Source organism: Burkholderia sp. S171 (genome assembly GCF_009766085.1).
In the GTDB taxonomy this organism is placed as follows: Bacteria; Pseudomonadota; Gammaproteobacteria; order Burkholderiales; family Burkholderiaceae; genus Caballeronia.
In genome coordinates this window covers 220212-274917 of sequence record NZ_LMUF01000006.1, presented here as the reverse complement: position 1 = coordinate 274917, position 54706 = coordinate 220212, and the positions used below count along the sequence as shown (strand labels likewise).

Sequence of the window (54706 nt, the reverse complement as noted above, 5' to 3'; positions counted from 1 at the left end):
ATTTGAAGGACACGCACGAACTGAATCAGCATATGTTGAAGCTGGCATTGCAGGGTTCGGAGCTGACTGCTGCTGAAGGCGCCACGCCGATTACCGGCGACGCGCTCGGTGAATTGGCGCGTGCGTATTTGCTCGCGCAGGCGGTGGTGGATCGTCTCAGCCGGTTTTACGACGTCAATGCGCTTGGCGCGGTGATGGATGGCATTGAGCTGGATTTGTCGACGCAAGAATCCACCGTGGTTTCGGCTGCCGCTTTGCAGGCGGCTTTACGTGCTGATCCGTTGAAGCCGGAAGTGACTGTTGAGCCGGCTTATGACACGGTACGCGAGGTTCGGTCGTTGCATATCAATCGCCGGCATCATGGGAACGTGAAGGTGTCAGTTATCGATGAAGACTTCCAGCTGACCGCGGATTACAAGCAGCTGCAAACGACCGCGAATACGTTCAAGGGTTTGATCGGGCCGGGTGCGGTGATTAAACGCGGCGAGCGGTCGATGGCGGTGACCGACTTCAAGAGCGCGATGAAATGGTTGATCGCGGATGCGGAGCGTAACGTGACCAAGCAGCGATATAAGGGCTTGGGCGAAATGAACCCGTCGCAGTTGTGGGAAACAACGATGGACCCAACCGTGCGCCGTTTGTTGCGTGTTCAGATTGAAGACGCCATTGCAGCCGATGGCATCTTTACAACGCTGATGGGTGATGACGTTGAGCCGCGTCGCGCGTTTATTGAATCGAACGCGTTGCGGGCGGGGAATATTGACGTTTGAGATTGTGATTATCGTAGGGCGCCAGAGTAATTGCGACTGGCGCCACAGTTTTGCGACTGTGGGACAGAGTTAATGCAACTGGCCTACTGCGATGAGGCAGAAATGGTTGGTGTCCGGGTTGTCGGGTGCGACAGAAAGTGAAAGCTGTGCCAGGCAAGTGAAAACCTGAAAGACTGCTGACACAGATAGTAAAAAAAGTCAGGCAAGTTTCCGTGAGCCTTCACATTCGCCGCTTGAGACTTTGGTCGAGCTAAGTGACTGCAAGCGCAGACGTCAGTTATTGCGACGGACTGACGGGGCGAGAGGTCAAGCAAGAGGGAGGGCAGCCACGTCGGGCGGCGCAACATACATGCTCGCGCGGTCGAAAATGGCATCTTCATCTAGTTCCGGGTTTGCATTGCGCAGTTCCTCTGCGTATCGCGCAAACGAAGCCCGCTGTTGGGCGAGAGGTCGGTATCCTTCCGTGACAAGAAGGCGAAACTGACCCGGCAACGCCACGGATGCCGTAAGCAAGCGCGCAGCGATCGGTTCGCGAACCCAAAGAAAGTATTCGCTCTGGCTCGAAATGAGCCTGCGACTGACATCAACTGAAATAAGCTGCGAGAACGATCCCAAGTCAACGAACGGCGCAGCACCTTCTTTAAGTTCAATGTCTCGGATGCGAGGGTCTGCCAGAGTAAGCATGGATCCGTTATTGCGTTCTTTTTAAAACGCACATTGTCGCGAAATTAGCCTGCGCTGTCGAATGACTAAAAGTGGCCGCACAGAGCCCGACGCGGACCTCAATCGATCTCTGATTGCAGCGCGGATGCAAAAGGCACAAAGCGACCCAATTCGGTCTGTCGAATTTCTACAAACCGGCCATTCGTTCGTCGTGGCGTGCAATAGGCTACTGTCCTATCGCGAGAACGAACCGAAGCGAGAAATGGCAAACTCCTACGCCAATCGCAGATCCCACAACACATCGAGTACGTGTTGCGTGGAACGTTCGACGTACCCCGCACGATGTGCAACACCAAGGCGACGCCACAACGCAGGGCGCAGCGGACGCATGGCAATGCGCGGGTCAGGCAATGGCGTAGCGGCCTCATGGGGCAACAGCGCTGCGCCATAACCTGCCGCTACCAGGCTCTTGATTGCGTCGTTGTAGTTGAGCTGAATGCGCGGCGCGGGATGGTGCCCTCCGGTCGCAAACCACTCCGCAGTCAGACGGGAGAGACGCGTGGTCGCATCATTAAGAATGAGAGGTTGAGCGGCGAGCCATTCAGGCGTAATGCGAGCCGGACACCGCCAATGCGCCGGCACAAAGGCCATCACGGGGTCGCGGCGCCAAGGCTTTATCACGAGTCCAGCCGCCGGAGGCTGAGGCAGTGCGACCAGCCCGATATCCAGCGTCCCATCCGCTAATCGGGTTAGCGTTTCATGCGAGGTGAGTACCGCGATCTGAATATCGATAGCGGGATGGTGCTGACGCAGCACTTCAAGCGCTTGAGGCAGAAGGTGCGCAATCGCGCCAGTCGATGCTCCGAGCCGAACGCGTCCGACAAGCCCTTGAACCTGGCGGTGAACATCGTCTAACGCCTGTTCCGCGTCGGCCAGCAGTCGACGCGCGCGCTCGACCAACAACTCGCCTGTTGCCGACGGCCGAACATGTCCACGCTTGCGCGACAGGAGCGGAGCCCCGATACGCTCTTCCAGTTCAGCGATGTGGAGGCTGACCGTTGGTGGCGCCAGATGCAACGTACGCGCCGCGTCGGCGAATGAGCCACGGTCGGCAATAGCGACCAGGGTGCGCAAACGGTCCAGGCTGATCTCTCGCATGTCGGCGTCCAGATTCAGAAAAACTGAATATCTAAGTTATGAAATTCAACTTTCGCTATTCTAGCGGTGCGCAGAAGATAGCAGGCTCGTTCTACTTGTTATTACCCAGTCACCGGAGTATTCCGCGCATGAGCTCTCCCCTTGTTTTCATCGACGGCGACCAAGGCACCACCGGGTTGCAAATTCACGAACGGCTTCGCGACCGGACCGATCTGAAACTGGTCACGCTGCCCGCGGCGGAACGCAAGGATTCCAGGCGTCGCGCCGAAGCCATCAACGCCTGCGACTTCGCCATCCTCTGCCTGCCCGATGGCGCCGCGCGCGAGGCGGTGGACGCCATTGTCAATCCTGCCGTCAGAGTAATCGACGCAAGTTCCGCCCACCGCACGCAGCCGGACTGGACATACGGCTTTCCGGAAATGACTCCGGGTCAGGCTGAGCGCATTGCGACCGCACGTCGGGTCACCAATCCAGGTTGCTATCCGACCGGTGCAATTGGCCTGCTGCGTCCCCTGCTGCACGCCGGGCTTATACCAGACAACTACCCGGTCAGCATTTACGCGGTGTCCGGCTACTCCGGACGCGGACGTGCCGGCGTGGAGGAACACGAAGGACAGGGTGCTGTCAACGCACCGTCATACCAGGTATATGGTCTGGAGCTCGCGCACAAGCACACCCCGGAGATCCAGCAGCACGCCGGACTCGCGCAGCGTCCGATCTTCGTCCCTGCGTATGGTGGGTTCCGCCAGGGCATCGTGCTGACGGTGCCCTTGGATGTGCGGCTGCTGGCACCCTACGTAGACGGCGCCAAGTTACACGCGTGCCTCGCACGCCACTATGCCGAGGCGGCCCACGTACATGTCCTGCCGCTGCACGAATCGCGCGTTTTAACGCAGCTGGATCCGCAGGTACTGAACGGTACGGACGATATGCGCTTAAGCGTGTTTCCTAACATGGAGCACGGGCACGTTCTGCTATCCGCGGTTTTCGATAATCTCGGCAAAGGCGCAGCCGGCGCTGCGGTTCAGAACCTGAACCTGATGCTCGCGCAGTAATGGTGGCCGGTCGAATGTCGCTTATTGGCCGCAATGGGTCTGACGGCGATCCACTGCGCTCTCATGGTCGATCACAATCGAACTTCAAACGGATGTCGCGACCCATTCTTGTGTAGCGGGAATCCTTAAGTTTTTCGCTAACGTTCCGATAAAAGCGTGAGTGGACGAATAATCGATAACGACTCTTGAATGGGATGATTGATGCGACTCATGTGGAAACTCTTGAACCCCGGTGCGATCACGGTGCTCAGCGTCCACTCCCCACCTTTTTGCGGGACGATCATAACCACTGGCACGCAAGCGGCCCCGTCTACCGCGAGAGCGACGCGGTGCTCGTGATTTACGTGTCGCCGGCGTATAGCTCCAGCGGCCCGATGAGCGCCTATACGCGTCTGATCATCGGCGAAATCGATATGTTCACTGGCGATACGCACGAAGCGGTTTTTCGACAGCCCGTCCATTGGATGAAGGCTATCGATCCGTATACCTACCACTTCATGGATGCGATCGTAGCCGATCTTCCTCACGCAATCAGCGGGCTCGACGAGAGCATGATGGCGCAGGTGGACGTCTTCGATAAGTCGTTAGGCAGTATCCAACCTTGACGTCGGGAGTTGAGCTAGAGATTGAAAGCGCCTCACTCGACACTCAATTCCCGTAGGCGACCCGGCAGTTCAGGTCCAGTGCCATTTTCCTCGCTATTCTAAGCGTTGTTGTCGTGTCCTGTCGGGCTGGACGCGTGGCGCGCATTTCCGCAGTTCTCCCGAGTAATATCGAAGCTGCAGTTGAACGCGCGCATGAAACTTGATCGTCAACGACCCCGACGTGATTGTCGAAGGTCCGTTCATGGCCGAACATCGTCTCATGCAATCAGCATGTTTGACGTGCCTTTCCTAAACGATTCGATTCCCTGGAAGGGCCAACGACAGTCGTTGCGTGATTGCTTCGACGGCCTGCTCAACCGAAAATTTCGCAGTGTCGACCACGAGATGCGCTGATTCCCATGGTTCGTATTGACGTTCAAGCACGCTCTGCCAAGTCGGCAACTGAAAACTCGGGATATCGGCCTTTCGCCCCTCAACCCGATGCCGGTGCATTGCAACATCCGAACAAACCAACTCGATCTCGAAAATCAGCACACCTGCGTCGAACGCCACTTTTCTCCAAGCGCCGCGCGTAATTTGCAGCGAATTGACCGAGTCCGCGACGACTGTCGACCCGAGCCGCAAGTTGTCCCCGGCGACCGCATATGCGGCCAGATAGCCGGCAGCCCCGATATCCGCGTGGCCGCTTTTGCACGCCTTGATTGCCTGTTCCAACGTATCTATGCGCAGATAAACGGCTGCGAGCTTGCGCGCGAGCGTTTGCGCTACTGTTGTCTTCCCGGTGCCCGGTAGTCCGCCGAAGGCGATCAACACTTTCAATGCTCCCTGATTAGTAGACCCAGACAGATTGTCATCGATCTACGTCCCGAGGTCGACAGTCTCCTTGTGGCCGAACACGGTCTAGCGCAATGCGGCATGCTAGAGCACCTGTTTGCACATATGTTCTTCGTCATAAAAACGATCTCCAACCTTCATGGCGCGGGGTTCCAGGCCAAACGTCTGAAAGCCGTGCGACGCATAAAGCCTCTTTGCCGGCAGGTTCTCTGCATTGACGCAAAGCATCAGTTGGACGGCGTCCCACTGTTCGGTCGCGTGCGCTGTTGCTGCCGACAAAAGCGTTTGTGCGATTCCTTGTCCACGGGATGAAGGGTTGACAAACACGCCCCAAATCGTGGCTTTGTGATTCACCTGACGCAGCGATTCACGACGGACGCCAGTGATACCGATCAGCACATCGCTCTCAAACGCTCCGAACACTGCCTGTGTCGGCGTCGAACGAATGCGGGCGGCGATCTCCTCGATCGAACGTGCTAGCTCCTCCTCCCTGGTCGGCCATATGGCGGTGGGGGCGTTATCGACAGCAACGAGACGCAATGCTTTAAATTGCTCCGCATCGTCGGGATCTAGTAGGCGGACAGTGACCATGCGATATGAGAGGATGACCAAAGAGCGCTTACCGTACCCGATATCAACCATGCCATGCAAGTTCTGACAGTCAGGCGTTTCGCCATCCCGCATAGGCCAATGTTGTCGACGATCTGGGCGAGGACGACGAAGGGAGGATATTGGCCGGCCCCAGCCTGTCGGCTACCGGTGGCACACCACCATCTCGGATCTTGTGCCCGCGTTATTATGCGAAGAAACAAAGGAGCTACGATGGACGCCAAGAGCTGAAATTGACTGACATGGCGGAAAGCAAAATCTTACTACGCGAGGCTGAGCGCGCCGATGCGTTGCACATAGCTAGACTGCATACCCAAAGTTGGCAGGCAGCTTACTATCACATCCTGCCCGCCGCGTATCTACTTGAAAAAGTGCCGGCTGAGCATGTCGCTCATTGGGAAAACTATATGGCGAAACCAGCAAAAGCGCGAGGCCTCGTCATGTTGGCCGAGCATGAAGGAGCCCCGGTTGGTTTCGTTAGTGCCGAGAATGTGGATGACTCGTCCCACGGAACACTGCTTGACTGCCTTCATGTGCTCGCAACTCATCAAGGATGTGGAGCCGGAAAGCTAATGATTGACGCGGCGCGTAGATGGACCAGAGAACAAAATCAGAATCTGATGCATCTTTATGTACTCGACGCTAATGCTCGTGCGATTGCCTTCTACGAGCGAAACGGCTGGCGATTTGCAGGCACTCAAGCTGGTTTCATCGATACAACGCCAGTAATCGACCGTCGGTACCTGATGGAAGTATAGATTGTCGTCGATTTGGGAGGGCGCGATGACAGTCCGTTCCTGGCCGCTATGCGCCGGTCCGGGAAGCGTTGGCCTCCACCGCATCGTTGCACCTTTGCCAGATGTGCCCGACCAGTGGGTTTTGATAGTTCAGCGTCAGCTCATTCGTGAACAGCGTAAGCACATCCGATTGACGTACTGCATGCACACCGGTCAAGTGCTCGCGGGACAACTTTAGCGCCATTTGTCCAAGCATCAGACGGTCAAGCCAACTCGCCGACATCCGATTCCTAACCAACCAGATGCGTGCCGATTCGACCACGTGGTCGACGCGCCATGTTTTCGTCAAAGCGTGCGAGGCGAGCGCACTCGTCACTAAATAGCAAAGTAGGTGGATTCGTGCCGCTGGGCTAATCGACTGTTGTGGGCGTGGCATGGTTGTTGATTCAGACTCCGGCGAAGGGGACACGAAAAGGTAGACGCATGTTATCTGCACTCGCACTCGCGATCCACGACGACGTGCGCAACAATGACGACTAAGAACTGAATTTATCGGTCGCATCCCCCGACATACGCCTCGCCGGCATTTGCCCCTGGCCGGTCGCCGCCGCGCACGCATGTGTTTGCAGTGTCAGCCGGCAATGCTTAAAGGCTCTCTCCTTTAACGACACGCTTCGCGCATCAAATGTGATAGGTCGAGATCCGTCGCGATCTTCCAGACATGGCCGCGAGAATATCGAATGCCAAAGCGGCGTTCGATCGCCGCGCGAAGCTGCTCGACACTCAGGCGATCTATGACTCCGTGCGAAACCTGTTGATACGCTTGGCATGCGGCGTCTGCGCCTGAGCGTAAGCCGACATCAAATGGCCATCGGACCCTTGGCTAATCGTCACAGTCGACTACGGTAATATCCCCTTTGAAGTTGCCGCAGTACTGATTGCGGTTGGCGTCTGCCACCAATCTGCTCCGCCTCGTAGCGGCGCACATGAGTGGCGAGACCTTCGTCGCGCGTACCCTCATAACTGGGCGCATCCGCACCGCCTCGAAACTCGGATCAACCGACCTAGCGACACGCCACTCGCGAAGTATGTTCCCAATGACTTCTGCCTCAGATGAACTTGAAAAACTGCACGCCGAGAATGCGCGACTTCTGGCGTTGCTCGACGCGCATGGGATCGATGCGCGGCCGCATCTACCCGCGCCAGCAGCACCGTCGCAACCTGAGCCTGCGCGCTTGAACACGGATGAGAAGGTCGTACTGTTCCGCCGCCTGTTTCAGGGGCGCATCGACACGTACCCGATCAGATGGGAGAGTAAGACGGGCAAGTCGGGCTACTCGCCGGCGTGCGCCAACGAATGGCGACCAGGTGTCTGCGAGAAACCCCGCATCAAATGCGGTGATTGCGGTAACCGGCTCCTGATACCGCTGTCCGACCAGATCATCTATGACCATCTCGCCGGCAGACATACGATTGGCGTTTATCCCTTGCTGGCAAACGATACCTGTCGCTTTCTCGCCGTCGATTTCGACGACGCCGACTGGCGCGAAGATGCACAAGCCTTCAGATCTTCGTGCGTTGAATTGGGCGTGCCCGCCGCGCTGGAAATCTCGCGTTCAGGCAACGGCGCCCACGTCTGGATTTTCTTCCTGTCTGCCGTACCCGCCCGCGATGCGAGACGCCTCGGTACCGCAATAATCAGTCACACCTGCGCACAAACGCGGCAACTGAAACTGGCGTCCTACGACCGACTGTTCCCAAGCCAGGACACGACACCCAAGGGTGGTTTCGGCAATCTGATAGCACTCCCGCTGCAGAAAACACCGCGCGAGCGTGGTTGCAGCGTTTTCGTGGACGAACAGCTGCTGCCTTACGCCGACCAATGGGCATATCTGGCCTCCCTCCAGTCGCTTGCCCCTGACGCTATCGAATCGGCGATTTCAGGTGCCACAGGTGGGACACACCCACTCGACGTCACGTTCATCACTGACGAAGACAAGCAGGAACCGTGGAAGTCCCGTCCCATGTCGGGGAACACGCTACCGGGTCTCATGCCGGAGTCGCTCTCTGTCACCTTGGCAAACCTGATCTATTTCGAGAAAACGAAGCTTCCCCAGCCTCTGCTTAACCGGCTAATTCGCCTGGCTGCTTTCCCAAATCCGGAGTTCTTCAAGGCACAGGCGATGCGCTTCCCCGTATGGGACAAACCACGCATCATCGGCTGCGCCGAAAACTACCCGAAGCACGTTGCATTGCCGCGCGGATGTCTCGACGCGGCGCGAGATCTACTTCGTGACAACAAGATCCGGTGCGATCTTCATGATGAACGGTTCGCGGGAGAACCGCTCGATCTCGCGTTCGCGGGCACGCTACGTCCAGACCAGGAAACCGCCGTAACCGCCATGCTGCGATATGACACCGGCGTGCTAAGTGCGCCTACCGCGTTTGGCAAGACAGTGAGCGCGGCTGCGCTGATAGCGCGACGCGGTGTGAACACGCTTGTGCTTGTACATCGGACCGAACTGCTCAGGCAATGGCAAGAAAGACTGCAATCATTTCTTGGCGTTGGAAAAGGCGTCGTCGGCACGATTGGCGGCGGCAAAGCGAAACGAAGCGGCAAAATAGATATTGCTGTCATGCAGTCACTGTCGCGACAGGGCGAAACGAGTGAGTTGGTCGAGCACTACGGGCACGTGATTGTGGACGAGTGTCACCACATATCAGCGGTTTCGTTCGAAGCACTATTAAAGCGGGTCAAGGCGAGGTACGTTTTGGGATTAACGGCGACGCCGATCCGCCGTGACGGCCAGCATCCAATCATCTTCATGCAGTGCGGTCCAATCCGACATACGGCATCTCGCGCGGAGACAGCCCCTCACGACCTTGAGGTCATACCAAGGATGTGGGGGGGCAAAATCGATTTACCAGCCGAGGCCGGCATTCAGGACGTGTTCCGACAGGTCGCTACCGATATGCAGCGGACGGCAGCGATCGCAGACGAGGTCGCGGATGCATTCTCCCGTGGACGCAAGGTTCTCGTGCTGACCGAGCGCACGGATCATATTGCGGCCATCGAAGAGGCCTTGGCCGGACGAATCGAAAAGATTTTCACGCTACATGGCCGGATGTCGAAGAAGCAGCGCAATCTGGTGACTGCTGAACTCGATGCGCTACCGGCTGATGCACCACGGGTGCTCCTCGCGACAGGCAAGCTGGTCGGCGAGGGGTTTGATCATCCGCCGCTCGACACGCTTGTTCTTGCCATGCCAATCTCATGGAAAGGCACCCTCCAGCAATATGCGGGGCGTCTGCATAGGGAGCATGCGACGAAGGTCGACGTGCGGATCATTGATTTCGTCGACACCGCGCATTCGGGGCTACTGCGCATGTGGGACAAGCGCCAGACAGGCTATCGAGCCATGGGCTATAGCTTGGTAAACGCGCGCCCGGCTGAACAACTATTGTGATCTAACGTTCGGCCCCTTAATCGATAGAGGGCACGACGACCTTTATGCCGCTGCTTCAAGCGCGGGCTGATCCAAGGCGATCGTATCCACGATAGCCTGGAACTCGACGAGCAAATCCGCCTGCTGTGCTTGCAGGTACTGACGCACCGATTCGTTCTCAAGCAGCCGCGCGAGATAGCCTTTTGCAAGGACAAGGTTGAGCACGTCCTGCCCGTAGGTCTGCTCCACTAGCTTGTACTGCCCCTGCAGATTACTCATCTCCCGTTCCATTTTCGCCATCTGCTCGGGGCCCACGCCCGTCAGTTTCTTCGGGTTTTTTCCGTCGACCAACCGGGATGCCGGTGTTGCGACGAGCAGTGCTTCGGCATACGCCACGGACAGGTTGTTCGCCGCGGTCATCAGTTCCACGCACTCGACCTGACGGGTCGTTTTCATCTTGCGTAGTGCGCGAACCAGCTCCGGTGAAAACTGCCGGTCCTTCAGCAACTCGGCGGCCTCCGCGCAGACCCCGTCCAGCAACGCCATCCGCTTGAGGATTTGGGTCACATCGACGGCAAGTGCCTTCGCCAGCCGTTCGGGCGATACGCCTCGCTCGACCGCTCGTCGGATCATGCGATGCTCCTGGATCGTCGAGAGCCGGCTCACGCTGACGAACCAGGGTCGCTCTTGCGTTCGCGTTCGTGTACCCCGGACGAGATCATCCGCAAGCGGCGCTTTCGTTCGCCCATGGGTGGGTGCGTATCGAAGACGCTGACCGCCGTGCCGGGGTCGGTGAGCAGGTTCAGCGCGGAGATCATGGCCTCGGGCGAGGTCATCTCGGCCGCGCGTGCGTCGGCGGCGAACTCCCGCTCGCGGCTATAGCTGCAGAAAACCCGATGCAGGACGTAATCAAGCGCGATAAAGGCCACGACGCATAGCCCCGCCTTCCAGGCGATAGGCGCAAGACCTCGCGTGAGCAACCCGAGGAAACTGAAGGCCTCGGTCGATCCGCTGAGCAGAGCGATGGCGACGAAGCCGACGAACACGATGAGCCCGACAGGAATCGCTGCCTGCCGGACACTTCGCCGCGATAGCTCGGCAAATAGCCACGGATATACCTTCAATGCGTGATTGAATGCAAGGATATATGCCTTATTTCTCGTGTCGCCGTGCCGGAGATGCGCGACCTCGTGTGCTGCGATCGCAAGCAGCTCTTCTCGCGATGCCTTGTCTACCAGTTGCGTGGAAAAGCCGATCAGGGCCTTTTTCCCGAATACGGAGGAAATCGCAAACGCATTAAGGTCGCTGGAGGGGTACTGCCCGATTCTCACGTCGTAGTCTAGATCGATCAGCAGCGGCGCGACGAGTTCACGCAGGTTCTCGGCTTCCCGAAACGAACGATTGCCGGCTTCCACGTCGTTGATGTTCAAAAGGTACTGCGTGGTCGACATCAGGGGAAACGCCAGAAGCACAAATACGATAGCGGCAAAGGACGCAGCAGTGTTGGGCGGAAGCGAAAATTTCTGTTGCACTATCAAAAGCGCCGTGGACGCCGCAAATAGAATAAACAGCACCGCCAGCATGTTTCGGGCAAATTTCGGGTAGACGTTAATGCGTTTCATGTGGTTTTTTTGGGAATCAGTCTTAGGTTAACTGCCGGCATATCCGAAACTTCAGGCGATAGCATGTGCGACCGGGACGGCGGCGGACACCTAAGGGTTCGAGCTCGGCGACGATGGCGCAGGTAGTGCTTCATCCGGAGCGGCCGATCGAATTTCGCAGCGGAGACGCCAACTTGCCGTGGCGTCGACCCGATGCAGTGGCGGGCCGAAGCGGGCGCCGTTCTTCGTCTTGGACCAGTGTGGCGAATGACGGCGAGACTATCGACCCGCCCGGCCGTCATAGGTCGGTGCGTCCCGCCTCTCCTTCTCTGGACTTTCGCCTGTCTCGTTTGCTACCATCGCGAGCTCCCTCCGTGCCCGGTAGCCCTCAAACGCGATCTGGATTCCCAGGGAGCCAGCATCCCGATCGCCCTCCGACCTCTTTACCGTTATTTACACCGCCAGCAATAGCGAGGGCCGAGAGCTCCGTGCCGCGTTAATTTTTATCCTAAATTTTAGAATTGCGAAGTCAGCTGAAATCCCACCGTCACCCGCGCGGTTGGAAAGATTCGCGGTTTGTAAAGGGGAGTTCCCGCGAACAGGTCATAAGCAAAAGAACCGAACTTGGCCGCCGCTGAACCTCTAAAGCCAATAACCGCGCCGGCCAGTTGTGTTCCTGCCAGCACAGCAGTGTTTTGCCCATATACGTGCCCATAGTCAATACCAGCGTAAAACGATTGTCCCGTCGATCCGATCGGAATTTGCAGTTCGTTGCGCCAGAAGAAGCCGCGCTCTGAGGCCAGCAACGTCTCCCCGTCAAATCCCCGAACCGTGTAGCGGCTGCCGATCGAAAGGTCATCGATGTAGAACAGCTGGTCGTTGGTGAACTGCCCGTGAAAACTGGTCACGTATCGCAGCGCCTCGCTTGCGATCTGAAACGGTACAGAGAGGTTCGCGTCAAGCACAGCCATTTTGAAACGATAGGTGGGACCGCCCGTTTGCGCTGACGTGTCGGGTGTCGCCCCTAGCCAGCCGATGCCCTGCCGGTACGCGAGGCTGCCGTCGAACTGCGTCGATCCGAAGAAATGCCGGTCGGTCAGCCCGGCTTCAACAAAGGTATTGTCCCGGCGCTGCTGGGTAATCTCGGTGTCTTCGATATAGCTCGCGCCAAAGCGCTTGTTCAATCGCATCTCCATGCCGAGCACATCGGCCTGGCTACGGCTTAGCACGCGCTGAATCTTGAGATCGAGGGTTTGACTATTGCCGCTGGAGACGAACGTCTGGTTGACGCCAGCGATCTGCTGGTAATACGTGTTTGTGTTGCCCGAAAGCGTGACCGTCCAGAATCCATAAGGAATCGAGTAGAACGCATTCCAGCCGTGCGAGCCGCGCGTCTTGTCGCCAAACTCAAGATCCTGATTCGCGCCCGCATTGAGGATATCGTTCAACCCCAATAGATTGTCGATACCAACGCTCACGTTACCCTGCAGCTTGCCTGTCGCCCGCGTGCCCGAGTTGTCGACAGATGCTATGAACGTCCAGGGTTTCTGGCGCTTCACCGAAATCACTACATCACTTTCGCCAGGCTGCTCGGTGGGAACGATTTGCATATCTACGTCTTGGCTGGACACGTGCTTCATCTGCTCTAGGCCCTGCTCAAGTGCGCGCAGGTTTAGCAAGTCGCCTGAGCGCGCGGGGAAAGCAGTTTTCCACGTGCCGCGCATCGACGGATCGGCAAAACGCAGTGCACGGATGACGCCCGGTATCAGCGTGAGTTTCAGTTCACCACTCGACACGTCCTGCTGAGGCACGAGAACCCGCGTGGTGACATAGCCGCGGCTCAGGATGGTCTCGGTCAGCGCGCCAACAATCGTCTCAATGCCTCGCTTGCCGATACACTGTCCTGCGTAATGCGATAGCCAGTCCTGCGCGAAAGCGAAGGGGTCCAGAGGCAACGCCGAGGCGCCTAGCCTGCGCGCTGCATCGGGTAGCAGCGTTGGCACGTCAAGCGAGAAGCGGTCGATAGGGAAGCACGGTGTTTCAGCCGGAAGGCTGGGATAGGCGCCCGCCCGCGGCGCGCTTGATTGAACCGAAGGCGCATTCACGACACGTGCGCGTTCCCGAGCTTCGCGCTGCTGGTCGAGGAGCTGATTCTGCTGAGCCGCTGCGCGTGCTGCGTTTGCGGCATCGGTCGAAGCAGGCAGGGTTTGCGCCTGAGCACCGAAATTGGCGGTCAACAGATCGGCGCTTAATGCGACGTTGATCGTCGTGGATGCGATTTTGGTTGTTTCCAAGAAGCAGCTTGCGGGAAAATCACTAAATGCTTAGCGAATAAAGCGACGCACAGAAGTTTGTTTTAACGGCATCGATTGGGAATTCTTTAGTGCGAAGGAGTTTTGACCGTGACTCGCATTTACATCGTTCGATGAACCACAGCAGTTTTCGTTGTGGCCTGACGTCCCCGGGCTACTGAGACAGGAACGGTGCGTTCGCTTCCAGCGATTCCCGCGCCTCGCAACGCGTGTTCTTCCCACCTCGATAGAATTGTCTTCAGTGTTCCGACCTGCTGAAAATGGCCCCGTCGCATCAATAGTGGGCGTCGCTGTTCCCTGTAGAGTCAGAGCACTCCAGCAGTACGGGAAATTTGTCCTGACCGTGCTGAATAAGGTTTATCACAGTCGACAATGGCGTATTCAACATGCACTGATTTTTCAAAAAGGAGTCGTTCCGTGCAACGTCATTGGTAACATGCAAGCCAGTTGTGTCACGCACCGCGCTCGCCGGAGTCGAAGCATTCACCGGCAATATCTTCTACGCTTATTCGAACGCGACCTCTGACCGGTCCTTTCCTCGTAGACCTGTGCAAAGTCCTTGGCGCTGTCGTTCGCCCAATTGGGTTCGTGGGTACAGTGGCCAATATGCCGGTCTAACTACGGGCTACATAACCAAAAAATTCATCGAGCAACGCTAGATTGCGGGCAATTGCTTCTGTCGAAGCTTCTAACGTAAAGCGTTCTGAATCTTTGTATGACCAGAAATCTGCCGGCCCGAAATACTGCGGGCCGATCCCCAGAGATAGCCCGCTCAGACAAATATTTCGGTCCTTAACGATTGCATACTCAGCAACATGCTTTCTATCCACTAAAAATCTAACGTAGTATCTTTCACCGCTCCCCGGTGCTTGGTCAGCAAAAATAGAAACATGTCTATTTTCATGCGCTTTGTAGAAGCCGTTTACAGTTTCATAGAGCTGGGCGAAGCTCGTCATGTCATCATTTAGTTGCACGATGGAATCCCGATTTGTCCGGCACAATACGATTTGCATTGTCTCTTGCCACTTGCGTTTATCCGGAGGCAACTGGCGGATACACAGATCTCTCGCGATAGCCGCATCGCCGTCGATCATCGTCGTTTAACAACCAAATCTGTTCCTGTCGTATAGACACCTGACACCGATCGTACCCGTCGACAATTTTATTAGTCTTCCCGAAGCCATCGAACGCCCCAGCGTTCTTAAGCGTAGCCTGCTCGGCTGCGTACTGCTGGCCATCGTTCTGCACCTGTTGCGGAAGGGCCTTGTTCGGATCACTGTCGGGTATACCGGCGGAGCACTGTACCAAGGCGCATTCAGCCGCAGCGAGCCGGTACTGTTCTTCCGGACTTTTGCCTTGCTGTAGTTGCTTCAGCTTCTGCTCTTCCGCCGGATGCAATTGCCGGTTGTACCGAACTATCGATTCGGCATTTCGAGCTTAGTCATCGTCCCAGTTAGGAGGGCGGCGGAAGCGTGGATTGATTTTCAAAGTAGAACATATGTGGAGATATGCGCCCACTGCAACAAATGGTAGGCCCATTAGAAACAACACAACTCCAACTCGATGATACCCAAGTGCGAACGCCAAAGCTCCCGAAATCGCGAACGGATACGCCCAAACTGCGACTTTTAGCCCCCTATATCGGTCGTCTAACTTGAACTGCGCAATGTAGAAGAAGATCCCGAAAACAACTACAACGGCAGGAAAAAGGGTCCAGAAGGTCATTGCGCATTTCCTATGATGCATCCAGTAGCTTGCTTGCATTGCATCGCGCCGGCGGCTCCTCCGAGTCCAACCCCGAACACTCCCTTTCCACCAGCGATATTGCCGTCCGCGTCTTTGGTAACGTTTATATTTGTCAGTGCACCCTCTCCTCCGGCGACGAAAGCACCGGTGCTGTTCGTGATGCCAGTGCTAGCGCCGCCTTGGCCTACAGTCACTGCTACACCTGCGGAGGCGGTAAAACCAAGCCCCATTGTTGCGCATGCTTGAGCATAAGCGCAGATATTCGGGCGCGCGCCTACAGATACTGCAAGACCAACTTCGCCCGTCCCACCAAGATCGAAAACGTGTGCCCCCGCGTTCCCTCCCAATTGAATCGTGAAAGTGCCACTCGGAGTGACGCCGTAGGTCAGAGCATTTTGGGCCGGAGTAGGTGCCCCGTTCGAATTTGCACCGAGAAGCGGCTTACCTCGATCGGCCGGAGTTGCATAAAACAGATTTGTTGGCGCGTATTGAGAAATGAAGGCCACTGCCGCTGCATTCCCGCCGGGCACACTGGCCGCCGCGCTGTCCACGAGGCGCAGACCATTTCCCAGCAAGAGCTGCGTTGCTTGGTCGTCGGTAATGGTTTGACCAGTAGTCTTGTCATAGTAAGCCTCGAACGCCTTCAACGTATCCTGCCTCGTCACCCATGCTGTTTCATCCGGATGCAACTGGCGGTTGAAGCGATCCGCATTCGACGCCCCCACCGCACCGGACGATCCTCCCAGCGCCGCGCCAATCCCACCAGCCTCGACGTTGTTCACAAGGTTCGTCACCGCCGCGCTCACATCCGGGTTCGTAATCCCGAGTTGACCCGTCACTTGTTTCGCCAGATCACCCGTGGTCTGAGAAGCAAGCACTGAACCGGCTGTTCCGGCAGCGGCGCCCAACGCATTCCCCCCACCCAATCCCACGACCAGCGCAGCGCCAGCCCCATGAAGCGCTGCCCGATACGCGCCATTGTCAGCCCAACCATCCGCAGTGGTCTGGGCTGCATCGCGTGCAGCCTTGTTCGCATCACTCGGATCTGCTTGATAAGCTTGCTGCGCAGCCGTCAATTGCTGATCGGCGGCCTTCTCTTTCGCCGTCGCAATATCTCCAACCGTTTTCGAAACCGCTTCACCTGCCGCACTGGCGGCGGCGGCCATATCGGCTTGATTCGTGAGGATATTATTCAGGTCAGGACTCTTGTTCAGAACGGTGCTTGTACCAGTCGTATCTCGCGACAAGCTCGCCAGAGCCTGCGTTTGCTGCGTCCCGTTGGTCAACACAATACTGCCGTCGCTCACGGCGCTTCTGGTTGTGCCGTCCTGACTCCCGTTGGAATTCTGGGGCAAGGCAGGCAAGATACTGCCCGTGTTCGTGCCCGACGTGGGACCCGTCGGCTTTTCGACCGACTGATTACCGGTCGTCATGGCGCCGCTAATTCCCTTCGTCGACGCGCTGTAGTCCGCATGATTCTGAATGTCACTAAAAGTCAGCGTCCCGGTCGTCAGGCTGTTCTGGTCCGCGCTCGCCGTGCTGGAAATAATCCCGCCCTTCAGATCGGTATTGCCCTTTACCGCGATGTTGAATCCACCATCTCCGGCCGAGATGCCGGTCTGCTCGGCAACCTCTCCACGCTGCTGCGCGGTTTGCTCGCCGATCGCGCCCGCGCCGAGGCTCGCCGAGTGTGGACAATGAGTCTGCTGAGCGCGGGATCGGTGGGCCTCGCACTCTATCTGTTCTTCGCCTTCGCTCAACGCACGGGCGACGACGTGAGGGAGATCGCCGAGTGCATGGCGAGCGCGGGCGCGGGGGACCTCAGGAACCGGCTGGACGTCACCGGCCGCGATGAACTGGCTTCGATTCGCGGCGGCCTGAACACGCTGCTCGTCGCGCTTAACGACATGATTGTCTCGACCAAGGCGAGCGCCGAATCCGTGCTCGCGGGTAGCGAGGAGATTGCGTCGGGAAACCTCGACCTGTCGCGGCGTACGGAAGAACAAGCGGCATCTCTCGAACAAACTGCCGCGAGCATGGAGGAGCTCACATCGACTGTCCGCCATAACACCGACAACGCGCGCCAGGCGGGCGCATTGAGTCGCGATGCATCGACGAAAGCGACCAGCAGCGGCGAAATCATCACGCGTGCGGTGGCCGTCATGAACGAGATCGGCAAGCGCTCGGCCGAGATGGGCGACATGATTTCGACTATCGAGAGCATCGCTTTCCAGACCAACATCCTTGCGCTGAACGCGGCAGTGGAAGCGGCACGCGCGGGCGATCAGGGTAAAGGCTTCGCGGTCGTGGCCGGCGAGGTGCGGACACTTGCCCATCGCACGGCTGTCGCTGCCAAGGACGTGAAGGGCTTGATCGAGCGTTCGGCCGAACGCGTGCAGGGCGGGACCGTGCTCTTCCATGAAGCCGACGCGGCGATTCAAAGCGTCATTACGTCGATCAGCGACGTCGATGTGATCATCAACGAGATCGCCGGCGCCTCCGCACAGCAGGTCGATGGCATTGAACAGGTGAACGTCGCGATCGCACAGCTTGATCGCGTGACGCAACAGAACGCGGCGCTGGTGGAAGAGGCGGCCGCGGCAAGCGCTTCGCTCAAGGAGCAGGCCTTGCGGATGGAAGGCGTGGTCGCTGAGTTTGAGGTGGCGCGGTAGGCGGCGGGTTGTTTCGAACGGTGCCGTGGACGCTTGCCCGGCTTGTCCACGGCACCGAGTATCGCCCTCTCTTTATGCGTGACGCCCTTCCGTAGTCCTCCTCGCTAAGGCCCACGCGCGTCATTACACGCCGCGAAATTGTGAAAAACGATCTCAAGCGTCGGCAATAGGCATCGCGCGGTTTACAGTCCACGGTTACATCGAAGCGGTTCGGCGCTGCGGCACAAGCGCGCGTACGAACAATGCTCGTTCGCTAATAACCGATAAGACTTCATGGCCCGACCTAATTTTCAACAAGCGAAACAATCCGGCGGCATGCGCCAATCCTCTGCGGCTATGCAAGCGCGCCTGGCCAACATTGCCGAACAGTTCCAGACGGCGTACGCGGCCGGGGATTTTCAGAACGGTGCGAAATTCGCCGAAGAAGCGCTTCGAATCACACCGGACAACATGACGATTTTGCCGGACTACGCGCTGTGCCTCATGCGTATCAAAGAGTACGACCACGCGTACAAGATATACATGAGCATCCACAACGCACCCGCGAGCAAGCGCAAGCTGGCGTCGTCGACATGGCTTGATGGCTTGGTCGAAGTGTGCGGCTGGCTGGGTAAAACTGAAGAAATGCGCGAATACGGATTGCGCTCCTTACGCGCTTCCGACGCCAAATGCGGCGCTAATCCGAGCGAGCTAATTCCCGATTCCCCACCGCCCGAATTTAACCCGGCGAACCCTGCTGAAAACGTGATCGCGTATTCGCTGTTTGGATCGAATCCGCGATATTGCGAGCCTGCTGTCATGAACGCGGAGATCACGCGCGACATGTTCAAGGGCTGGACGTGTCGTGTTTATCTGGACGCAACTGTTCCTGACCATGTTCAGCGAAGGCTCAAGGAAGCCGGCGCCGAAGTTGTTTTCATGGACCATGACTCGGGCATTCATCCGCTGATGTGGCGCTTTCTCGTGATCGATGATTCTAGCGTCAAACGCTTCCTTCTCCGCGATGCCGACGCGCTGTTGTCCGAGCGCGAATACGCAGCGGTACAGGAATGGGTCAATGGTCCGTACTACTTCCACGTCATCCGCGACTACTTCACTCACACGGAATTGATTCTGGCGGGACTTTGGGGCGGATGCTCAGGCGTCCTGCATAACGCTGTTGGATCGATGCAGCAATTCGTCGCGAAGAACACGAACAGCGGGCGCTTCATCGACCAACATTATTTACGCGAGAACGTCTGGCCGACATTGCGCAAAAGCGTGTTGTCCCACGACGATCTGTTCGGTTTCCACGATGCCAAACCGTTCCCCCCGCACGCGCCGAACAGATGGAACACGGAAAAATTCCACGTCGGCAGCAATGCCAGCTATCAGGCGATCGGCGGCGAAAGTGCGCTGCCGGAGGGCGCTGCGCAACGGCTGATTTTCAGCTCGGCAGATGGCAAGCCATTGTTCGATTACCAAGCGACCGTGCAGAAAGGCGAATGGCGTCTGGACATGCCGTTCTTCGTGATTGAGAAGATCGCGTCACAGGAGATCGTGGTCCGCCGCGAGGAATAAGCGGCCACTAGCGCTCACTAAGCGCTCACTAAGCGCCCACAACTTCCACCGTCGAAAAGCCGATGCCCACGCTTTTCGTCACTCTGATCTGCAGCGGAATGCGCTCTTTGAGCGCTTCCACGTGGCTGATCACGCCAATCATCTTGCCGCTTGCGTTCAACGAGTCGAGCGCGTTGAGCGCAATCTCCAGCGTCTCGCCGTCGAGCGTGCCGAAACCTTCATCGAGGAACAGCGAGTCGATGGAAGTCTTGAAGCTAACCAGATCCGATAAAGCCAGCGCCAACGCAAGACTCACCAGGAAGCTTTCGCCGCCCGATAACGTACGTGTGTCGCGCGCAATGTCACCCTGCCACATATCGAGCACTTCCATTTCCAGATCGCCGGCGAGCTTGCGGTTCAACTGGTATCGCCCATGCAATTGCGTGAGTTGCCGGTTCGCGAGATAGATCAAATGATCGAGCGTCAGGCCTTGCGCAAACTTTCGATACTTCGCGCCATCGGCGGAACCGATCAGGCTGCTCAAGCGTTGCCACAAGTCGAAGCGAACGCGTTGAGCATCGATCTGTTGATACAGCGCCTGCTTTTCCACGCGCAAGCGGTCGTCGTTCTTGAGCGTCGCGCGAAGCTCGCCTTGTTTTTCGCTCAGTGTCTTCAACGTTGCAAGCAGTTCATCAACCGTGCGTTGCAATGCTTCTGCGTCTTGTTCGGTCTTAGGCTCTTTCAGCAATTCCGCACGATGATTTTCCGCGCTCGTGCGCAGCGTGCGCACCGTCGTCAACAGATCATCGAGTTCGCGTTTCAACGTTTGCAAGCGCTCGCGTTCTTCGTTCGGCAACAGCGCTTCGGTGAACGCTTGTTCATCGGCGAAGATGCTTTTGGCCAACGCGCTCGTCCACGCTGCTAATGTTTTCTCCGCGCGTTCAGTGTCTTCGCTCAGGCGTATCGTTAGCGTTCTCTGCGTACCTTCCAGCGCGGTGGTTTTATCGCGCGCGGCTTCGTAGTGTTTTATAGCCGATGAAAACGCGGCGTCGGCATCGTCCGTCGCTGCAACAACCTCAGTCTGCGATTCGACAAAATCCGCTTCGCAAGCGGCCCATCGCGTGGACCATTTTTCCGCCTCGGACGACGAAGCCTCAAGCGCTTGCCGCGCTCGATCTGTCTGCTGCGCCAATGTGCGGCTTCGCTCCGATGCCTGCTGCCACGCCTTCCATTCGGCATCACGCTCACCGAGCCACGTTTGCCATGAAGCCCACGAATCCGGGCGCAAGTAGCCGACGGACGTCACGGATTCGTCAAGCGCCTGCTCTCGCTTAACTAGCGCGCCCTGCAATGACGCTGCGTGATCGGCGGTTTCTTTAAGCGATTTTTCCGCAGCGCTTTGCTTCTCTTCAAGCAGCTTGAGATCGTGCAGATGCTGGACTGATTTCCGTTCCGCCGCATTCGCGGCGTTCGCGTGCTGCTCAATCACCGTCTTCTGTTGATCCACCGCGGCAAGCGTTTCTTGCGCGTGCTTCAACTTGGTCGCGTGTTCGTGCGCATGGTTATCGAGCGCGCTTTGCTCAATGGTTTCCAGTTCAAGTTGGGCGCATAACTGCGTCCAGCTTGCAGCGTGCGAACCAGCGTCGGTGATCCATGTAGCGATACGTTTTCCGAGTTGCTCGATCGCCACATTCAACTCCGCGATAGCGACATTGATCGCCAAAGCTTCCTTGCGTTTGCTATCCAACGCGAGTTGTTTGCCCTTCAACGCTTGCTCGGTCGCGGAGACATCGAGCGATGCATACGCACTGATCGACGGATGCTCCAGCGATCCGCATAAAGGACAGGCTTCTCCAGGCTGTAACGCTGCGCGGTGACCGGCGAGATCAAGAATGCGCTGTTCCTGATGCATTAATTTGCGCTTGTCCTCAATCTGCTCAACGAGCGTTTCAATCTCTTTGGCGAGGCGATCGCGTTGCTCCGGCAGCGGTTTGAACGATGCGTTTTTCAGCGCAAGTTCTTCGCGATCCAGTGCGAGTTGTTTGGTCCCCCGAGCAATCGTTTCGCCGATATGCGCAAGCTTGCCAAACAATTGATGTTGATCCTGAAGGCGCTGACACCGCGTCTTTAAAGCAGATTCGTGCTCGCCGTTCAACAGCGTCAAAAGCTTCGCGCGCTGCTCGGCTTCGCCTTTGCGCGCGTGCTCGGCTGCGGTCGTTGCGTCCCGCACGGCAATACGCTGAACATCGATCGCTTGGGCTTGCTTACCGATCGTGAGCGTTAGCTCATCACGCTTTCTGCCGGTCGTCTCAATGTCGCCAAGCGTCTGCTGGCGCATCGCGAATTGCTGCTGCCACAACACAATCTGCTCGCCAAGTCTGCTTCGATGCGGATGTTCATCGAGCGTGGACTGCACGGCTTTGGCGTCGGCCAGAATCTCGTTCAGTGTGCGTTGTCGAAGTTCCGTTATCCGTTCACCCATCGCCGATGCCACACGTAGACCACGCGCCGCATCGATCGACACAGCCTGCTTGTCTGCTGTGGCGCTCGCTAATTGACGCGATGTCTTCACATGCCCGTCGCGTGCCGTGAGCATGGCCGCATGATCCGCACGCAGCTTTTCGGCAGGCTCACTCGCGGCTAAACGATCGAGCGAAGGCTTGGCATCGGTAATCTTCGCTTCCGCTTGTCGTTGATTCGTCAGCGCCTGTTCAAGCTGCACGTCCGCTGCCGATAACGCCGATCGCCACGCCTGCATCCCACGCGTTGTATCGAGTTGCTTGACGTGCGCCGCTTCTTGTTCACCGACCGCGATCTGTTCTTGCTGCAACCCGGACCGCTGCTCTTCAGTCAGCAACTGAACACCATCGGCGCGTACGAGCAACGTATCCAGCGCAAGCTTCTCATTGCGCGTCCGCTCGAATACGTTCTGCGAAATCGTGCCGTAGATATCGGTGCCAGTGAGTTCTTCGAGCAACTCGGCGCGCTCGTTCGCCTTCGCTTCGAGGAACGCGGCGAAACCGCCTTGGGCGAGCATCATCGACTTGGTGAAGCGGCCGAAATCGAGTCCGGTGATCTCTTCGACTTTCCTCAACTTGTCCACGATCCGCTCGGTCATGATCGTGCCATCCAGACGCGCGAGTTCCACCTTGGGCGCTTGCAGATTGCCGTCGGCTTTATCGCGTGCGCGACGCTGGCTCCAGAACGCCCGATACCCTTCGCCCTTCACCTCGAACTCCACTTCCGCGAGGCATTCGAACGTGTGCCGCGTCATTAGCTCGTTGGTTCCTTGCGAGACGGTGTCCATGCGCGGCGTGCGGTGATAGAGCGCAAGGCAGATCGCATCGAGCAAGGTGGTTTTGCCCGCGCCGGTCGGGCCGGTGATCGCGAACAAGCCGTTATCGCGAAACGGCGGCTGGCTGAAGTCGATCTTCCATTCGCCCTTTAGCGAGTTGAGATTCCGCAAACGCAACGACAAGATCTTCATGCTGCATCCGCCTCGCCAATCTCAGCCACAACCTCGCGATACATTGATAAAAGCTGCAAGCGCGTTTCCTCGTCGATGGTTTCCGTTTGCAGCCGGCGCGCGAATACATCATCGGGCGTGAGTTCGTTCAAGGTTTCCTTGGCTTGCGACTGCAGTGCGGCAGAGAAAGAAGAACGCTCGCGACGAATGCGCAGTACTTCGACCGGCAGGTCTTCGGTAATCTTCTGGACACGCGACTGGAGATCGCTTAGGTAGTCATCGGCAGAGACCACGATTTCGAGCCACACGGTCTCGCCTTCAACTGCCTGGGACGCAGCCACGGAGACTGCAGCCTCAAGCTCCCTCAACGATCCTTTCACCGACAACAACGGCTGAAAGCACGGCACGTCGAGGACAGTCACGCGTTCAAGTCCGTCCGACGATACATCCACCAGCAGCATCTCTTTCTGCTGCCGGGCTTCGTCGAAGCTCAGTGGGATTGGCGATCCGCTGTAGCGAATGTGCTCCAACCCGCCCACTTTCTGCGGCCGGTGAATATGCCCGAGCGCGATGTAATCGGCTGCCGGAAATGCGCTCGTTGGAAAGGCTTCCAGCGCGCCCACATAAATCTCCCGTACCGATTCACTCGCGCTCGCGCCGACCGTCGTCAAATGACCGGTCGCGATAATCGGCAAATGCACGCCAAGCTCCACGCGCTTCTGCTCGGCCAGCGCGAACAGCGCCTGATAGTGCGCGTGAATCGCGTCTTGCAGCGACTGCTGTTTCTCGCGTGCGCTCTGTCCCGCGATGCTCTGCAGCACATCGCGCGGACGGATGAACGGGATGGCGCAGACAATCGCGCCGGGCTTGCCGTCGCGCGTGGTGAGCACACGAACCTGTTCGTTCGGATCGTCCTGCACGGAGGGAATGACGACGGTATTCAACGCCGTCAGCAAATGGCGCGACTCTTCGAGCACGGCGACGGAATCGTGATTGCCCGCCAGCAGCGTCAAACCAACGCCCGCATCGCGCAAAGCAAGAATCAGCGAGTAATACATCTCGCGGGCGTAGCTGGGCGGTGCGCCGGTATCGAAGATATCGCCGGCGATCAGCACGGAATCCACCGCGTGCAGCCGCGTTTGCTCGACGAGCCACGCGATCAGCTTTTGATGTTCGGCCTGGCGGGAATGCCCAAGAAAGTACTGGCCGAGGTGCCAGTCCGAGGTGTGCAGGATTCGCATCGGGGAGGTGGGTTGAAGGCGTTGCCGCGCATCGTTTTAGTGGCTGCCAGTTTAGCCGATCGACTTGCCCCAAGCGCCGGAACGGGCCGCTAATCGACCTATAAGACCCCGGAAAATGCCGTAAAACAAGGCAATTGCGCCGTGTACGCGTACACTTCGGCTTCTAATTGCGCGTAAAACAGCGCGCGCCGGCCTTGGCCGATGCCCTTTTCACGCCGCAACCCCATCAATTACGCTCAAATCAATCATGTTTATCTGCCGAAACCAGCCGTGCGGCGCCGAATGGCAACTCGCCGACGTGCTTATCAAGAATGAAGGCCAAGGCCTGATGTTCCGCTGCCCTATGTGCGGCGCGCGCAACAAAGTGCTGCGCCACGATGCGCCCGACGGCACGATCACCTACGAGCAGGACAATTCGGTCCCGCCGAAACCTGCTGCAAAGTAACAACCTAAGCTCATGACCACCCCAACTTCATTCAACGCCTTGCCGCTTTCGCCGGCGATGCTGGCGAACCTCGAACAACTCGGTTATCTGACGATGACCCCGATCCAGGCCGCCAGCCTGCCGATCGCGCTCGCAGGCCACGATCTCATCGCGCAGGCGAAGACGGGTAGCGGCAAGACGGCCGCATTCGCGTTGCCGCTGCTCGCGAAAATCGATCCGCGACTGTTCTCCGTTCAAGCGCTTGTGTTGTGCCCGACGCGCGAACTCGCCGACCAGGTGACGCAGGAAATCCGCCGCATTGCGCGCGCGGAGGACAACATCAAGATCCTGACGCTGTGCGGCGGCTCGCCCATGCGCCCGCAGATCGCCAGCCTTGAACATGGCTGTCACATTGCCGTGGGAACGCCCGGGCGGATCATGGATCACCTCGAACGCGGCACGCTGCCGCTGACCGCGCTGAAAACGCTGGTCCTCGATGAAGCCGACCGCATGCTCGACATGGGTTTCTTCGACGACATCGTCGCGGTGGTCAAGCAATGTCCGAAGGATCGCCAGACGTTGCTGTTTTCCGCGACGTATCCGGAAGGCATCGCGAAACTGAGCCAGCAATTCCTGCGCAAGCCGCAGGAAGTCAAGCTCACCGAGCAGCACACGAATTCGAAGATCAAGCAGCGCTTCTACGAAGTCCACGACAACGAACGCCTGCACGCGGTAGGCCAGTTGCTCGATCACTATCAGCCGGTGAGCACGCTCGCGTTCTGCAACACGAAACAGCAGTGCCGTGACTTACTCGATGTCCTCGTCGCGCAAGGTTTCAACGCGCTCGCGCTGCACGGCGAACTCGAACAACGCGAACGCGATCAGGTGCTCGTGCAGTTCGCGAATCGTAGTTGCTCGGTGCTGGTCGCGACTGACGTGGCCGCGCGTGGGCTGGACATCACGCAACTGGAAGCCGTGATCAACGTCGATGTCACGCAAGATCCCGAGATCCACGTTCACCGCATTGGCCGAACGGGCCGCGCCGATCAGGAAGGCTGGGCGCTGAGCCTCGCGAGCATGAATGAAATGGCGCGCGTGAGTTCGATCGAACAGGCGCAGAAAAAGGAAGTGGAGTGGCACAAGCTGAGCGAACTGACGCCGGCGACGCCGGGTCATCTTCAGCCGCCCATGGCAACCCTGCAGATTCTGGGCGGCCGTAAAGAAAAGATTCGTCCCGGCGATGTACTTGGGGCGCTGACCGGCGACGCCGGTTTCGAAGGCTCGCAGATCGGCAAGATCAACGTAACGGACATGGTCACGTACGTGGCGGTCGCGCGGGATATTGCCGATCAGGCGGTGAAGAAGTTGTCGGCGGGCAAGGTGAAGGGCAAGAAGGTGAAGGTGCGGCGCATTTAAGCGCATTTAGTTTTAGAGCGCCGGGCCTGCAATTTGCACCCATGAATCGATGAAACCAGTCAGGGCGGATATGCGTATGCATTCATATCCGCCCTTAATCGATACCTTGGTGCCCCATGTCCCGCTATTCGCGCGTTGTTGTCGCTGTTTTGTTCACGCTGCTATTGACCGCGTGCATGTCCTCCCCGCCGAACCCCAATCCTCGCGCGAGCGTAGAGCCGAAGCTCGCCTCGGTCGATTTGCCACGTTATATGGGACGTTGGTATATCGTCGCTAACATTCCGTATTTCGCCGAAGACAATTTCGTCGGTAGTTACGCGCAATGGAAACTTCGCGATGACGGTAAAATCGACGATTCATATTACGCGCACAAGGGCTCATTCGACGCCCCGCTCAAGCATTATCAATTCACGGATTCAATCGTTCCCGGAACGAATAACGCCGAATGGAGCGTGCGCATTTTCTGGCCGATCTACGCGAGCCAGCAAACGCTTTATGTCGATCCGGATTATCAATACACAATCCTCGGTTATCCGGGGAAGAAGCTGGCCTGGATCTTCGCGCGCTCGCCGGACATCAGCGACGCGAAATACCATGAACTGCTGGGCCGCCTGGACGAGATGGGTTACGACACCTCGCGATTGCGTCGCGTGCCGCAGACGCCGGAACAAATCGGCAAGCCGGGCTTCCATTCCCCCGGTGATAAAGATTGATGCCCCCCATCAGCGAAACTCATAACCTCAACCAGCGAAACAAGGGATAGGAGGAATCCGATAGCTGGACGGGAAGGCAGCGCTTAGCATCGAGAGGTTATCCACTTTGATGAATACGCCGCCATGAATCAACTTTCCGCACCCCTCGCTGCCGCTTTGGATCTCCATCAGGCAGGCCATATGGCCGAGGCGGAAAGTGGCTATCGCGCGATTCTCAAAGAACGTCCCGATCACGTCGATGCGTTGCATTACCTCGGTGTGTTGCTGCATCAACGTGGCGACAACGAAGACGCCGCGACGTTGCTGGATCGTGCGCTTGGGCTTGCTCCCGGCGGGTCCGCGTGCTGGAGTAATCGCGGGCTGGTGGCTACGGCGCTAGGCGATCTTCCTCATGCCGTGGCGTGCTACGAGCGCGCTCTCGCCATCGATCCGGCGTTCGCCAACGCACGCAACAACCTTGGCACAGCGCTGCAAAAGCAGGGCCGCTTCGACGAATCCATCGAACAGCTCGAGCTGTTGCTTGCTCAAGATCCTGATTTCATCGACGCCCGTTTAAACCTCGGTTCAACGCTCGCTTCCGCGAAGCGCTACGACGAAGCGTTGGCGGTATATCGCGAGGCGCTTGCACGGGATCCGGTCAACTTCCACGCGCATTTCGGCGAAGGCAACGCGCTGCGCGAACTGAAGCGATTCGACGAAGCGGTCGCGAGCTTGCATCGGGCGCTTGCTTTGAAACCGGACCACTTCGAGGCGAACGTGAATCTCGGCACGACGCTCGGGCTGTTTGGGAAATTCGTGGAGGCGGAGGCGCAGTATCGCCGGGCGCTGACCTTGCGTGACGATCCGCAGATTCATGTCTGCGTAGGCGCGGCTATCGGCTCGCAGGGGCGTTTTGAGGAAGAGGAGCCGCATTATCGGCGCGCGCTGGAACTCGCGCCCGACCACGCTGACGCACAGCACAACCTGGCGTTGTTGGAGTTGCGACGCGGGAACTTCAGGGAAGGCTGGGCGCTGCACGAAGTGCGCTGGCGCTCGAGCAAGTACACGCCGATGAACATTCCCGGGGTGCCGGAATGGCACGGGGAATCGCTGCAAGGCAAGACGTTGTTGGTCGCCGGCGAGCAGGGGCACGGCGACATGATTCAGTTCGCGCGCTATGCGCCGGTGCTTGAGCAAATGGGTGCGACCGTCGATGTGTGGGTGCCGGAGAACATCGTGGAGCTGATCCAGAGCGTGCGCGGGGTGCGTCGGGCGCTGCGCATGGGTCCGACGAACGAATACGACTACTGGACGCCTTCAATGAGCGTACCGCATCGCGTGGCACATCTCGTTCCTGGCGTTATCGCCGACACGCCCTACATGAGCGTAAGCGCCGAGCGGATTGGTTCGTGGCCGGCGCGTGTGAAAAAACTGGCGGGCGCTCGCAGGAAGATTGGCATCGTGTGGGCGGGCAGCCCGACGTTCGGCAACGATCAATTCCGCTCGATGCCATTCGCCGCGTGGTCACCCTTCGCGGAGGTGGCGAACACCGAGTGGTTTTCGCTGCAGAAGGGGCCGGCCCGGGAACAGCTTTCAAATTCGGAGTGCGCGCTGAAACCGCACGATCTGACCGACGACATTCACGATTTCGCCGATACCGCCGCGCTGATCGAGCAACTCGATCTGGTGATAACAGTGGATACATCGGTGGCTCACGTGGCCGGTGCGCTTGGCAAACCCGTGTGGGTGTTTTTGCCGGCGAATAACGACTGGCGCTGGATGCAGAACCGCGACGACAGCCCTTGGTATCCGCGCACGCGGCTGTTCAAGCAGACTACGCTGGGAGACTGGACTGACCCGGTGGCGCGGGCGAAAGCGGCGTTGATGGCGGGGTGAATGTTTTGCGCGCGGCCTATTTCTCCGCTGTCCGCATCGCTTCGATGGGTTTATCGCGGGTAATCAGCCGCAAGCCGCTTGCAATACTCGCCACGCCTGCGAAGCCCGCGCCAATCGCGAGCGCCAGCGCCGGTCCATGATGCCCCGCAATGCCAAAGCTCAGCGCGACCAACGCCGCGCCGGTCGCCTGGCCGATCAGCCGAGCGGTTGCCACCACGCCGCTTGCACCGCCGCTCCGCTCGCGCGGCGCGCTCGCCATCAGCGCCTTCAGATTGGGCGATTGAAAGAACCCGAAACCTGCGCCGCATAGGGCCATGCGGATACAGATATCGAGTGCATGAGGATGTGCCGGCAACAACGCCAGGGACGTCATGCCTACGCACATGATTGCGAGGCCGATGCCACCCAGCAGCCCGGGTTGATATCGATCCGATAAACGCCCGGCGACCGGCGCCAGCAATGCGACCATCACCGACCATGGCGTCATCAGGAAGCCGGTCTCCACCTGGCTGCGCCCGAGCACGCTTTCGAAATAAAACGGCAGCGACACGAACGCCAGCCCTTGCGCGGCGAACGAGCACACGGCGGTTGCCGTTGATAACGCGAACATCGGGCGCTTGAAGAGATCGACGGGGAGCATCGGCGCCGGATGACCACGTTCCCGATGCAGCATCAACCCGCCCGCCGCAATCGTCACTGTCAGCGCGATCAGCACGATATGCGTGGGCGCGCGCTGCGCCGCTTCGCCAAGCGCGAACACCAGCGCGGCGAAGGTGATTACGTTCAGCACAGCCGCCACGCGGTCGAAGCCGTGCGTGGCGCGCGGTGTTTGCGGCAGCGCCGTCCAGCCGATAGCCAGCGCCACTAATCCGATCGGCACATTCACCGCAAACAGCCACGGCCAGGGTCCGAGTGAGAGCACGACGGACGCGACCGTTGGCCCGACTGCGAACGATATCCCGACCACCAGCGCGTTCAGCCCAAAGCCTCGTCCAAGCCTGTGATGCGGATAGATTGCCCCGATCAGCGCCGTGTTCACGCTCATCACGGCGCTCGCACCCACGCCCTGCAACAGCCGAGCCGCGGTGAGCGACGGCAGCGACCACGACAACGCGCAGGTCAGCGACGCCACCAGAAACAGGATCAGCCCGCCTAGATAGATCTTCCGATGCCCGACGATACCGCCCAGCGCCGCGAATGGCAGCAGCGTGGCGACCATCGCGAGCTGATACGCGTTGATGATCCAGACGGATGCGGCGGGCGTAGCGTGGAGATCGGCGGCGATTACGGGCAGCGCGGTATTCGCGATGGCCGTATCGAGCGTGGCGAGCGAAACGGCGAGCAGGAGCGCCGCCATGCCGCGACGCTGGAGCGCGGTCATGGGACCGTCGGTAGGAAGAGTGGTTTGGTCTGACACGGTTTTTAGGATTGGACGTGATCGGCGATAGACCGACACGATACGGGATCGTGGCGAAGCTCGCCGGGCACCCCCGTGGGAGCTTTCAAACAGGTGTCAGTACGGCCTCGCCGGCGAAGTGCCGCGTGGCGTTATCGACGAACATCTGGACCGACGCCGCTACCGCTTCCGGTGAGCGTCCGCCCACATGGGGCGTCAGCACGACGCGCTCGGAGCCTGTCAGCAACGCGGGCGCGGCGGGCTCGCCTTCGTAGACATCGAGTCCCGCGCCGGCGATCACGCCGCGCTCCAGCGCGTCCGCCAGAGCGGCGGTATCCACGACACTGCCGCGCGCCACGTTCACCACGTAGCCTGTGGAGCCGAGCGCGGCGAGCACGCTGGCGTTGATCAGATGCTTCGTCGATGCACCGCCGGGTGTCGCGACCACGAGGTAATCGGCCCATTCGGCCAGCGCGATCACTGAGTCGAAGTACGTATAGGGCGAGTCCGGTTGCGGCCGGCGATTGTGATAGCCGACCTCGATATCGAAGCCTTGCGCTCTTCTAGCCACCTTCTTGCCGATATTGCCAAGCCCGATCACGCCGAGTTTCTTGCCCGAGAAGTTCGGCTGGAACGGCAGGTCGTCGCGCCATACGCCCGCGCGGCATGCGCGGTCGAGCACCGGGATCTGGCGGACGACGCCAAGGAGCAGCGCGAAAGCGTGATCGGCGACGCAGTCGTCGTTGGTACCCGCGCCGTTCACCACGGTGATGCCGCGGGCTTGAGCCGCGTCGCGCGCAATGTTTTCGTAGCCTGCGCCCAACGCGCCGATCAGTTCAAGGTTCGGCAGTTTCGCGACGGCTGCCGCATCGATGCCGATGGTGCCGTTTGTCAGGACAGCGCGGATTTCGTCGGCATGGTTGGTCAGCGCCTGATCGATCGCGGGTTGATCGAGTGCCGTAATAACGTTGAAGGCGTTGGCAACGGTGGTTCGGCTCTCGGGACGAAGCGGGACCAGAACGAGGACAGTGGGGAGCATGGGCGCGAGGGTTGAAGGAGCGAAGGGCCAAGTTTCGCATTTTTTGAGATGACGTCGGGACCTCTCTCGCGCGTTTAAACGGTTTAAAGCGTCCAGGCACGTTGGCGATTCGGCCAACCCTCTGCTTCTATAGTGCTTTCGATGGCTGAAGCAGCGATTCGATCGCGTCCACCTGATGACGGCCTTCGCAACCATCTAATTCGTAGTTCTAACATTTTTATATGCTCTGAAAAGGATAGCTACGCCTCAGCCACCTCGAAAGGAAAGGGTGGCTTACTCGCGGCAAACCTGCCTCCAAATCCCTCACCTACGCCAACAACACCCCCCCACCACCAAACCCGATCCCTACGCCGGCTGTTGGCGCCGCGTAATACCCGGGCGCATAGGCGTATCCATATCCTGGCGCTGGGGCATACCCTTACGGAGGCGCAACTACGCATCCCGAAAGTCCAATCGCAAGTCCCACGACAAGAAAGAGCCTGACCATGATTTATCTATCTGTTAGTTTTTAGAGAGATCGAATCGGGCCATCGTTCAGCTGGATTGTGTCGCTAGATGCGAGCTAGTTTCGGAAAATTACGGGACACGCCGACTTTACATCTGCTCCCAGATAATCTCAGGGTTTCTACCTAAAACAACAATAATCTCTTGCGCGCATCGTAGTTAATTTTCGGAAACAGCTTACCTACACTTGAATCAGAGAACGCGAACAAGGTTGTTCGCGACAAAACAAGATTCGGAGGTAAGTATCATGAAGTCGCTCATTCAAGCCGTTGTAGTTGCCGCAGTGCTCGCCGTCCCGGCCGTTTCGTTTGCTCAGTCGAGCCAACAGCCTTTGACCCGCGCCGAAGTGAAGGCACAATTGATCCAGATCGAGAAGGCCGGCTACAACCCGGCAACAGCGAACGATTTCGATTACCCCGCTAACATTCAAGCTGCAGAAGCACGCGTCGCGGCGCAAAACGCCGGTGCCAGCAGCTACGGCGGCGTGGCTAACGGCTCTTCAGATTCCGGAGTCGCTGTCCAATCTTCATTTGGCGACAGCGTGCACTCTGTGTATATGGGCCATTAATCAGATCAATCACATTAAGCATCACGCAGTATGAGAAGACGCCGACGACTAACCGAATATGAGTCGTCGGGCGGCGTGGCCCGAGTGGACAAAATGGCTGCGCGCATCGCCTAAAAAATTGAATCCGCACCTCCTCCAACGGGTCCGATCCCGGTTGGACTTGCCCAGCTCACTGTCTGGGCTTTTTTTGCGTATTTCGGCTGCACGCGGAAGGGCGCGCTCCGAACGCGGAGCGCAGACAACGCTTGCACGCGGGAAGGTTCGCATTTCAAAAAGCGTGACCTAAAATATAGGCAGGCTGTGACGCATTAAGGAGGCGGCCATGACTGAGTCGATGATCGGTTTTGTGGTGGTCCTTGCGGTCCTGATAGTTATTGCTGCCATATCGGGCCGCCGGTATCGACGGGAACATCCAGAGGACGGCACCGGATGGCTACGCATGCGTGAGTGGCTCGATGCGCACCACATGAGTTGGATGCACCATAAGCATTAATGCGTCGCTAAAAGCAAAGAGCCCACTCGCAACGTGCGGCGGGCAAATGATAAGTTCATGGGGCGGCGACGGAACCGCAGCGGGGAGCGGTTTGGCTCGTTCCCAGATCAGTATCAGCATGCGAGTCGGCATGCGACTTCACTGCTCTGGGACGCCTCCTTCCGTCGACCTCTGCTTTTCCATATTCGATAGCAAACCGGCAGGCATCGTCCGCTTCGGCGAAGTGACCGAGCACGCCCGATGCCCAACGCGCGCCGTTCGGTTTGGTGACTATGACCATAGCCGCAAAACTGCCGCGCTCACCGGCTGCAAGGGGCACCAAAACATGATCGTTATAGTTGAGTGGAATGGCGTGCATTCGTGCTCCCCGTTAAACGAGATTTTCGATTAATCATTTTCTCGTGTTCGGGTAAACGTGGTTGTTAGTAATTGAAAAAAACGGAAACAACGCGTGCAAATAGGAAAACACGCGCCGGGTAAGGGTTTGAATCTAAATTTCTGATCCCGTGGGATATTTACAGGCCCTAAAATACAATGTTTACGGGGAATAGTTCTGCTTCAGCAATTCTTCATTACCGGCCATAAAACCGGTAATGCTTTCGGGAGGATTTTTTGCCAAAGATAAGGATTGCGTAGCGTTATTAATCTGACTTAATAAGCGAATTGTTAGCGAAGGATTGGATTTATCGCCCCCGGGTTTGCGCTGTCATTTCATTGACAGATGCATAGCGACGCTCATTGGACGATTCACGCTGGAAACGCCATTTACTATCACCGAGCGTGTAACGCATGCTACCGGCATTCGGATCGCGTGCTCCGCAGGCGACAGCCAAGCGCTCACATTTCTACGATTTTCCATGTTCCGCCCGATCGTCGTCCATCGACTAAATACAAAGTTTAACTTGGTAGTTTGACTTCGTATATGTTAACGTTCCGACATGAACACGAACGAGAAAACCCAACATACCGATCCCGAAGTCGCGCATGCGCACGCTGTGGCGGGGGAATTGCGCGTGGTGCTTGGCAAGCTGAAGCGGCGGTTGCGCGAGGAGGCCAGTCTGGGGGAGTTCACTCTGTCCCAGATGTCCGCGCTTAGCCGTCTGGAGCGCGAGGGCCCCGCGACCGTGACCACGCTCGCTCGCGCTGAAGGTGTGCGCCCGCAATCCATGGGCGCCACCGTGTCGGCCCTCGAGGCGGCCGGGTTTGTGACCGGCACGCCCGATCCGGCCGATGGACGTCAGACCATTTTGTCCCTCACTGACGCATGCCGCGAATGGATCAAGGCGAGCCGAGCGGCCAGGGAGGACTGGTTGTTCCGCGCTATTCGAACCAAGCTCACGGCCTCGGAACAAGAGGCGCTTGTGACCACCGTGGCGCTGCTCAACCGGCTCGTCGATTCCTGAGTGCTCCGAACTCGCGTGGCACAAGCGGCGCCGCCGGCTCACTTACCCTCTTTGACGCGTCTCATGCCAGACGCGTCGCAGTTCAACTCGCTGAAAGGAAAACACCATGACCATCACTACACTCGATCCGAAGACGGCTCTTGTCGTCATTGATTTGCAGAAGGGCATTGTTGCGCTTCCCACCGCGCACCCCGTCAGTGACGTCGTCAAGCACGCCGTTGAGTTGCTCGACGCGTTCCGTAGCCACGGCTTACCCGTCGTGCTCGTCAACGTTGCCGGCGGCGCGCCGGGCCGCTCTGAGCAGGCTCGCAACCTCGCCGGTCTTCCCGCCGATTGGGCCGATCTTGTCCCCGAGTTAAAGCAGCAGCCGGAAGATCACATCGTCACGAAGCGGACGTGGGGCGGGTTCACGAATACCGATCTCGATGAACATCTGAAGCAACTGGGTGTCACGCAAGTTGTTATTGCCGGAGTGGCGACCAGTGTGGGTGTCGAGTCGACCGCACGTTATGCGCACGAGCTGGGATTCAACGTGACACTGGCAATCGATGCAATGACCGACATGAACGCCGATGCCCACACCAACAGCATCACGCGCATCTTCCCAAGGCTGGGCGAGACCGGCACGAGCCGGGAGATCATCGACCTGCTCGGCAGCACGCGCGCGTGAGTTCGTTCAGCGCGGAGATTGCAGCCGCGGGAGCCGTCCGGTGAACGGCACCTTCCGCTCGCTGAACAGCTTTAACTATCGGGTCTGGGCCGGTGGCGCGATCGTCTCCAATATCGGAACGTGGATGCAGCGCACGGCCCAGGATTGGCTCGTGCTCACGCAACTGACCCATCACAATGCGACCGCGGTCGGCGTGGTCATGGCGCTCCAGTTCGGTCCGCATCTGCTTTTGCTGCCGTTCACTGGTTTTGCGGCCGATCATCTCGATCGACGCAAACTTCTGATTGGCACTCAGGCCGCTTTGGGAACGCTCGCGCTTGGGCTGGGACTTCTCACGGTCGCCGGATGGGTCCAGTTGTGGCACGTGTACGTATTCGCGTTTTTGCTCGGCAGCGTCAGTGCCTTCGATGCCCCCGCGCGGCAGACATTCGTCGCCGATCTCGTCGGTGAAACCGATCTGTCGAACGCAGTGGCGCTGAACTCCACATCGTTCAACGCTGCGCGAATGATCGGTCCCGCCATTGCCGGTGTGCTGATTGCATCGGTGGGGACCGGATGGGTGTTCCTGATCAACGCGGCGTCGTTTGTCGCGGTGCTCTGCTCGTTGGGTTTTCTTCGTGTTGACGAATTTCATCTGAGCAAGCGGGCCGTCCGCGCGCGGGGGAGCTTGGCGGAAGGGTTTCGATATGTCTGGAAGCGGCCGGACTTGAAAGCGGTGCTGCTCATGCTGTTCCTGATCGGCACGTTCGGGCTCAACTTCCCGATTTTTATCTCCACGATGTCCGTCACCGTCTTTCATGCCGGAGCGAGTCAATACGGACTCCTGACATCAATCATGGCGATCGGAACGATCGCGGGCGCGCTGCTTGCCGCGCGGCGGGCGAAACCTCGGATTGGCGTGTTGTTCGCGAGTACCGCTGTCTTCGGGGCCGGTTGTGCGCTGGCGGCGATCGCGCCTAGCTATGGGCTTTTTGGTCTTGCGCTTGTGGTCATTGGCGTGTCCGCGCAAACCATCACCACGACGACAAACAGCACGATGCAGCTATCCACCGAACCCGCCATGCGCGGCCGCGTGATGGCGATCTTTTTGGCGATCGCGTTGGGCGGCACGCCTTTGGGTGCGCCGGTTGTAGGTTGGGTCGCCGATACGTTCGGCCCGCGTTGGGCGCTTGGCGTTGCGGCAGCGGCGGGGTTTGCTGCGGCGATGGTCGGGGTTCGGTATCTGGTGAGGTATCGGCAACTGCGCGTGTTTATCGATGCGGGGAGGGTACGGATTAGTATCGATGAGGGGGATGCGGTGGTTTGAAGGGGGGTGTTTTTGAATATTCCGAGCGACAAACCGACGCCAAAATGAAAAAGGGTTTGCAAGCTAAAAGCTTGCAAACCCTTTTAAATACTTGGTGGGGCGTGACAGATTCGAACTGTCGACCTACGGATTAAGAGTCCGAGAGAGTCGACATTTCTTTACGTTGATCGGCTTCCATCCAGATGCATGAATGGCTTGATGGTAAAGGGTTTTAGCGCAATTGAGTGAATTCTGGCATTGACCAACATAGATCGATTACCCTAGGATTTGCCTACATGGTGCCTACACAGATCGTTTGATGAAAAAATTAAGCTTCACGGCAGCACGGGTCGACGGTTTTGAGTGCGAACCGGGAAAGCAGCAGAGCATCTACTGGGATGCTAAAACGGCGGGATTCGGGTTGCGGGTTACGGCAGCGGGTTCGCGCGCGTATATCTTCGAATCGCGTCTTTTCGGCAAAACGATCCGTGTAACCATCGGGGATGCTAGGGCTTGGGAACTTGGTAAGGCTCGCACTGAGGCGAGCAGACTCAGGACCCTGGTTGATGACGGCAAAGATCCGCGAGAAGTCCGCGTCGAACAACAGGTCGCTCACGAGGCGCGCCGGGCAGAAGTGCGGCGGCAAGACGTGACGTTTGGCGAGGTGTGGGACGAGTACGTACAAGTGCGCAAACCCTTTTGGAGCGAGCGACACTATCGCGATCATCTGCAACATGCTGACCAGGGCGGCATGCCGAAAAAGCGAGCAGAAGGCTTTACGCAACCTGGACCGCTTGCCGCATTGCGTCCACTCAAGTTGCCTGAGCTGACTGGAGCGCGCATTGCTGCATGGCTTACGACGGAAGCTATGGACCGTCCCACCATGTCAGCGCTCTCGTTCCGGCTGCTGCGCAGTTCTATTCGCTGGGCAGCCGAGACCCCGGCCTACCGCGGCATTATTCCATCTGACGCTTATAAATCGCGCGACGTGAAAGACGCTACACCACGCGTGAAAGCGAAAGACGGGGATTCGCTGCAACGCGAACAATTGGCGGCGTGGTTCGGCGGCGTACGCGAGATCGGCAATCCCGTCATCAGTGCGTACCTGCAAGGCTTGCTGATTACCGGAGCGCGGCGCGAAGAACTCGCGGCACTGCGTTGGGACGACGTTGATTTTCGATGGCGTAGCCTTGTTCTCGATGACAAGGTTGAGGGATCTGGAGGTCGTGCCATTCCGCTCACGCCTTATCTGGCAAGCTTGCTGCTGAATTTGAAGCGACTCAATGATATCCCGCCGAACAAGCGGCAGGCGGCGCGACTCGCGGAAAAGGGTGAGCAGTGGTCGCCTTCGCCTTGGGTGTTTGCAAGCAAGACCGCCGCGGACGGCAAGATCGCGGAGCCACGGATAGCGCATAACCAGGCGCTTGCCGCCGGGGATTTGCCTCATGTCACTTTGCACGGTTTGCGCCGTTCGTTCGGCACGTTGTCGGAATGGGTCGAATGTCCGGTGGGAGTCGTGGCACAGATTCAGGGGCACAAGCCATCCGCAATCGCCGAGAAGCACTATCGTCGACGCCCGATCGACTTGCTGCGCATGTGGCACGACAAGATCGAGGTCTGGATGCTGGAGCAGGGTGGAATCCAGTTTCAGGCCGACGCGGCTTGATCCGCAACGGGTGGCGCTTGATGGGCCACCACTCCTGCGGCTCATGGCACGTTAAAATCTCAAGATGACTGCGAGAATTGACCGCCGAAGACTAGGGACCGCGATGGGGCTATGACGGACGACCAATCACCACACGAGCGACCACAAGAACGCATTGCTGCCGCGCGGCGGCTTTATGCCGTGATGCAGGAGTACCTCGATCGGCCGACCTGGACGCCCATCGAGGGAACGCTGATCCTGTCGGGAATTCATCCTCTGCCTGGTTGCGCTGATATTCCCGCTGGTGGCGTGGGGCTCGACGGCAAGCTCTTCCCGAATGTTGGAAACGAACGCTTTTCCGACGCCCGCCGAATCTGGCGGAAGTGGAGTTGGCGATGCGAAGATGATCAGGAAAATGGTGAAGATACGCCGACCGAACTCCCGCCAGACGAATTTTTGATCTGGTGCGAAGAGATGGACATTGAGACCGAGTGGTTTCGGCTTTACCGCGCGCTCATCGACTACAAGTCCCAGGCCAATCAGGTTGACGTGATTCCCGCGGCAATCGTTGAGTACGCTACTAATACCGCAATCGCCGTCGATTCAATCCTGATTCGGCTTGGTGCAGGAGAGCCCAACGCTGCTGCGGATACGAAGGGTGAGAAGTCCTCACCTCGGTCGCCCATGCCTGTCCCGGAAAACCGGGAACACCTGTCGACGGAGGAATTCGCCGCCGCTCTGGCGGTCGACCCGCAATCGGTCAGGAAGCGTTACTCGGAAACTGGAAGCTATCACGGAGTGCGACCGACCAAGCTTCCGAGTCGTCGGTTGCTCTGGCCTGTAGCGGCGGTAAAGCGGCTGCTCAATGGCGATACGATCGGCGACTGATCAGATCAGCCAGATTCGGCCATCGTGAGACCGGCGCGTCCATCAGCGATGGCGATGGCGGATCTTCGCTCGGAAAACGTCAGACGAGCGCCGATGGATTTCGGTGGCTATGCAACGTATGTGTGACGAGTTAAGAGCGGCGATCTCTGTTGCGACGTTCGGTCAATGACGCTTTCATGTCGTAGGCTGCCTTGGTTGCCAAATATCGTCGAGCAGATCATGAAAGGTGACATGCCCGTCAATGGGTGGTCCGGGAGATTACCTTCTTTACTTCGAGGGAGGTAATCGCCGAGGGAACAGATGACGGCTATTTTCTAATCAGGAACGGTTCCCGGTCTTTGCCTGCAATCCAGCTAGGCGGTTGCCCCTTCCCTGTCCAAGTAGCGCCGGTAACGGGGTCCTTGTATTTCGGAGGGTTGGGCTTACTCTTGCCGGTGGACTCCTTCTTGTGCGCCGATTCTTTCGGCCATTTCAGGTCTTTCGCGGTGATGTCATACTTTTCGATCTTCGCATTCATGTCGGCAATCACTTCAGCCAGCTCTTCCTTTCTGACCTCTTCGGCTCGCTGCAGTATTGCCTCGGCCTGCGCCTTCAATTCCTCGTAGGTTTCTTTCTTCGTATTCTGCGCTGACATAGCTGGTTTTCAACAATCAAGTTATCGTGGCAATTGCCGTTAGACGGTATGCCGCGTCGCACCGTCGTGGCGCATTCTAGCAGTTAAGACTCGTACGAGTTCAGGTAACACATGGCCAACGAAAACGACTTCGCGGAATCCCCCGGACTGAACAATACCGACTCCAGCCAGAGGCCGGAAGAATCCCAGCGCGTAGGAGAGTTGCCGGGAAGTGCAACGATCTCAGAATCCCGTCAGAACGACGCTAATAGGGCGTCCGCCGATGTAGAGCTTCGCGAGGGCAGCTGGGTTCAGAACAAAAGCATACTTCGATTCCCCGATTTCACACCCGAGAACGAGACGTTTCCCTGGCAGTCTCTGCCTGAAACAATCAGAGGTGCAGTTATCGAGATTTGCAGGAACGACTGGGTCGCGGTGCCGATTGCTGTACAGGCAGTGTTGTCAGCGGTGTCGCTTGCCTGCCAGGACCTGATTTGGGTAAATCGAGGAATCGAGAAGAACGAGAGAACCGTGTGCTCGCTCTATATGCTGACCGTGGCTGATACCGGATCGCGCAAATCCAAGGCGGATAGCGTAGTGACCTCGTCCGTCGAAACTTACGACCGTATTAGGAGGGCCGAATACGCTCGACAAAAGGAACTCAACGAGTACGAGCTGAAAGAAAGACTACGAAAGAGAAGTGAATTAGAAAAAGCCTCAGGTACCTTGCGACGAAAATCGCATACCCTTGCTATCAGTGGTAAGAAGGATGCTGATCAACTCGCCAGAATTGCGCAAGACAAGCTGGAAGAGGTCGAGCAAGAACTCACTGAATTGCGCCAGCAAGATTTCGCTTATCGTGAACCTCGCTTGCGGCGCGTCCTGTACTCGAAGATACCTATTCGCCAACTGGAGCAAAACCTCGCCGAGAACTGGCCATCAGCCGGTTTGTTCTCCGATGAGGCGGCGGGTATTCTGAATGCCAGGGGCGAATCCGATATGTCAAGCCTTGACAAGCTATGGGAAGGAAAGGCGATCGACGTCGTCGGTCGCACTGCTCGGGAAAGCTATTTTGTTGAGGATCCGCGACTGACCATCTCACTGATGGTGCAGCCCATCGTATTTGATCGATTTCTGGAGCGCAAGGGGGAATTGGCAAAGGGGATTGGGTTCATGTCTCGCATCTTGCTATCAAGACCGGATACCCCTTACGGCAAGCGGAAGATCAGCGGCTTCGATCCGAGACTGACCGACTGGATCAAAATCTTCAACGAGCGCATCCTCGCACTCCTTGCTCATGCCCATTCCGATATAGCTCTGCGGGATCAAAACAGAAAGACCTTGTGCTTTGCGCCGGCAGCGCAACAAGCTTGGGAGAACGACTTTAATGAAATGGAAGCAGCGACCGCGGATGGAGGGTTGTTGGTTCACGAGCGCGAATTTGTCAATCGATACTCTGAGCACGTTGCGCGCCTTGCTGCGTTATTTCATTTCTTCGAGAACGGAAAGCTCCGCGGCTCTGACGGAAAGGGCGATGGTGATAGCGATTCTAGCGAACTGGTAATCCCGGAGCCTACCGTTACGTCAGCCATGCGCGTAGTCGAATGGTATTTGAGCGAATTTGGCCGGGTATTCAACCCAGAGATTGCCATGAAGGAGATGGCAACCCACGTACTTCAGAAGCTGAAGGAACGGTTGGAAATACAGAATAGCCCATATGCCCTTGAATCGCTCACGCCAAATGAAACAAATCTGGAGTATCCGGCCAACCGACTTCGGGTGTTCTGTACGAAATATGGTCTGAAAGGAGATGCTCCCCGTTACAGGGAAGTGCTGATCTGGCTGGAAGAAAGAGGGAATATCTCAATTAAGTCGAGGGCGGTTGGTTCATCGAAAAAACCGACCGATATGATTCACATCAACTACGAAGCAACATACGCTCGCGATCCCTCGAGTAACTTGGCGGCTAAGCGGCACTTCAAATTCCGGGTCGATGAAGAACCTAAGCCTTCGCCGAACTACCCGATCGAACTAGATCCTCCGCGTGTGATTACAATCAGCCGTGATTCATAGAACAACGGCAAATACGAGGCGCGGGAGGTCTGTTTGTGCGCATCGAAGTTACATGGGCGCTGCCGTCACCACTCCCCGGACACTGCTTCTCCGCGCGGTTCCTTAAAAATGGAAGGAACTGACGACAGGGGCCGCGTGGCTGAAACGTTCTGGAAAACGAACGCAGAGAGCCGCCGTAGTTGACCACACCGTCTCCTCCTAAAGATTGTGGATGGTTCTCGTATATAAATTTATGTGCTCAAGTGTCGAATAAAAATATGCTTTTTTTGCTTTTTAGATGCAAGAAAAGTGGAAATATTAGAATCGTTTTTCGGAGAAACTAAAAAAGTAATCTTCCATACGGCGATGGCACGGCGCCCGGCGGCGTAGCGCGACGATCCGGAACGGGTGCCATGTCATGCACAGGTATCGATCGAGTTGGTGGTAGCCCCCTTGTGAGGCACGCTCGCCGCGCCCACTTAAGTGCTTGCCGTGCTGACTCGCGGCCATCTTCACCGCATTGTCTGCACCCTAACTCGTTGAAGGCGATAGAGCCTCAAAACGTCTTTTCTGATCGTATTTGAAAGTCGAATGCGGCATTTCCTCGACGGTTCCATTGCACTCTAATTCCGGATTTAAATAAGTTGATTTTGATTCTATTGTTTTTACTGCATCCAAGTTAGCGTACCTGTGTTCCCGCGGAGCTTCTATTGCTCACTGAGATTCCATATCATCACAATCAATAAGTATCGTCCGAGATCCCGACAGAGGATCGAGTACCTCATCTCTACTCCCCAGTTCGAGTTAAGGCAATTCCTACTGCTGTCCTGAATGCTACGAGGAAGACGCTTCCAGTACTGGAATGTCGATCTTTCCAATGGGCACGAGTCGATCTCGATGATCGACCACTATGCACACATAGACTATTAGGACAGCCAGAATGAACGCGGAAGAATATAGCAGTGACGAGATGGAATTCGATTCCATCGAGATGCAAGATGGCGAGCCTCACCAGACGCTTATGTTCGACATCAAAGATGGCAAGGTTGAGCCTGTTCTTGAGCTATTCGAAGACTCGATAGCCTCTGACGTCTATCGCATTACCGCGTGCGTGAAGAAGATCATCCAGTCAAGAGATGTACTCTTTGATCTAGAGAAAGAGAGATTTCCTGCAAGAATGAGGCCGAATACGCTTAGCGTCAAGGCCGGTTCTCACGGCAATACGGTTCTCAGGTGCTTAAGACTCGATCTGGATCGAGTCATCGATAAGTATCCCGAGATTGGCAAGTACAATCGCTATTTCGGCATCTACTACGACGCAGTCATGCGAGAAGTTGATTTCGAGGGTTGCAATCAGCCATTCGCGACTGCCGCAAAAGAGAAATGGCTGTACTCCCAAGACAAGAATTGTTGGCTAGACACGACGCTCAGGCTATTCGTTGAGCGTTCGAATTCAATAGTAGCGGAGATTCGTCGGCAATGTCGCAGCGAGAGCTTCTCGCAGTGGAAAAGAGCCGTTGAGAGGCAATCGAAGGACAACTTCGATACGCTGTGGTCACTGGTACTCGCCTGTCTGACTGTCAATCATCATGCTTTGGTACTGCGTTTCGATTTGGGGTATCCGCAATTCTATCGCGACTCGGAGTTATCTGGTGTGCAGGTGGTGACCTATGAGGACATCAGATGCCATCGAGTGGCCTTGAGACTATTTCTGAAACGTGAATTGAAAAAGAGGCTTCCTAATGGCGCCTGCAAGGGAATGGGGTTTGCCATCAAGCTCGAATACGGGCTGGATAAGGAGTGTCATTTCCATGTCATCGTCATTTTGAATGGTGACGTAGTGCGCGAGGATGTGACGATTGTCGACATGATCGGTGACTATTGGCAAAACGTCATCGTGCGGGGAAAGGGCGGTCTGTACAACTGCAATAAGGCCAAGTACGTCAGCTGTGGTATTGGGTCAATACGGTACGACAATGCTGAGAAGCTCGGCATTCTTGAGACCGTGGTAGTACCGTATTTGGTGAAGCCCGATTACTATATGAAGATGGCCAAGCCTGACGCTCACCGCTCATTCTGGTCGAGTCATCCGCCGAAGATCGAAGCAAAAAGAAAAGGCAGAAAGCGTGGCAAGACCGGAGTACCGTGCCCCCTTTTGAAGGCGACGCAAGTAGCAGATTTCGAGGCATGTCTGGGGCGTTTATCGAGGAGTACGGGTGGCCACGTGCCGCCTCGCCGCACTGATTCTGGTGCTCAAGAGGATGGAGTCGGCGTGGTTGCTCGATCGATTGACAAAGCTGAGTCCGGCGACATCCCTTGGGAGTATGCAGTCGCGTAGCGAGGCAGGGCGTATTGGATGAGGCAATGCCCTTGGAGAGCACATAGTGAACGCTGTAAGCCTTTCGAATGGGTTCACCATGCTTGGCCTTGGGCATCGCATTGGAAGCCCGTCAGTGGCTCGATATGGGGTTCTATCGGGCTTTCCTATTGTGTCTGAGACGCCATGCTTCGAATAGGGTAAATGGCTTTATCAGGATTCATACTTGCGCGCCTGATGCCGCTGATGCCCATTGCTTCGATCATGTCAGTCGAGTTGTCCAATACCTGATTGAGATATCGAGATTCGATCCCGCTCCGGGTAATTCATATTGAATGCAGCCATGTCATGACCCGTGTCATCACATGGGGCATCGTCGCTTTCTTCCCGTATCTCACTTCAAGCCTGGCCACGACCGCCCAGTCACGGGATCTGTTCAATTGCACGGCAATTTGAGAGGTGAATTTTGCAATACGACTCAATTCTGGACATCGATCTGGTGGTCTCGCGTGCTCACGCCGGTGATTCTGACGCCCAGTACCAACTAGGTCTTTGCTATCAGTATGGCGGGACGTTTGCCCAATCGTGGACAGAAGCGGTGTCCTGGTACAACAAGTCCGCCGCGCAGGGCAGTGCGTGGCCGTTGAACAACCTCGCCATGTGCTATGCGACTGGCGCGGGTGTCCCCCCGTCGATGACCGAGGCAGTAAAGCTATTTCGTCAGGCCGCCGTACGAGGGAATGCGACCGCCCAGTTCAATCTTGGCGTGTGCTATGCAAATGGCAAAGGCGTTTCGCAATCGATGACTGAGGCGGCGATGTGGTATCGCCAGGCGGCCGAGGGCGGACATGTCAGCGCGCAGTTCAATCTGGGAATGTTCTACGAGAGTGGGGAAGGTGTCGCGCAGTCGTGGAGCGACGCGATCTATTGGTATCGAATAGCCGCCGAACAGGCAAGCGCTTTGGCGATGAATAGGCTTGGCCGATGCTGTGCGCTCGCCGAGGGTGTCCCTCAGTCGCACGTGGAGGCGGTGAAGTGGTACCGGGAGGCCGCCGTGCAAGGCAACGCCACGGCCCAGTTCAATCTTGGCGTGTGCTATGCGTATGGCAAGGGTGTCTCGCATTCCTGGGCCGAAGCGGCCAAGTGGTACCACATGGCCGCGGAATCAGGGGATGTCGATGCGCAGTTTAATCTCGGCTGGTGCTACGGGAGTGGCAACGGGGTGAAGCAATCGGGGGGCGACGCTGCACGGTGGCTCCAAAGGGCAGCGAGGCAGGGGCATGCCGAGGCGCAATTGATTCTCGAGCGGCATTACTGGCGCGGCGGTCGTCCCACAGGCTCGTGGGTGGAGGGGATACGCTGGAATGCGCCTGGCGCCGAGTAAGATGATCGATCCGTTCTGGAGCATGTTGATGCACGGCGCTGCATCGGCGATGGTCCGGAAGACGGCGCTGTCGGCCCAGCTTGTAGCACTGCATGCTGAGGCGAACGAGGCGAAGCATCATGAGGCCGGGCGCGACTGGCTTCGCGACCAGGCCAGTCGCGCGGAAGAAATGCGTGAGTCGCGCCGTGCCGATCCCGCGACTTTGATGGTCGCGCACTGGCTCGGTACGACCGAAGCGCGACTGAATCTGCTGCAGGATTTCGCGTGTGTAGTCGTGCTCGAAGGCACTGCCTGCTTCGCCTGGTATTTCGCAGGACTCGGGGGGCTCGCGCCTAGTCGCGCAGCAGTCGTATTCGACCGGAATGCGACCGTGCCGCAACAGGAAGCAGTCGCGCCGGTAACGAGAGCGATGCGGGCTGGTCGCGTGGAGCAGTCCCCGACTCAGGTCGCGACCGTTGCCGAGGAGGAGCCCATCGAAAGCGACTCGACTCGCGGTCCTGTCATGTCGAACGACGACTGGTTGCTCGCGGAGATCCACGAGGCCGTCCTGGCGGGTCGTCTGAAGCGAAATCTGATAGCGATCTGTGAGTTTGTCGGCTTGCGGAAACCAACGCCCGCGTTCAAATGAGTTAACGGCCCCTGGTTTGAGACTTTATGGTTGGGTCTTTTGCACGATCAGCGCTGAGAGCGGGTTGGCTGGTCGACGAGACGCACAACAAACATGCAAAACGCTTTCCAGTTTCGCGCAACGACCTGCACAGGGCTTTATCCACTAAGCCCTTTGATTTTGCGTTGATGCTGCTCCACGAGATCATCTGGCATTTTCTCGATCGCGCCAGCCCGCTTGACCAACAACTCGCCCCTCGCGTCGTTGGGCGTGCATCCAAATCGCTCCCTGAAGGCCCGGCTGAACGTCGAATCGCTCGCGAATCCCACTGAATAGGCGATTTCCGCGACTCGCTCGCGGGCATGCTTCGGCGAGGTCAGTCGCCTCAGCGCTTCATCCAGGCGCCGGTCTTTGATTCGTTTGGCCACTCCGCCCGACTCGCCCGACTCGGCACACAACTCATAAAGTGCGGTGCGAGATATCCCCAATGCTTTGCAAAGCGCGGCCGGCCCTAAATCCGGATCCAACAGATGCTGCTCGATGTAAGAAGCCGCTTGCGCTCGAAGCATGGGAGCCAGGCGCGGATCTCCCTGCGAAACCCGCTCTTGTGCTTTTGGCAGCAGGCACGCGGCCAACAAGTCCAGCGTTCCATTAACGACGATCGGTATCTGCTCTTCGCTCATCGTCGCTGCAAGCCGAGCAAGGGCATGCATATGCGCGGCGAATAGCTCTCCGATCGCGTCATCCGCCGCCCAACTCACGCCATGAATTTGCGAACGCTGTGGCAGCCGTCGATCCAGCGCCGAGCGGGCGACGCTCAGCGTGATCATTGGGGCATCGACGGCGAACCCAACGTTTTCGACGGCAAGGTCCCGAATGGCGACGGAATTCAACGGCACCCGTTGCTGACCCTCGGCGAATTCCGACGTGAGCTGCCCGCCAACCAAGCAATGCACCAGATATTGGTTAATGCCCGACAGAGCGATTTTGCGACGCGTGCGGTGAAACTGCACCTCTCCCTGAGCGGCATGGCGCGTGAGCAAGATGGGTCCCAAGTCCCAAGTCCCACGTGTCGACGCTGGCCGCGAAAGGAACGTCCTTTGGCCGCTTCACGTCATACATCGGCCTCAACGCTTCCCGCCAAATCTCCTCTGCTTCGTCTTCTTTGAAATACGTGCTCTCGAAACGAATGTGCTGCGGCATGGTTTTTTTTCGGCGCTGGATTTTTCCGAATAGTAGCTGCGTATCTCAACCGGCGCAGGACGAGTTCTCACGTAAAAGCCGTGAATCGCCCAAATAAAACACCCTCAGGACGGATCGTCAATTTTCCCCGGATTTTTCGCCGGAAGGGTGCGACGCGTCGTGCCGATGATTAAGGACATGAAACGCGGCATTGATTTGCCGTGGATTTTCCAAAGGCCAAGAGGGGAAGAATGTTTAACCACGAGGAAGACCTGTCCGAAGGATTGACAGGCAGGCTGCCAGACGCGCGCCGGATTGTCCGTGCCAGTCGTCGATCGCGGCTCACAACCACACCAACGTCGTTCGCCTCATGTCTTTGCGCGCGAACGTGGACGCTCCCGCGCAGCAGACGCCATCGTTTCGAGTTCCGGGCGCTCGCGTTCAGCAGCACGTTGTCCCACAGCGTCCAACCGGGATCGAAGGATTTCTCGCTCTCGCGCAATTGCGGCGACGTCCTCGACGATTCGCAGGATTGCCCGGCGGTCATCGCGGGGCAAGTCCCCGATCTGCGCGGCGATCGCCCCCGCGTCTTCGCCAGCGGCGCCTCGATAGTCGCCGAGCAGCGCTCTCAACGGATAGTTGAACAGATCGGCGATCTATGGACGCAGTGGCCAGATGGGAAGGGATTTTGCCTGGCTGTTCGCAGGCGCTGCCCTTTGCATGTTCGGCTTCGCCCTTCCGGCGATCGCAGAAACTTGGCATATGGGCTTCGGCAAGGGCTGTGCTCTCGAGGTCGGCGTGAACCTTTTCGTTTGCCTCTTTGTCGTCGGCGGGCGCCTTGGGCATCTTTTCGCCGCCGGTCCGCGATCTCAAGAAGCGGGGGTTTGAAACAGCGGAGACTGAAGGTTCCTGCGTTCTATCTGCGATTGAACTGTGGCGTATGGCCCGATTCCGTTGACTGCTTTCAATGACCCACGATATCCGCTGCAGCAGAAGGTCGAGCGTTGGAGTGATTGAAGCTTTACGCTGGAGCGGGCGAATCGCGACGATCTGAGCCGGGGCCGTGCATTTTTACGAAGGCGCCCTGCGCCAAAGGCTGAGGTTAAGATTGCATCAGATCAGATCACCTAATGCTTAAAAGGAAAGAGATGAGCGGCAAATACGCGGAGAAGATCAAGTCGGCGCTTGCAAGCGAGGAATATCGAAATCGCCTCATGCGCATCCACTTCTATTATCAAAACGTGAAGAACGAGGCGCGGTACCGCGACGCCTTTCTCGAACAATTCAACGAGACCTATGGACACGAAAACCTTCGCGCCTACGCTGAAGTCGATAAGGTCGATCTTTTGATTGTTGATATTGAATCGAAAGAGCGAGTCAAGGTGGAGTTCAAATACCAGTACACCTTTGACATGGCCAGGCGCGTGTCCAGCACTATGCAGGACTTTGACCAATTGCTAACAAGGGTGGCCACCGGAAGAAGAGGCGACGCAGAACGCATTCTTGCAGACTGTGACGAGTGCGACTTTTTCGTGTTATTTGTGCAGGACCGTACTGGGCAAGGATCGCAGCACACATTGCCCGGCGAAATTGAAATCAATTTTAAGCATGAGCAACTGAAGCTGGACCGAGAGTTTAGCCCGCGTTCCGCAGAGAACAAGATCGCGTGGATCGTGCCGACCGTTGATTTTCTTAGCCAGATCTGCGAGCGACGAGCCGGTGTGGAAATGGAACCGATCATCCATGAGATCGGGCACGCGCCCTTTCCATTGACGAGCCATATTTTCGTGCTCGATTTTAGTGACAACGACGGGAGCGACGCAGGGACATGCGTCGTGCCCTCGCAGAGTGCACACATACAGAGGCTCGTTTGATCAGTGACTAACCCGGAGAAGTAAGCGAAACCTTTTCAATTCGGCTCTTGATGGCCCGCGCTTTAGCGCTGTATCCGTCTATGCTTCGGTTATGTGCCGTGGTCTGTGTCGCGCCCACAGAGCGCCGTATATTACGTATCGGGCCCTCCTCCCTGACACCATTGCGAGTCTCCAAGTTGTTCTGCAAATCCGTCGCGGGTTACGGCAATGATAAACAGCCGCTCCGCCTGGGCTGTTAGGGGCATCTATCCTGCGATGCCTCGGTACCTCTTTTGTAATTTCTATGTGTGGTACGTTTTGTCGTTATGCTTTCAGGAGTGTTCCTTCAAAGGGGTATGGTATCCCGCCTCCGCGCCATTCCCCCGTCACTTGCAACGCGTCATCAGTTTTGTGCAGAGACATCGCCAGAGTGAATAGCGTACCCTTCACCCCCTGGCCGTTTCCGCCGACTTGGGTGATGTTCTCTCCCGAATACTGAAATTGATCTCCTTTCTTTGTTTCGAAAAGACGCGTCTCAAACCGCCAGTGCCCAAGATAGTAAACCGACGTGGCAAAAACAAGTAGGCTGCCCTCAAAGACGCGCAGCTTCTCTATCTTGATCACGCCCTGCGGGGCATTAGGGTATCCAAGATCCCCTGTCCGAGGTTGCCTGGCGTTTTATACAAGCGGCCACCCCGTGGATATTCACTTTGGCTCGTCAGACGGTGGGAAGAAGATGCCGAAGTGTTCTATCCGGACATGGTGGTTCAATTATCGGAAAGCCGTCGTGGAGCAATGACGTTTAGCACATCCGGTTACGTAGGCGGTCAGCATGGTGATAGTCGGTTCCTGGAGCTCTGGCTTTTCGGGCCACAAGGTGAGGCCGGATCGATGCCTGGATGAACGGAAACAATCGCTTCGTGCAGTTGCAGGGAGACGATTGAGATCACAGGTTTCTACTACCCGGGGCTTATAAAGCGGACCGACGATATGACCATCCTATTCGCCAGTCGGCGGGTGAAAATCAGGCTTGCAGAAAGCGCCGCTGCCACCAGCCAATTACAAGCCGCACCTGCCTCGAACTAGGTTGACCGATGCTGTCTATGACAACGACTCGTATCACGGCGAGTCTATCGGAGCTATCGACGACCGCTACCGTTGCTTTGGCCGTCCCGCCCTATGTCGATGGGCCGATATACCGAACGACCTGCGTGGGTGGCTGAGCAGCCTTCACTATACGTCTTCGAGAGGAAGGATGTCGGTCGACAAGAGTTGGGCATATATTAACGAATTTGGTCCCGGCCGGATTACGGCATGGGAGATCAGCCAGGAACGCGCGGAGCGCGGGGGGAAACCACTTGGCAAGCCGTATTGGAGTAACAGTTTCTGGTTTCACCAGAGCGGAGTGATTGCTATAGAGCTGTATCGTCATGAGCAATCGTTCTGCTTAACGGGCGAATTCCCCCTTGCACACGGCGCGTATCTGCACCACCTTGTAACCGGTGTGCAATAGGCCGCTATTTGCCCGGATCGACGCGTTCGATCTTAACGGAACGAGGCGCATCCAACGCAAGCCGAGATTTCGACGACGAGTCCCAGTCTCCGACCACTCCGCAGATGACAAACACGGACGGCAATATCTCGATTTTCTGTTGATTTCCGACATCGAAGGTTTGATCGTTGAGCTTAACTGAAATAGACTTTCCCCCATTGGAGATCTTCAGTATGTGGAGGATAGAGCTCCCGATCTTCACCTGACTACCTGCTTGCACACCAAGGCTAAGCGCCATTATCCGTTCTCTCCTGTTCTGTTTTTTTGTCCGTTGCGGTTCGGGCATTCGATGCAGCACTGCAGACGTTTCGATATGTATCGATTGAAACTGCCAAGCCCGGTCATCTTAAATGCCGGGCCCGGCTAGGCGTAGTGCATAAGAACATTCTTTTGTGCGGCAGCACGCCGTGAGTAGCGAAAACCGAATTCGCAGGGAGCGGGGGGCGCGGTTAGCCGCCGCAGCGGAAATCCATTCGCCGATCCCTAGCCTATATCAAGGCGGTAACCGGATTGCATAGTTTCACCGAACACTCGAAAAGCAGTGGTGCAAGTTCATGATCAAGATGGCCGGTGCTGAATCATGAGTACTCCTTTTGGTGAAAAGTGATGCTGATACAAGCGAAGAAATTCATGCATCGCCGCAGCTTCGACCATCGTGTTCTTGAGAAAGGCAATAATTTCGTCGTTGACGTCCTGCTTACTTTTCCTCGCAGCAAATTCTGCGCGGCCCAGTGGTGTGAGGCCTCGGTCGTCCTGAGCGAACACGTCCGCGCCATTCTCCACCAACGCCTTCACGATCTTTAGGTTTCCGCGCTTTGCGCCAAATGCCCCCGCTCCCTTTGTAGCCTGCATGAGCGGCGTAACTCCGGAGCGATCCGCAATATTGATGGCTCTTGAGAGAAGCGTAATTAACTTCTGATTCCAGCCTGCGTCCCTGAACACAATGGCCGAGAGGAGCGCGGTTCGGCCAGAGTGATCTTGATGCTCAGCCCGAACTCCATTATCCAACAACCACTCACACATCTCAGTTTTCTGACTTGCAGCCGCAGGGAACAGCAGCGACTCGCCCCTCTCGAAGACATCCCGAGACTCCAGCCCTTCCGACGCACAAAGCTGTTCCAGTCGAAGGATGTCACCGGTCCGCGCAGCATCGAACAAGCGCTTGGCAGGTGTATGCGGAACTTGCGACTCCGCAAAGTGAAACTCGATCATTTGTTACCTCATGAAGGTTGGTCTATTCGGGCAGTGAAAGGAGGCGTCGGCGCTGGCGCCGCAGAACAGCCTCATTTGATTTGATTAAAGCGAGCATCGCATCCCTTGTGCGCACTTTTTCCGCCTGTCCCGATGACCGCTCGCGCGGTGGACGCCGCCACGATCGATATGAAGGGTATGCCGCCGGTTACAAGATCTGCCGCCCCGCCAGTGAGATACGCCATCACGTAGCTGCCGGAGCGTGAGCCAAAAGTGCGGCTGCGTTCATACGCCGATAAACTATCGTCGCTGTAAGATGTGAACGCGAGGAGCGCTAGCATGATTACGGACGGCTCGCCAAAGCCGTCTTGAGCTGCCTTTGATGCGTCGCCCATCTGTGACCAAGTCTCCGTGAGAAATTCCGCTGTCAACGATGTGCTCGGAATATCCCCTCATCACGAGTTCAGCGTGAAGTTCCGAGGGCACGACAACGTCAATTTCCGGGTGCAGCATCAGCGCCTGCTTCACACGCGCAACCGAATCCGTCGCCTTCAGTTGCAGCAGCCTAACCATATCTCCGTTCGGCCCTTCGATCGCAATGTCCCATCCCGGTTGCGTCACACTTTGCGCCATGACGGCATGGAAGCCGTCGGGAAGAACCCCGGAATTTAGATGGCCCATGTACTGAATCTCGAAAAGCTTGCCTTTTACGCCACCCACCAATCCTTGTATCTGCTCTTCGCTAAAGTGCCGGACTTTTTCCTTAAAGCTCTCGGTTCCCCCGGGATATTGAGTGGCGTAGGCGTCGACGACGTCTGGCGGAACGAAGCCCTCAAGAGCTGCGCGTCTGGCGTCGCCACCGGCAAGCACAGCGTCGAGAAAGGTGCTCCCATCGGCAATTTGCCCAGCGACCGGTGCCCGTTGTCCCAAGGCGCGATATTCTTCGCACTGGCAAAAAATACGCGCATTCAGTTCCCGAAAATCGGCGCCGCCCACCAGAACGTGGCCGGCTGCGCCCCTAGCCGAGTCCACCACTCCACGACCAAATCCCTCGGCTACCGCTTGGGCCGCCCGCGCCGCTTCGGCGGGGTTCCGGACTGCGTCGCCCAAAACTTTCTTGCCGGTGATCGCAGCATCCTTGGCCTGTGCCGCGTATTGCGTTCGGTTTTCCACGATGGTCGTCACCTTCTGCTTCGCAGCGGCCGCCTTTTCCTTCATGAAGTCGATTGTGATACGGGGGTTCTCTGCAATCGTCGCGGCGATGTCTTTCGTGCGCTTTGCAACCTTTACGCCGACCTCCGCGATGCCCTCTGCGGCCTCGACCAATGACTCACCACCGTTCCTGGTCATCCGGCCGGCGCGTGTCACCACGGGCTTCGCTGCGTTCCCGATACTCTCAACAGCTTCCGTCGCGGAATCTGCCAGGCGCTTGCCTGCGTTGCGCCAATTGCCGTTTTTGCCTTTTGCTGCTCCGAAGGATGCCATTTTTAGTAGTTTTTGTAAGGTTAGCGAATACCAACGGCAAAAGTGCTAGCGCGGGAGCACGATATGCTCGCCGACTGTCCGCTCGGCGAATCTGCATTTTGCATCAATGGCGCTGCTTGTTGGAAGGCAAAGAAGTTGCGTCCCGTCATCGACCTGAGTCAAGAGCTTATGACGCGTTGTGCCACGAACACACAGTCGGACTCGCGGCTATCGTCGTCGGCCTTGGTGACCGCATCTGGGCCCTTATGCTCCGGTTTGCGATGCGCTGGAGGCCAGCGCATCGCAGCACCGTTGCCAGATGCGTCCAGCGAGTGGGCTTTGATAGTTCAGCGCTAACTCGTCGGTGAACAGCGCAAGGGCGTCCGATTGACGTACTGTTTTGGAAGCGACCAAGTGCTCGCGGGACAACTTTAGCGCGAGTTGTCCGAGCATCAGACGGTCAAGCCAGCTCGCCGACATCAAATTTCTAGCCTGCCAGATGCGTGCCGATTCGACGACATGGTCGACGCGCCATGTTTTCGTCAAGGCGTGCGATGCGAGCGCGCTCGCCACTAGATAGCACAGTAGGTGGGTTCGTGCTGCTGGGCTGATCGACTGTCTCGGGCGTGGCATGTTTTGGCTCAGACTCCGGCGAAGGTGACGCGATAAGGTAGGCGCATCTTATCGGCACTCGCGCGCGCGATCCACGACAAGGTGCGTAATAATGACGACCAAGAACTGAATTTATCGTCCCGTCCCCTTTGCGTTTGTGCTCTTGGAGGATCTCCATCAACGCCCGTTCAATGTGCGTCGCGCGGTCTTGATGGTAAAGCACGCAACTAAAAGACCATTGCGTGCGCGTTCAGTTCACGACCGACGAACTCAACGAAAGATCGAGTACGGCGATACTTCGCCTCGGTGCGAAACAGGAGGGTGTTATTCGGAATGATCGAATAATGTCCGACGGTCGTAGGCGAAATTCACTGCGGTTCAGCATATTAGATTCCGAATGGCCGCAGATCAAACTAGACTTGAGGCAAAAGCTTAAGTCGGCTCAGCATTCGAACTAGGCCTTAACCAGTTGAGTTTGAAGTCAGCCGGAAAGGGTCGACGGGCTATAGTGGTTAGCAAGTGCCGCCGTTCGCTGACAGGCGGCGGCCGGCCAACAAGGGACATTCGTGCATGTAGGTAGAATCGTCGGCAATCGGCTCTAAACATTGGAGTCCACGCCCATTTCTCGAGACACAGCGATGAAGGTAACGATTGCGTACATCGACGAACCACCGTTCGGTTGGACGAAAACGGATGGTACCGCAACTGGTGCTGACATTGATCTGGCCGAGGAGGTGCTTCGCGCGATCGGCGTCACACGGATCGAGCATCGCCTGACTACGTTCAGTGAGCTACTGCCGGGTGTAGAAGCCGGCCGCTGGGATATGAATGTTCCGCTGTTCGTTACGCCCGAACGTTCCCAATCGGTCGCGTTCAGCATGCCAGTATGGGCGATCGGAGACGGCTTCTTAGTTCGGGCCGGAAATCCGAAAGCGCTCAACAGCTATTCGTCATTCGCGGAACGTCGCGACGCGCACCTTGGAATCATTGCCGGGCAAGTGCAACACGACGCCGCGAGAACATCAGGCGTGAGCGAGGATCGGATAGCCATCTTCGAACACCAAGCCGACGCTATCGAAGCGGTTCGCTCGGGCGCGATCGATGCT

The 54706-nt window shown here is 57.4% G+C and carries 41 protein-coding genes and 3 pseudogenes; 26 read left to right on the top strand and 18 right to left on the bottom strand.

The window, feature by feature from the left end:
- Positions 1-770: pseudogene (gyrB, locus tag GSQ93_RS02850) on the top strand (DNA gyrase subunit B); the annotation flags it as partial.
- A 936-nt stretch (positions 771-1706) separates the two neighbouring features.
- On the opposite strand, the gene GSQ93_RS02845 reads toward gyrB, so the two are convergent.
- On the bottom strand, positions 1707-2591 hold the full coding sequence (locus GSQ93_RS02845) for a LysR family transcriptional regulator (RefSeq protein WP_158934147.1): 885 nt from the start codon (positions 2589-2591) through the stop codon (positions 1707-1709).
- A gap of 128 nt (positions 2592-2719) precedes the next feature.
- Between GSQ93_RS02845 and argC the strand changes: the two genes are divergently transcribed.
- Together argC and GSQ93_RS02835 are read left to right on the top strand one after the other, a co-directional pair.
- Positions 2720-3646 carry an N-acetyl-gamma-glutamyl-phosphate reductase gene (gene argC, locus GSQ93_RS02840; RefSeq protein ID WP_158934146.1) on the top strand — a complete coding sequence of 309 codons (927 nt, stop codon included), beginning with the start codon at positions 2720-2722 and terminating at the stop codon, positions 3644-3646.
- A 185-nt stretch (positions 3647-3831) separates the two neighbouring features.
- The gene (locus GSQ93_RS02835; protein WP_216857573.1) at positions 3832-4251 is read left to right on the top strand and encodes a hypothetical protein; all 420 of its coding nucleotides are present in this window, start codon (positions 3832-3834) and stop codon (positions 4249-4251) included.
- A gap of 288 nt (positions 4252-4539) precedes the next feature.
- Here GSQ93_RS02835 and GSQ93_RS02830 read toward each other — a convergent pair whose 3' ends face one another.
- Both GSQ93_RS02830 and GSQ93_RS02825 read right to left on the bottom strand, forming a co-directional pair.
- The gene (locus tag GSQ93_RS02830; protein WP_158934144.1) at positions 4540-5064 is read right to left on the bottom strand and encodes an AAA family ATPase; all 525 of its coding nucleotides are present in this window, start codon (positions 5062-5064) and stop codon (positions 4540-4542) included.
- Positions 5065-5169: 105 nt separating this feature from the next.
- Positions 5170-5676 carry a GNAT family N-acetyltransferase gene (locus GSQ93_RS02825; protein WP_158934171.1) on the bottom strand — a complete coding sequence of 169 codons (507 nt, stop codon included), beginning with the start codon at positions 5674-5676 and terminating at the stop codon, positions 5170-5172.
- Positions 5677-5936: 260 nt separating this feature from the next.
- On the opposite strand from GSQ93_RS02825, the gene GSQ93_RS02820 reads away from it, so the two are divergent.
- Positions 5937-6452, top strand: coding sequence for a GNAT family N-acetyltransferase (locus GSQ93_RS02820; protein WP_158934170.1), 516 nt, complete (start codon positions 5937-5939; stop codon positions 6450-6452).
- A 1076-nt stretch (positions 6453-7528) separates the two neighbouring features.
- Positions 7529-9898 carry a DEAD/DEAH box helicase family protein gene (locus GSQ93_RS02815; RefSeq protein ID WP_158934143.1) on the top strand — a complete coding sequence of 790 codons (2370 nt, stop codon included), beginning with the start codon at positions 7529-7531 and terminating at the stop codon, positions 9896-9898.
- A gap of 42 nt (positions 9899-9940) precedes the next feature.
- Here GSQ93_RS02815 and GSQ93_RS02810 read toward each other — a convergent pair.
- The 5 genes and pseudogenes from GSQ93_RS02810 to GSQ93_RS37950 form a co-directional block, all read right to left on the bottom strand.
- Positions 9941-10543: pseudogene (locus GSQ93_RS02810) on the bottom strand (plasmid partitioning protein RepB C-terminal domain-containing protein); the annotation flags it as partial.
- Positions 10540-11328 carry a M48 family metallopeptidase gene (locus tag GSQ93_RS02805; protein ID WP_254073730.1) on the bottom strand — a complete coding sequence of 263 codons (789 nt, stop codon included), beginning with the start codon at positions 11326-11328 and terminating at the stop codon, positions 10540-10542. The gene GSQ93_RS02805 and the pseudogene GSQ93_RS02810, both read right to left, overlap by 4 nt.
- A 665-nt stretch (positions 11329-11993) precedes the next feature.
- Positions 11994-13742 carry a ShlB/FhaC/HecB family hemolysin secretion/activation protein gene (locus GSQ93_RS02800; protein WP_158934169.1) on the bottom strand — a complete coding sequence of 583 codons (1749 nt, stop codon included), beginning with the start codon at positions 13740-13742 and terminating at the stop codon, positions 11994-11996.
- Positions 13743-14404: 662 nt separating this feature from the next.
- The gene (locus GSQ93_RS02795) at positions 14405-14884 is read right to left on the bottom strand and encodes a hypothetical protein (protein WP_158934140.1); all 480 of its coding nucleotides are present in this window, start codon (positions 14882-14884) and stop codon (positions 14405-14407) included.
- 627 nt (positions 14885-15511) lie between these two features.
- Positions 15512-17296, bottom strand: coding sequence for a hypothetical protein (locus GSQ93_RS37950; protein WP_254073726.1), 1785 nt, complete (start codon positions 17294-17296; stop codon positions 15512-15514).
- Between GSQ93_RS37950 and GSQ93_RS37945 the strand changes: the two genes are divergently transcribed.
- Positions 17234-18208 carry a methyl-accepting chemotaxis protein gene (locus GSQ93_RS37945; RefSeq protein ID WP_254073725.1) on the top strand — a complete coding sequence of 325 codons (975 nt, stop codon included), beginning with the start codon at positions 17234-17236 and terminating at the stop codon, positions 18206-18208. The two genes, GSQ93_RS37950 and GSQ93_RS37945, sit on opposite strands and share 63 nt — an antisense overlap.
- Before the next feature lie 273 nt (positions 18209-18481).
- A complete protein-coding gene (locus GSQ93_RS02780; RefSeq protein ID WP_216857572.1) occupies positions 18482-19768 on the top strand; it encodes a tetratricopeptide repeat protein in 1287 nt (428 codons plus the stop codon).
- 28 nt (positions 19769-19796) lie between these two features.
- On the opposite strand, the gene GSQ93_RS02775 is transcribed toward GSQ93_RS02780, so the two are convergent.
- A complete protein-coding gene (locus GSQ93_RS02775) occupies positions 19797-23234 on the bottom strand; it encodes an AAA family ATPase (RefSeq protein ID WP_158934137.1) in 3438 nt (1145 codons plus the stop codon).
- Positions 23231-24454: an exonuclease subunit SbcD gene (gene sbcD, locus GSQ93_RS02770; RefSeq protein ID WP_158934136.1), complete on the bottom strand. Its 1224-nt coding sequence runs from the start codon at positions 24452-24454 to the stop codon at positions 23231-23233. The genes GSQ93_RS02775 and sbcD overlap by 4 nt, the downstream gene beginning before the upstream one ends.
- 247 nt (positions 24455-24701) lie before the next feature.
- Here sbcD and GSQ93_RS02765 point away from each other — a divergent pair, with 247 nt between their 5' ends.
- From GSQ93_RS02765 to GSQ93_RS02750, 4 genes are all read left to right on the top strand, one after another.
- Positions 24702-24899: a hypothetical protein gene (locus GSQ93_RS02765; RefSeq protein ID WP_047895277.1), complete on the top strand. Its 198-nt coding sequence runs from the start codon at positions 24702-24704 to the stop codon at positions 24897-24899.
- Positions 24900-24911: 12 nt separating this feature from the next.
- A complete protein-coding gene (gene dbpA, locus GSQ93_RS02760; RefSeq protein WP_158934135.1) occupies positions 24912-26294 on the top strand; it encodes an ATP-dependent RNA helicase DbpA in 1383 nt (460 codons plus the stop codon).
- Between the two features lie 116 nt (positions 26295-26410).
- Complete coding sequence (locus GSQ93_RS02755) at positions 26411-27007, top strand: lipocalin family protein (protein WP_158934134.1); 597 nt, start codon at positions 26411-26413, stop codon at positions 27005-27007.
- Positions 27008-27130: 123 nt separating this feature from the next.
- Positions 27131-28882: a tetratricopeptide repeat protein gene (locus GSQ93_RS02750; RefSeq protein ID WP_158934133.1), complete on the top strand. Its 1752-nt coding sequence runs from the start codon at positions 27131-27133 to the stop codon at positions 28880-28882.
- Positions 28883-28898: 16 nt separating this feature from the next.
- Here the strand turns inward: GSQ93_RS02750 and GSQ93_RS02745 are convergent, their stop codons facing one another.
- The gene (locus tag GSQ93_RS02745; RefSeq protein ID WP_158934132.1) at positions 28899-30263 is read right to left on the bottom strand and encodes an MFS transporter; all 1365 of its coding nucleotides are present in this window, start codon (positions 30261-30263) and stop codon (positions 28899-28901) included.
- Between the two features lie 121 nt (positions 30264-30384).
- Positions 30385-31317, bottom strand: a complete 933-nt coding sequence (locus GSQ93_RS02740) for a 2-hydroxyacid dehydrogenase (protein WP_158934131.1) — start codon at positions 31315-31317, stop codon at positions 30385-30387.
- Between the two features lie 751 nt (positions 31318-32068).
- Between GSQ93_RS02740 and GSQ93_RS02735 the strand changes: the two genes are divergently transcribed.
- The 7 genes from GSQ93_RS02735 (at position 32069) to GSQ93_RS02705 (ending at position 38773) form a co-directional block, all read left to right on the top strand.
- Positions 32069-32389 (top strand): DUF4148 domain-containing protein, encoded by a 321-nt coding sequence (locus GSQ93_RS02735; protein ID WP_158934130.1) that lies wholly within the window; start codon positions 32069-32071, stop codon positions 32387-32389.
- A gap of 322 nt (positions 32390-32711) precedes the next feature.
- Positions 32712-32882: a hypothetical protein gene (locus tag GSQ93_RS37575; protein WP_174254570.1), complete on the top strand. Its 171-nt coding sequence runs from the start codon at positions 32712-32714 to the stop codon at positions 32880-32882.
- A 938-nt stretch (positions 32883-33820) separates the two neighbouring features.
- Positions 33821-34285 carry a MarR family winged helix-turn-helix transcriptional regulator gene (locus tag GSQ93_RS02725; protein WP_158934129.1) on the top strand — a complete coding sequence of 155 codons (465 nt, stop codon included), beginning with the start codon at positions 33821-33823 and terminating at the stop codon, positions 34283-34285.
- A 106-nt stretch (positions 34286-34391) separates the two neighbouring features.
- Positions 34392-34955, top strand: a complete 564-nt coding sequence (locus GSQ93_RS02720; protein ID WP_158934128.1) for an isochorismatase family protein — start codon at positions 34392-34394, stop codon at positions 34953-34955.
- Positions 34956-34995: 40 nt separating this feature from the next.
- Positions 34996-36261 carry an MFS transporter gene (locus GSQ93_RS02715; protein WP_158934127.1) on the top strand — a complete coding sequence of 422 codons (1266 nt, stop codon included), beginning with the start codon at positions 34996-34998 and terminating at the stop codon, positions 36259-36261.
- 298 nt (positions 36262-36559) lie between these two features.
- On the top strand, positions 36560-37906 hold the full coding sequence (locus tag GSQ93_RS02710; protein ID WP_158934126.1) for an integrase family protein: 1347 nt from the start codon (positions 36560-36562) through the stop codon (positions 37904-37906).
- 111 nt (positions 37907-38017) lie between these two features.
- Positions 38018-38773 carry a hypothetical protein gene (locus GSQ93_RS02705; RefSeq protein WP_158934125.1) on the top strand — a complete coding sequence of 252 codons (756 nt, stop codon included), beginning with the start codon at positions 38018-38020 and terminating at the stop codon, positions 38771-38773.
- 307 nt (positions 38774-39080) lie between these two features.
- Here the strand turns inward: GSQ93_RS02705 and GSQ93_RS02700 are convergent, their stop codons facing one another.
- Entirely contained in the window at positions 39081-39407 is a 327-nt protein-coding gene (locus GSQ93_RS02700; protein WP_158934124.1) for an H-NS family nucleoid-associated regulatory protein, read from the bottom strand.
- A 111-nt stretch (positions 39408-39518) separates the two neighbouring features.
- Between GSQ93_RS02700 and GSQ93_RS02695 the strand changes: the two genes are divergently transcribed.
- The 4 genes from GSQ93_RS02695 (at position 39519) to GSQ93_RS02680 (ending at position 45767) form a co-directional block, all read left to right on the top strand.
- On the top strand, positions 39519-41459 hold the full coding sequence (locus tag GSQ93_RS02695; protein ID WP_158934123.1) for a YfjI family protein: 1941 nt from the start codon (positions 39519-39521) through the stop codon (positions 41457-41459).
- A 919-nt stretch (positions 41460-42378) separates the two neighbouring features.
- Positions 42379-43776: an inovirus-type Gp2 protein gene (locus tag GSQ93_RS02690; RefSeq protein ID WP_158934122.1), complete on the top strand. Its 1398-nt coding sequence runs from the start codon at positions 42379-42381 to the stop codon at positions 43774-43776.
- Between the two features lie 445 nt (positions 43777-44221).
- Entirely contained in the window at positions 44222-45139 is a 918-nt protein-coding gene (locus GSQ93_RS02685; RefSeq protein ID WP_158934121.1) for a tetratricopeptide repeat protein, read from the top strand.
- Position 45140: 1 nt separating this feature from the next.
- Positions 45141-45767, top strand: a complete 627-nt coding sequence (locus GSQ93_RS02680; RefSeq protein ID WP_158934120.1) for a hypothetical protein — start codon at positions 45141-45143, stop codon at positions 45765-45767.
- Positions 45768-45904: 137 nt separating this feature from the next.
- Here the strand turns inward: GSQ93_RS02680 and GSQ93_RS02675 are convergent, their stop codons facing one another.
- Positions 45905-46789, bottom strand: a complete 885-nt coding sequence (locus GSQ93_RS02675; protein ID WP_158934119.1) for a helix-turn-helix domain-containing protein — start codon at positions 46787-46789, stop codon at positions 45905-45907.
- A 778-nt stretch (positions 46790-47567) separates the two neighbouring features.
- Here GSQ93_RS02675 and GSQ93_RS02670 point away from each other — a divergent pair.
- The gene (locus tag GSQ93_RS02670) at positions 47568-47816 is read left to right on the top strand and encodes a hypothetical protein (protein ID WP_158934118.1); all 249 of its coding nucleotides are present in this window, start codon (positions 47568-47570) and stop codon (positions 47814-47816) included.
- Positions 47817-48076: 260 nt separating this feature from the next.
- Positions 48077-48802 carry a hypothetical protein gene (locus GSQ93_RS02665; RefSeq protein ID WP_158934117.1) on the top strand — a complete coding sequence of 242 codons (726 nt, stop codon included), beginning with the start codon at positions 48077-48079 and terminating at the stop codon, positions 48800-48802.
- Between the two features lie 303 nt (positions 48803-49105).
- On the opposite strand, the gene GSQ93_RS02660 is transcribed toward GSQ93_RS02665, so the two are convergent.
- From GSQ93_RS02660 to GSQ93_RS02645, 4 genes are all read right to left on the bottom strand, one after another.
- A complete protein-coding gene (locus GSQ93_RS02660) occupies positions 49106-49405 on the bottom strand; it encodes a hypothetical protein (protein ID WP_158934116.1) in 300 nt (99 codons plus the stop codon).
- A gap of 893 nt (positions 49406-50298) precedes the next feature.
- On the bottom strand, positions 50299-50571 hold the full coding sequence (locus GSQ93_RS02655; RefSeq protein ID WP_158934115.1) for a hypothetical protein: 273 nt from the start codon (positions 50569-50571) through the stop codon (positions 50299-50301).
- Between the two features lie 320 nt (positions 50572-50891).
- Entirely contained in the window at positions 50892-51545 is a 654-nt protein-coding gene (locus GSQ93_RS02650) for an ankyrin repeat domain-containing protein (RefSeq protein WP_158934114.1), read from the bottom strand.
- 279 nt (positions 51546-51824) lie between these two features.
- On the bottom strand, positions 51825-53009 hold the full coding sequence (locus GSQ93_RS02645; protein ID WP_158934113.1) for a hypothetical protein: 1185 nt from the start codon (positions 53007-53009) through the stop codon (positions 51825-51827).
- Positions 53010-53839: 830 nt separating this feature from the next.
- On the opposite strand from GSQ93_RS02645, the pseudogene GSQ93_RS37935 reads away from it, so the two are divergent.
- A pseudogene (locus GSQ93_RS37935) lies at positions 53840-54058 on the top strand (GNAT family N-acetyltransferase); the annotation flags it as partial.
- A gap of 180 nt (positions 54059-54238) precedes the next feature.
- Positions 54239-54706 (top strand): transporter substrate-binding domain-containing protein (locus GSQ93_RS37930; protein ID WP_254073724.1); only part of this gene is annotated, 468 nt, incomplete at its 3' end.

Bases quoted from the DNA above. Each gene is read 5' to 3' on its own strand.
- GSQ93_RS02805 (WP_254073730.1), bottom strand. From the start codon at position 11,328: ATGTCGACCACGCAGTACCTTTTGAACATCAACGACGTGGAAGCCGGC.
- GSQ93_RS02775 (WP_158934137.1), bottom strand. From the start codon at position 23,234: ATGAAGATCTTGTCGTTGCGTTTGCGGAATCTCAACTCGCTAAAGGGC.
- dbpA (WP_158934135.1), top strand. From the start codon at position 24,912: ATGACCACCCCAACTTCATTCAACGCCTTGCCGCTTTCGCCGGCGATG.
- GSQ93_RS02740 (WP_158934131.1), bottom strand. From the start codon at position 31,317: ATGCTCCCCACTGTCCTCGTTCTGGTCCCGCTTCGTCCCGAGAGCCGA.
- GSQ93_RS02780 (WP_216857572.1), top strand. From the start codon at position 18,482: ATGGCCCGACCTAATTTTCAACAAGCGAAACAATCCGGCGGCATGCGC.
- GSQ93_RS02755 (WP_158934134.1), top strand. From the start codon at position 26,411: ATGTCCCGCTATTCGCGCGTTGTTGTCGCTGTTTTGTTCACGCTGCTA.
- GSQ93_RS02815 (WP_158934143.1), top strand. From the start codon at position 7,529: ATGACTTCTGCCTCAGATGAACTTGAAAAACTGCACGCCGAGAATGCG.
- GSQ93_RS02795 (WP_158934140.1), bottom strand. From the start codon at position 14,884: ATGATCGACGGCGATGCGGCTATCGCGAGAGATCTGTGTATCCGCCAG.
- GSQ93_RS02765 (WP_047895277.1), top strand. From the start codon at position 24,702: ATGTTTATCTGCCGAAACCAGCCGTGCGGCGCCGAATGGCAACTCGCC.
- GSQ93_RS02690 (WP_158934122.1), top strand. From the start codon at position 42,379: ATGAACGCGGAAGAATATAGCAGTGACGAGATGGAATTCGATTCCATC.
- GSQ93_RS02825 (WP_158934171.1), bottom strand. From the start codon at position 5,676: ATGGTCACTGTCCGCCTACTAGATCCCGACGATGCGGAGCAATTTAAA.
- GSQ93_RS02725 (WP_158934129.1), top strand. From the start codon at position 33,821: ATGAACACGAACGAGAAAACCCAACATACCGATCCCGAAGTCGCGCAT.
- GSQ93_RS02845 (WP_158934147.1), bottom strand. From the start codon at position 2,591: ATGCGAGAGATCAGCCTGGACCGTTTGCGCACCCTGGTCGCTATTGCC.
- GSQ93_RS02745 (WP_158934132.1), bottom strand. From the start codon at position 30,263: ATGACCGCGCTCCAGCGTCGCGGCATGGCGGCGCTCCTGCTCGCCGTT.
- sbcD (WP_158934136.1), bottom strand. From the start codon at position 24,454: ATGCGAATCCTGCACACCTCGGACTGGCACCTCGGCCAGTACTTTCTT.
- GSQ93_RS02735 (WP_158934130.1), top strand. From the start codon at position 32,069: ATGAAGTCGCTCATTCAAGCCGTTGTAGTTGCCGCAGTGCTCGCCGTC.
- GSQ93_RS02820 (WP_158934170.1), top strand. From the start codon at position 5,937: ATGGCGGAAAGCAAAATCTTACTACGCGAGGCTGAGCGCGCCGATGCG.
- GSQ93_RS02720 (WP_158934128.1), top strand. From the start codon at position 34,392: ATGACCATCACTACACTCGATCCGAAGACGGCTCTTGTCGTCATTGAT.
- GSQ93_RS02655 (WP_158934115.1), bottom strand. From the start codon at position 50,571: ATGGCGCTTAGCCTTGGTGTGCAAGCAGGTAGTCAGGTGAAGATCGGG.
- GSQ93_RS37945 (WP_254073725.1), top strand. From the start codon at position 17,234: ATGAGTCTGCTGAGCGCGGGATCGGTGGGCCTCGCACTCTATCTGTTC.
- GSQ93_RS02750 (WP_158934133.1), top strand. From the start codon at position 27,131: ATGAATCAACTTTCCGCACCCCTCGCTGCCGCTTTGGATCTCCATCAG.
- GSQ93_RS02680 (WP_158934120.1), top strand. From the start codon at position 45,141: ATGATCGATCCGTTCTGGAGCATGTTGATGCACGGCGCTGCATCGGCG.
- GSQ93_RS02710 (WP_158934126.1), top strand. From the start codon at position 36,560: ATGAAAAAATTAAGCTTCACGGCAGCACGGGTCGACGGTTTTGAGTGC.
- GSQ93_RS37575 (WP_174254570.1), top strand. From the start codon at position 32,712: ATGACTGAGTCGATGATCGGTTTTGTGGTGGTCCTTGCGGTCCTGATA.
- GSQ93_RS02695 (WP_158934123.1), top strand. From the start codon at position 39,519: ATGGCCAACGAAAACGACTTCGCGGAATCCCCCGGACTGAACAATACC.
- argC (WP_158934146.1), top strand. From the start codon at position 2,720: ATGAGCTCTCCCCTTGTTTTCATCGACGGCGACCAAGGCACCACCGGG.
- GSQ93_RS02665 (WP_158934117.1), top strand. From the start codon at position 48,077: ATGAGCGGCAAATACGCGGAGAAGATCAAGTCGGCGCTTGCAAGCGAG.
- GSQ93_RS02705 (WP_158934125.1), top strand. From the start codon at position 38,018: ATGACGGACGACCAATCACCACACGAGCGACCACAAGAACGCATTGCT.
- GSQ93_RS02645 (WP_158934113.1), bottom strand. From the start codon at position 53,009: ATGGCATCCTTCGGAGCAGCAAAAGGCAAAAACGGCAATTGGCGCAAC.
- GSQ93_RS02650 (WP_158934114.1), bottom strand. From the start codon at position 51,545: ATGATCGAGTTTCACTTTGCGGAGTCGCAAGTTCCGCATACACCTGCC.
- GSQ93_RS02700 (WP_158934124.1), bottom strand. From the start codon at position 39,407: ATGTCAGCGCAGAATACGAAGAAAGAAACCTACGAGGAATTGAAGGCG.